Origin of the sequence: Christiangramia sediminicola, assembly GCF_031344135.1 — a bacterium.
Classification (GTDB): domain Bacteria; phylum Bacteroidota; class Bacteroidia; order Flavobacteriales; family Flavobacteriaceae; genus Christiangramia; species Christiangramia sediminicola.
The window spans coordinates 634,387-692,057 of sequence record NZ_JAVJIU010000002.1 but is presented as its reverse complement, the minus strand read 5'-3'; the positions used below and the strand labels follow the sequence as shown (position 1 = coordinate 692,057).

The 57,671-nt window shown below is 36.1% G+C and carries 56 protein-coding genes and 1 tRNA gene (2 of these 57 only partly in view); 34 read left to right on the top strand and 23 right to left on the bottom strand.

Annotation, left to right across the window (positions count from 1 at the left end; genetic code table 11):
• The 3 genes in view from RE431_RS07130 to RE431_RS07120 are tightly spaced (at most 11 nt apart) and all read left to right on the top strand, a layout consistent with a single transcriptional unit that may run on beyond the window.
• Nucleotides 1-826 carry the 3' portion of a YfhO family protein gene (locus RE431_RS07130; RefSeq protein WP_309561276.1) on the top strand. 1,598 nt of this gene lie to the left of the window's left edge, so only the last 826 of its 2,424 coding nucleotides appear in the window; the start codon falls outside the window, past its left edge; it ends in the stop codon at nucleotides 824-826.
• Nucleotides 827-837: 11 nt separating this feature from the next.
• Entirely contained in the window at nucleotides 838-2,121 is a 1,284-nt protein-coding gene (locus RE431_RS07125; RefSeq protein WP_309561275.1) for a glycosyltransferase family 4 protein, read from the top strand.
• Entirely contained in the window at nucleotides 2,121-3,578 is a 1,458-nt protein-coding gene (locus tag RE431_RS07120) for a lipopolysaccharide biosynthesis protein (RefSeq protein ID WP_309561274.1), read from the top strand. The genes RE431_RS07125 and RE431_RS07120 overlap by 1 nt, the downstream gene beginning before the upstream one ends.
• 80 nt (nucleotides 3,579-3,658) lie before the next feature.
• Here RE431_RS07120 and RE431_RS07115 read toward each other — a convergent pair whose 3' ends face one another.
• Together RE431_RS07115 and uvrA are read right to left on the bottom strand one after the other, a co-directional pair.
• Nucleotides 3,659-4,963, bottom strand: coding sequence for a hypothetical protein (locus RE431_RS07115; protein WP_309561273.1), 1,305 nt, complete (start codon nucleotides 4,961-4,963; stop codon nucleotides 3,659-3,661).
• Between the two features lie 137 nt (nucleotides 4,964-5,100).
• A complete protein-coding gene (gene uvrA, locus RE431_RS07110; protein ID WP_309561272.1) occupies nucleotides 5,101-7,890 on the bottom strand; it encodes an excinuclease ABC subunit UvrA in 2,790 nt (929 codons plus the stop codon).
• A 235-nt stretch (nucleotides 7,891-8,125) separates the two neighbouring features.
• Between uvrA and RE431_RS07105 the strand changes: the two genes are divergently transcribed.
• Together RE431_RS07105 and RE431_RS07100 are read left to right on the top strand one after the other, a co-directional pair.
• Nucleotides 8,126-8,710, top strand: a complete 585-nt coding sequence (locus RE431_RS07105) for an RNA polymerase sigma factor (protein WP_309561271.1) — start codon at nucleotides 8,126-8,128, stop codon at nucleotides 8,708-8,710.
• 61 nt (nucleotides 8,711-8,771) lie between these two features.
• Entirely contained in the window at nucleotides 8,772-8,924 is a 153-nt protein-coding gene (locus tag RE431_RS07100) for a hypothetical protein (RefSeq protein WP_309561270.1), read from the top strand.
• 39 nt (nucleotides 8,925-8,963) lie between these two features.
• Here the strand turns inward: RE431_RS07100 and RE431_RS07095 are convergent, their stop codons facing one another.
• Nucleotides 8,964-9,620 carry an endonuclease III domain-containing protein gene (locus tag RE431_RS07095; RefSeq protein WP_309561269.1) on the bottom strand — a complete coding sequence of 219 codons (657 nt, stop codon included), beginning with the start codon at nucleotides 9,618-9,620 and terminating at the stop codon, nucleotides 8,964-8,966.
• 31 nt (nucleotides 9,621-9,651) lie between these two features.
• Between RE431_RS07095 and bcp the strand changes: the two genes are divergently transcribed.
• Nucleotides 9,652-10,107 (top strand): thioredoxin-dependent thiol peroxidase, encoded by a 456-nt coding sequence (gene bcp / locus RE431_RS07090; protein ID WP_309561268.1) that lies wholly within the window; start codon nucleotides 9,652-9,654, stop codon nucleotides 10,105-10,107.
• A gap of 38 nt (nucleotides 10,108-10,145) precedes the next feature.
• On the opposite strand, the gene RE431_RS07085 is transcribed toward bcp, so the two are convergent.
• The 5 genes from RE431_RS07085 to porX form a co-directional block, all read right to left on the bottom strand.
• Nucleotides 10,146-10,526: a hypothetical protein gene (locus RE431_RS07085; protein WP_309561267.1), complete on the bottom strand. Its 381-nt coding sequence runs from the start codon at nucleotides 10,524-10,526 to the stop codon at nucleotides 10,146-10,148.
• A 3-nt stretch (nucleotides 10,527-10,529) separates the two neighbouring features.
• Nucleotides 10,530-11,732, bottom strand: coding sequence for an alanine dehydrogenase (locus tag RE431_RS07080; protein WP_309561266.1), 1,203 nt, complete (start codon nucleotides 11,730-11,732; stop codon nucleotides 10,530-10,532).
• 58 nt (nucleotides 11,733-11,790) lie between these two features.
• Complete coding sequence (locus RE431_RS07075; RefSeq protein ID WP_309561265.1) at nucleotides 11,791-12,417, bottom strand: hypothetical protein; 627 nt, start codon at nucleotides 12,415-12,417, stop codon at nucleotides 11,791-11,793.
• 351 nt (nucleotides 12,418-12,768) lie between these two features.
• Nucleotides 12,769-13,173 (bottom strand): tRNA (adenosine(37)-N6)-threonylcarbamoyltransferase complex ATPase subunit type 1 TsaE, encoded by a 405-nt coding sequence (gene tsaE / locus RE431_RS07070; RefSeq protein ID WP_309561264.1) that lies wholly within the window; start codon nucleotides 13,171-13,173, stop codon nucleotides 12,769-12,771.
• 128 nt (nucleotides 13,174-13,301) lie between these two features.
• On the bottom strand, nucleotides 13,302-14,852 hold the full coding sequence (gene porX, locus RE431_RS07065; RefSeq protein ID WP_309561263.1) for a T9SS response regulator signal transducer PorX: 1,551 nt from the start codon (nucleotides 14,850-14,852) through the stop codon (nucleotides 13,302-13,304).
• A 122-nt stretch (nucleotides 14,853-14,974) separates the two neighbouring features.
• Between porX and RE431_RS07060 the strand changes: the two genes are divergently transcribed.
• From RE431_RS07060 to RE431_RS06955, 22 genes are all read left to right on the top strand, one after another.
• Nucleotides 14,975-16,204 carry an HD domain-containing protein gene (locus RE431_RS07060; protein ID WP_309561262.1) on the top strand — a complete coding sequence of 410 codons (1,230 nt, stop codon included), beginning with the start codon at nucleotides 14,975-14,977 and terminating at the stop codon, nucleotides 16,202-16,204.
• Between the two features lie 24 nt (nucleotides 16,205-16,228).
• The gene (lpxD, locus tag RE431_RS07055; RefSeq protein ID WP_309561261.1) at nucleotides 16,229-17,257 is read left to right on the top strand and encodes a UDP-3-O-(3-hydroxymyristoyl)glucosamine N-acyltransferase; all 1,029 of its coding nucleotides are present in this window, start codon (nucleotides 16,229-16,231) and stop codon (nucleotides 17,255-17,257) included.
• A 4-nt stretch (nucleotides 17,258-17,261) separates the two neighbouring features.
• The gene (locus RE431_RS07050; protein ID WP_408914510.1) at nucleotides 17,262-18,647 is read left to right on the top strand and encodes a bifunctional UDP-3-O-[3-hydroxymyristoyl] N-acetylglucosamine deacetylase/3-hydroxyacyl-ACP dehydratase; all 1,386 of its coding nucleotides are present in this window, start codon (nucleotides 17,262-17,264) and stop codon (nucleotides 18,645-18,647) included.
• Between the two features lie 5 nt (nucleotides 18,648-18,652).
• Nucleotides 18,653-19,438: an acyl-ACP--UDP-N-acetylglucosamine O-acyltransferase gene (gene lpxA, locus RE431_RS07045; protein WP_300436152.1), complete on the top strand. Its 786-nt coding sequence runs from the start codon at nucleotides 18,653-18,655 to the stop codon at nucleotides 19,436-19,438.
• Between the two features lie 7 nt (nucleotides 19,439-19,445).
• Nucleotides 19,446-20,012, top strand: coding sequence for an elongation factor P (efp, locus tag RE431_RS07040; protein ID WP_309561259.1), 567 nt, complete (start codon nucleotides 19,446-19,448; stop codon nucleotides 20,010-20,012).
• 8 nt (nucleotides 20,013-20,020) lie between these two features.
• Nucleotides 20,021-20,950: a UDP-3-O-(3-hydroxymyristoyl)glucosamine N-acyltransferase gene (locus tag RE431_RS07035; protein WP_309561258.1), complete on the top strand. Its 930-nt coding sequence runs from the start codon at nucleotides 20,021-20,023 to the stop codon at nucleotides 20,948-20,950.
• 6 nt (nucleotides 20,951-20,956) lie between these two features.
• The gene (locus RE431_RS07030) at nucleotides 20,957-21,352 is read left to right on the top strand and encodes a nuclear transport factor 2 family protein (protein WP_309561257.1); all 396 of its coding nucleotides are present in this window, start codon (nucleotides 20,957-20,959) and stop codon (nucleotides 21,350-21,352) included.
• A gap of 117 nt (nucleotides 21,353-21,469) precedes the next feature.
• Entirely contained in the window at nucleotides 21,470-21,835 is a 366-nt protein-coding gene (locus tag RE431_RS07025; protein ID WP_309561256.1) for a BlaI/MecI/CopY family transcriptional regulator, read from the top strand.
• Nucleotide 21,836: 1 nt separating this feature from the next.
• The gene (locus RE431_RS07020; protein WP_309561255.1) at nucleotides 21,837-23,594 is read left to right on the top strand and encodes a M56 family metallopeptidase; all 1,758 of its coding nucleotides are present in this window, start codon (nucleotides 21,837-21,839) and stop codon (nucleotides 23,592-23,594) included.
• Between the two features lie 496 nt (nucleotides 23,595-24,090).
• Nucleotides 24,091-24,966: a succinate--CoA ligase subunit alpha gene (sucD, locus tag RE431_RS07015; RefSeq protein ID WP_309561254.1), complete on the top strand. Its 876-nt coding sequence runs from the start codon at nucleotides 24,091-24,093 to the stop codon at nucleotides 24,964-24,966.
• A gap of 128 nt (nucleotides 24,967-25,094) precedes the next feature.
• The gene (gene fabG / locus RE431_RS07010) at nucleotides 25,095-25,841 is read left to right on the top strand and encodes a 3-oxoacyl-[acyl-carrier-protein] reductase (protein ID WP_309561253.1); all 747 of its coding nucleotides are present in this window, start codon (nucleotides 25,095-25,097) and stop codon (nucleotides 25,839-25,841) included.
• A gap of 70 nt (nucleotides 25,842-25,911) precedes the next feature.
• Complete coding sequence (locus tag RE431_RS07005) at nucleotides 25,912-27,945, top strand: VWA domain-containing protein (RefSeq protein ID WP_309561252.1); 2,034 nt, start codon at nucleotides 25,912-25,914, stop codon at nucleotides 27,943-27,945.
• Nucleotides 27,946-27,960: 15 nt separating this feature from the next.
• On the top strand, nucleotides 27,961-28,776 hold the full coding sequence (locus tag RE431_RS07000) for a prohibitin family protein (RefSeq protein ID WP_309561251.1): 816 nt from the start codon (nucleotides 27,961-27,963) through the stop codon (nucleotides 28,774-28,776).
• 214 nt (nucleotides 28,777-28,990) lie between these two features.
• Nucleotides 28,991-29,854, top strand: coding sequence for an ATP phosphoribosyltransferase (gene hisG, locus RE431_RS06995; protein ID WP_309561250.1), 864 nt, complete (start codon nucleotides 28,991-28,993; stop codon nucleotides 29,852-29,854).
• Nucleotides 29,855-29,875: 21 nt separating this feature from the next.
• Nucleotides 29,876-31,159 (top strand): histidinol dehydrogenase, encoded by a 1,284-nt coding sequence (gene hisD, locus RE431_RS06990; protein WP_309561249.1) that lies wholly within the window; start codon nucleotides 29,876-29,878, stop codon nucleotides 31,157-31,159.
• Nucleotides 31,160-32,212: a histidinol-phosphate transaminase gene (gene hisC / locus RE431_RS06985; RefSeq protein WP_309561248.1), complete on the top strand. Its 1,053-nt coding sequence runs from the start codon at nucleotides 31,160-31,162 to the stop codon at nucleotides 32,210-32,212.
• Nucleotides 32,205-33,344 (top strand): bifunctional histidinol-phosphatase/imidazoleglycerol-phosphate dehydratase HisB, encoded by a 1,140-nt coding sequence (gene hisB, locus RE431_RS06980; protein WP_309561247.1) that lies wholly within the window; start codon nucleotides 32,205-32,207, stop codon nucleotides 33,342-33,344. The genes hisC and hisB overlap by 8 nt, the downstream gene beginning before the upstream one ends.
• Nucleotides 33,344-33,931, top strand: a complete 588-nt coding sequence (hisH, locus tag RE431_RS06975; protein WP_309561246.1) for an imidazole glycerol phosphate synthase subunit HisH — start codon at nucleotides 33,344-33,346, stop codon at nucleotides 33,929-33,931. The genes hisB and hisH overlap by 1 nt, the downstream gene beginning before the upstream one ends.
• Nucleotides 33,932-34,657 carry a 1-(5-phosphoribosyl)-5-[(5-phosphoribosylamino)methylideneamino]imidazole-4-carboxamide isomerase gene (gene hisA / locus RE431_RS06970; protein WP_309561245.1) on the top strand — a complete coding sequence of 242 codons (726 nt, stop codon included), beginning with the start codon at nucleotides 33,932-33,934 and terminating at the stop codon, nucleotides 34,655-34,657.
• A gap of 84 nt (nucleotides 34,658-34,741) precedes the next feature.
• Nucleotides 34,742-35,497: an imidazole glycerol phosphate synthase subunit HisF gene (gene hisF, locus RE431_RS06965; protein WP_309561244.1), complete on the top strand. Its 756-nt coding sequence runs from the start codon at nucleotides 34,742-34,744 to the stop codon at nucleotides 35,495-35,497.
• Nucleotides 35,498-35,591: 94 nt separating this feature from the next.
• Nucleotides 35,592-36,212, top strand: a complete 621-nt coding sequence (hisIE, locus tag RE431_RS06960) for a bifunctional phosphoribosyl-AMP cyclohydrolase/phosphoribosyl-ATP diphosphatase HisIE (RefSeq protein ID WP_309561243.1) — start codon at nucleotides 35,592-35,594, stop codon at nucleotides 36,210-36,212.
• 51 nt (nucleotides 36,213-36,263) lie between these two features.
• The gene (locus RE431_RS06955; RefSeq protein WP_309561242.1) at nucleotides 36,264-38,558 is read left to right on the top strand and encodes a choice-of-anchor L domain-containing protein; all 2,295 of its coding nucleotides are present in this window, start codon (nucleotides 36,264-36,266) and stop codon (nucleotides 38,556-38,558) included.
• Nucleotides 38,559-38,569: 11 nt separating this feature from the next.
• On the opposite strand, the gene RE431_RS06950 is transcribed toward RE431_RS06955, so the two are convergent.
• The 9 genes from RE431_RS06950 to RE431_RS06910 form a co-directional block, all read right to left on the bottom strand.
• A complete protein-coding gene (locus RE431_RS06950; RefSeq protein WP_309561241.1) occupies nucleotides 38,570-39,421 on the bottom strand; it encodes a pirin family protein in 852 nt (283 codons plus the stop codon).
• Nucleotides 39,422-39,429: 8 nt separating this feature from the next.
• Nucleotides 39,430-40,164, bottom strand: a complete 735-nt coding sequence (locus tag RE431_RS06945; RefSeq protein ID WP_309561240.1) for an NYN domain-containing protein — start codon at nucleotides 40,162-40,164, stop codon at nucleotides 39,430-39,432.
• Between the two features lie 80 nt (nucleotides 40,165-40,244).
• Entirely contained in the window at nucleotides 40,245-41,123 is an 879-nt protein-coding gene (locus tag RE431_RS06940; RefSeq protein ID WP_309561239.1) for a cation diffusion facilitator family transporter, read from the bottom strand.
• Nucleotides 41,124-41,161: 38 nt separating this feature from the next.
• A complete protein-coding gene (locus RE431_RS06935) occupies nucleotides 41,162-41,917 on the bottom strand; it encodes a sulfite exporter TauE/SafE family protein (RefSeq protein ID WP_309561238.1) in 756 nt (251 codons plus the stop codon).
• A 2-nt stretch (nucleotides 41,918-41,919) separates the two neighbouring features.
• The gene (locus RE431_RS06930) at nucleotides 41,920-42,408 is read right to left on the bottom strand and encodes a GNAT family N-acetyltransferase (RefSeq protein WP_309561237.1); all 489 of its coding nucleotides are present in this window, start codon (nucleotides 42,406-42,408) and stop codon (nucleotides 41,920-41,922) included.
• Entirely contained in the window at nucleotides 42,409-43,236 is an 828-nt protein-coding gene (locus RE431_RS06925; protein WP_309561236.1) for a DUF1853 family protein, read from the bottom strand.
• Nucleotides 43,237-43,242: 6 nt separating this feature from the next.
• Entirely contained in the window at nucleotides 43,243-43,734 is a 492-nt protein-coding gene (locus RE431_RS06920; RefSeq protein ID WP_309561235.1) for a GyrI-like domain-containing protein, read from the bottom strand.
• Complete coding sequence (locus RE431_RS06915; RefSeq protein ID WP_309561234.1) at nucleotides 43,734-44,237, bottom strand: hypothetical protein; 504 nt, start codon at nucleotides 44,235-44,237, stop codon at nucleotides 43,734-43,736. Before RE431_RS06915 ends, RE431_RS06920 begins: the two co-directional genes overlap by 1 nt.
• A 152-nt stretch (nucleotides 44,238-44,389) precedes the next feature.
• The gene (locus tag RE431_RS06910) at nucleotides 44,390-45,463 is read right to left on the bottom strand and encodes a DUF3616 domain-containing protein (protein ID WP_309561233.1); all 1,074 of its coding nucleotides are present in this window, start codon (nucleotides 45,461-45,463) and stop codon (nucleotides 44,390-44,392) included.
• Between the two features lie 147 nt (nucleotides 45,464-45,610).
• Here RE431_RS06910 and truA point away from each other — a divergent pair, with 147 nt between their 5' ends.
• Nucleotides 45,611-46,399, top strand: a complete 789-nt coding sequence (gene truA / locus RE431_RS06905; RefSeq protein WP_309561232.1) for a tRNA pseudouridine(38-40) synthase TruA — start codon at nucleotides 45,611-45,613, stop codon at nucleotides 46,397-46,399.
• On the opposite strand, the gene recQ is transcribed toward truA, so the two are convergent.
• Nucleotides 46,396-48,504, bottom strand: coding sequence for a DNA helicase RecQ (recQ, locus tag RE431_RS06900; protein WP_309561231.1), 2,109 nt, complete (start codon nucleotides 48,502-48,504; stop codon nucleotides 46,396-46,398). The two genes, truA and recQ, sit on opposite strands and share 4 nt — an antisense overlap.
• A gap of 142 nt (nucleotides 48,505-48,646) precedes the next feature.
• Between recQ and corA the strand changes: the two genes are divergently transcribed.
• Both corA and RE431_RS06890 read left to right on the top strand, forming a co-directional pair.
• Nucleotides 48,647-49,726 (top strand): magnesium/cobalt transporter CorA, encoded by a 1,080-nt coding sequence (gene corA / locus RE431_RS06895; RefSeq protein WP_309561230.1) that lies wholly within the window; start codon nucleotides 48,647-48,649, stop codon nucleotides 49,724-49,726.
• 16 nt (nucleotides 49,727-49,742) lie between these two features.
• Entirely contained in the window at nucleotides 49,743-50,876 is a 1,134-nt protein-coding gene (locus tag RE431_RS06890; protein ID WP_309561229.1) for a lactonase family protein, read from the top strand.
• Nucleotides 50,877-50,918: 42 nt separating this feature from the next.
• Here the strand turns inward: RE431_RS06890 and RE431_RS06885 are convergent, their stop codons facing one another.
• Genes RE431_RS06885 through RE431_RS06875 form a run of 3 tightly spaced genes read right to left on the bottom strand, consistent with a single transcriptional unit; the run spans nucleotide 50,919 to nucleotide 54,736 of the window.
• Entirely contained in the window at nucleotides 50,919-51,830 is a 912-nt protein-coding gene (locus RE431_RS06885) for a succinylglutamate desuccinylase/aspartoacylase domain-containing protein (protein ID WP_309561228.1), read from the bottom strand.
• Between the two features lie 9 nt (nucleotides 51,831-51,839).
• On the bottom strand, nucleotides 51,840-52,889 hold the full coding sequence (locus RE431_RS06880; RefSeq protein WP_309561227.1) for a glutathione synthetase: 1,050 nt from the start codon (nucleotides 52,887-52,889) through the stop codon (nucleotides 51,840-51,842).
• On the bottom strand, nucleotides 52,886-54,736 hold the full coding sequence (locus RE431_RS06875) for a peptidase MATCAP family protein (RefSeq protein ID WP_309561226.1): 1,851 nt from the start codon (nucleotides 54,734-54,736) through the stop codon (nucleotides 52,886-52,888). Before RE431_RS06875 ends, RE431_RS06880 begins: the two co-directional genes overlap by 4 nt.
• Nucleotides 54,737-54,961: 225 nt before the next feature.
• On the opposite strand from RE431_RS06875, the gene RE431_RS06870 reads away from it, so the two are divergent.
• A complete protein-coding gene (locus RE431_RS06870; protein ID WP_309561225.1) occupies nucleotides 54,962-55,675 on the top strand; it encodes a glycosyltransferase in 714 nt (237 codons plus the stop codon).
• Nucleotides 55,676-55,817: 142 nt separating this feature from the next.
• Here RE431_RS06870 and RE431_RS06865 read toward each other — a convergent pair.
• Nucleotides 55,818-55,891: transfer RNA gene (locus RE431_RS06865), tRNA-Arg, on the bottom strand.
• 136 nt (nucleotides 55,892-56,027) lie between these two features.
• Nucleotides 56,028-56,282, bottom strand: a complete 255-nt coding sequence (locus RE431_RS06860; RefSeq protein ID WP_309561224.1) for a hypothetical protein — start codon at nucleotides 56,280-56,282, stop codon at nucleotides 56,028-56,030.
• A 264-nt stretch (nucleotides 56,283-56,546) separates the two neighbouring features.
• Between RE431_RS06860 and RE431_RS06855 the strand changes: the two genes are divergently transcribed.
• Together RE431_RS06855 and RE431_RS06850 are read left to right on the top strand one after the other, a co-directional pair.
• Entirely contained in the window at nucleotides 56,547-57,173 is a 627-nt protein-coding gene (locus RE431_RS06855; RefSeq protein WP_309561223.1) for a lipid-A-disaccharide synthase N-terminal domain-containing protein, read from the top strand.
• Nucleotides 57,157-57,671 carry the 5' portion of an ArnT family glycosyltransferase gene (locus RE431_RS06850; RefSeq protein ID WP_309561222.1) on the top strand. Its footprint extends 1,102 nt past the window's final position, so 515 of the gene's 1,617 nt are visible here — the first part of the coding sequence; it begins with the start codon at nucleotides 57,157-57,159; its stop codon lies beyond the right edge, outside the window. The genes RE431_RS06855 and RE431_RS06850 overlap by 17 nt, the downstream gene beginning before the upstream one ends.

Genomic DNA, 57,671 nt, shown 5'->3' with positions numbered 1-57,671 from the left:
TGTAGATCTTATTGGTGTAGACAAAAGATATGTGAACAATGAAGACTTCGTTCAGGCAAGGGAAATGGAACAACCTTTTCAAAAACTGGCAGCTGACGATGCTATTCTTCAGGATAAAGGACATTATAAGGTATATGATCTTTCCGGAGATCCTTTCAATACTGGAAGAACATCCTACTATCACGATGCATTAGGTGGTTATCATGCTGCTAAACCTGGAAGGATACAGGATCTCGCCGATTTTTACATATCACAGAACAATATGAAGATATTAAGCATGTTGAATGTGAAATATTTTATTGTTCCAACTGAAGATGGAGCTCAGCCGCAACAAAACCCAGAAGCTTTTGGAAATGCATGGTTTGTAAATAATTTGCAATGGGTAGATACGCAGAATGATGAAATCCTTGCGCTGAAAGATGCAGATCTTAAATCAACTGCTATTGTAAATTCAAAATTTAAAGAAAAGATCAAGGAAGAATTTTCCAAAGATTCTAATGCCCAAATCGAACTAGTACATTATCAGCCCAATGAACTGAAATACGAATCTTCAGCTTCATCAGATCAATTTGCTGTATTCTCAGAGAATTATTATCAACCGGGCTGGCAGGCATATATTGATGGTGAGCCTGTTCCACACGTTCAGGTAAATTATGTGCTGCGAGGGATGAATGTGCCTGCAGGTGATCATGAGATCACTTTTAAATTTGAACCAGAAGTTGTGAAGACTGGAAGTACGATCGCTTTAATGAGTTCTATACTTATAGGGCTCGTTATAATTGGAGGGATTGGATACGAATTCAAGAAGCGCGATAATAAAGCTTAGTTGTATAGCGGATGAAAAAAGTTCTCATTGTGACATATTACTGGCCGCCTGCAGGTGGTCCTGGTGTACAGCGATGGCTTAAATTCGTAAAATATCTCAGGTTTTATAATATTGAACCAGTTGTTTACATCCCAGAAAATCCCAGTTATCCAATCATTGATCCTAGTCTAAAGGAAGAGGTACCTAAAGGCATTAAAATTTTGAGCCAAAAGATCTTTGAACCCTATACTATCGCTAATATTTTTTCTAAAAAGGATGCTGAAACGATCAGTTCGGGGATCATTCAGAAGGAAGAGAATCAATCTAAGATTCAAAAAGCGATGCTCTACATCCGAGGTAATTATTTCATACCAGACGCTAGAAAATTCTGGGTAAAGCCTTCGGTTAAATTTCTTTCTGATGAAATTCAGAATAAAGATTATCATGTGATAATTACAACTGGGCCACCTCACAGTTTACATTTAATTGGGCTTGAGCTAAAGAAGAAATTAGATGTAAAATGGATAGCAGATTTTAGAGATCCATGGACTCAAATAGGATATCATGAAAAGCTGAAACTGAAAGATTCTTCCAGAAAAAAACATGAACAGCTGGAATCGCAGGTATTAAATTCAGCAGATCATATTATTACTACAAGTTTTACGACTAAAAATGAATTTGTAGCAAAAACTTCTAAACCGGTAAGTGTAATTACTAATGGATTTGATGAAGAAGTGAATTCAGCTGATTTAAAGAGAGATAAGTTTCGAATTTCACATATTGGTTCCTTGTTATCGGGTAGAAACCCTGAAATTTTATGGCAGGCTATAAAAGACTTGGTTGAAGAAGATGAAAATTTCAGATCTGAACTTCAAATATGCTTAGCGGGTAAGTTAAGTGAGGAGGTTCTGCAAAGTATTAAGGCTGCTGGGCTTCAGCCATATTTAAAAAATGAAGGATATGTGAGTCATACAAAAGCAGTTGAAATGCAACGTGAATCTGCCATTCTTTTGCTTATTGAAATAGATTCAAAAGAAACGCAGGGAATTATACCCGGAAAAATTTTTGAATATCTATCTGCTAACAGACCTATTATTGCCATAGGACCTGAAAATTGGGATGCTGAAAAGATCATTTTGGATACCAATGCAGGAAAAGTATTTTTATATTCTGATGCTGAAAAGATCAAGAGCGAAATAAGATCTTTATTTCAGAAGTATACAGAAAGAAAAAAATTAAACGAATCCAGGAATATTGAGAAATACCATCGTAAAGAATTAACCGGTAAGCTCGCAAAATTGATAGAACAGGTTTAATGGGAATCATCATAAATCAATCCTTAAAGAATATGGTAACCACGTATATCGGGTTCGGGATTGGTGCCGTTAATACATTATTTCTGTTCACTTATTTTCTCGAAAAGGAATATTATGGATTGGTGAGTTTTCTATTATCTGCAGCTAATCTAATCTGGCCGTTTCTTGTTTTTGGGGTGCACAGCACCTTAATCAAATTTTTCACTTCATATAAAACTAGAGGTGATCAGGACAGGTTATTAAACTTTGTGCTAATTATTCCAGCGGTTGCTGGCTTAATTATCGGTGTCTTCGGATTTTTCTTTTATAATCAGCTTTTGGATTATTTTCAGGGTGAAAATGACCTGGTTCAACCTTACATCTGGTTGATATTTATAATAGCACTTGCCACTTCTTATTTTGAAGTTTTCTTTTCCTGGTCTAAGATCTATTACAAAAGTACTTTCGGAAATCTAATGAAAGAGGTTTTTCACCGTCTTTGCATTAGCCTCTTGCTTTTTGCGGTTTATTTTAAATGGATAAGCATCGAATTCTTTATCTACGGAATCGCGCTGGTTTTTGTTGGCCGAAGTATTTTGATGGCTATGTATGCGTTCTCTTTACACCGACCAAAATTTAGTTTCAAATTTCCGAAAAATCTCTCACCGGTATTAAAATATTCTTCTCTAATCCTTTTAGCAGCTTCTGTAGCCACCGTTTTGCTAGATCTGGATAAAGTGATGATAGAACACTATTTACCTATTGAGAATGTCGCTATTTATGGAATAGCGGTTTATATCGCAACGGTGATATCTGTGCCACAAAAAGCCATGCATCAAATCACAAATCCGCTTACTGCTGAAATGCTGAATAAAAAAGATAAAGCTGGGTTGAAAGAGCTATATGAAAAGAGCTCTTTGAACTTACTTATCGTTAGCGGACTCATATTTATCTGGATCATTACCAACGTAAACTCCCTTTACGAATTGATACCTGATGAATATAGCATAAGTATTCTGGTGGTATTATTAATTTCTCTGGTGAAGCTTTATGATAATTTCCTGGGAAATAATAATAGCATACTTTTTAATTCAGATTATTACAGAATCGTTCTTGGGGTTGGGGTGATTTTGGTTGTCGTGGCATTTATACTAAACTATTTATTCATTCCTGAATTTGGTATTGAAGGAGCAGCAATTGCCAGCTTTATAGCTTTTGCATTATACAACACGTCCAAGATCTATATCGTATTTAAGAAATTTAAGATCCATCCATTTACATCATCGAGTATTTTTGCTTTACTACTAACAGCGGGGTTTAGCCTTGGTTTTTATTTCTGGGATCTTAAAATTCATCCAATGCTGAATATTTCCATTAAAGCTATCCTGGCCGGGACGATGTATCTCTTAGTAGTTTATTTCTTTAAGTTTTCTGAAGATATAAACCAGATGATAGACAAGTTCATTAAAAGGTCATAAAACGAGAAAACCCTATCGGCTTAGGAGCTTCAAGGGTTTTCCAACTAACCAACCAAAAAATTAAATTATGAACTTGTCATCTATATCTTATTATCCACATTTCGTGCCGAACTTCTCGATCTTGACGAATTTTTTGACCTAATTGCCTGAGATCTTGAGGTTCCTGATTTAGTTCTCGTTCTTACAGAAGATGAACTTTGTCTAGTTGTTGGACGATCTACAGTAGACTTCCTTGCAGAACTTCTTGAACTTTTTTCAACAGATCTTGTTCGGCTGGCAGGAGATGATGATCTCTCTACTCTGGAATTGGATCTGGTTTGAACAGCACCTCTTCTGGTATTAGATCTTGGTTTTTCAACCTTTGTAGTACTACGACTTTCAACTCTAGTTGATCGCTGTTGCGGAGTTCTAACAGATCTTTCTCTGGTAGAAGCCTGTCTTTTTTGTGGAGAACTCTCAATTCTAGATGTTCTTCCTCTTGAATTAGTACTTCTCTCGTTTCTGTCGCTGTAAACACGTGACTGTTTACTACTGCTTACCGTACCTCTAGACACATTTCTGCTTGTATTTCTTCCATTAGCACTTACCGCCTTATCTCGACTTGAATATGACCTGGTTCTAACATTATTATTTCGGGAATCAGATACATTATAATCAGATCTGCTTCTCACCTGGGCAATGTTTCGCTTTGAAGAAGTTCTTCTTCCATAATTATATTCTCTTACAGACTGAGAAGGTCTGTAGAAATTTCTCTTTCTTTTACCATTAGAATAATAGTTATTGTAAACAGTTACGTACTTATTGTACGAGATCCTTTGCGGCTGATAGTATGCTCTGTAAGGACTACCAAATACTATACTCACATTTACATTTGGGCGACGGTAATAGTCGTGCCATGGTCTGTAAACATAGCTTCTGTTATAAGGATTAATATAACCAGTATAGTGAGTAATATGATGATGGTGATTATAATGAACACGTAAATTACCAACTCGAGCCAAGCGACCAAAATTGTTATAACGCATATAGATATTTCCAGCCTGGATAATTCTTCCGTAGTAATCATAATAAACCGGAATATCCTCGATTTGAATTACTGCACCGTAATCATCATACTGCACAAATGGTTCGTAATTATAACCGGAGTTATAACTAATATTCACATTTGGGGAAGATATATGAAATGAATTTCCTCTTCGGAAATCAGGATTAAAATAGAAGTCGAATTCACCATTAGGGTAAACCGCAAATTCTACGCCTCCTTCAACAAATATGAATGAATCGTTGTAATTATAAAAATTAGTGGTGGCTAGTTTAGAATTTTCGGATGCCGATACTGACCATCCAATAAATAAGAATGCGAAAATAAGGGTCAGATTTTTCATGGTAGTAGAGTATTTAATTAAGAACATTTTTCTTATTAAATACAAAGCACGTGCCAAAATCTGGATACAGCAGTTGTACTAATGCCTGGTAAATCGATTTTGTCTTTTCAATAACCTGATTTACAGTAATGTAAAAATTATGAAAGTTTTTCCTTGAGATATTTCGAGGTATATGATTTTTTGATCTTCGATACTTCTTCAGGGGTTCCCTGGCCAACCAGATAGCCTCCATTTTCACCACCTTCAGGTCCAAGATCAATAACATAATCTGCACATTTAACCAGATCCATATTATGCTCAATAACTATAACTGAATGGCCTTTTGAAATTAAAGCATTGAATGATTTCATTAACTTTTTTATATCGTGAAAATGTAAACCTGTAGTAGGCTCATCAAAAATGAATAATGCTTTTGTCTTGGTATTTCCTTTAACCAGGAAAGATGCTAATTTAATTCTTTGTGCTTCTCCACCAGATAGAGTAGACGAGCTTTGCCCTAATTGTACATAGCCTAAACCAACATCTTTTAAAGGTTTCAATTTCTTTACGATCTTATTCTGATCGTGATCTTCAAAGAATTTGGTAGCATCATCGATGGTCATATTCAGAATATCATCAATATTCTTTTCATGAAAAGTCACTTCCAGGACTTCTTTTTTAAATCTTTTTCCATTACAGGCCTCACATTCCAAATGAACATCAGCCATGAATTGCATCTCGATAGTAACTTCTCCTTCGCCTTTACAGGTTTCGCAACGTCCTCCATCTACATTGAAAGAGAAATGCTTTGCTTTAAATCCGCGTAATTTGGCAAGACGCTGGCTCGCGAAAAGGTTCCTTATATCATCGTAAGCTTTTATGTAGGTCACAGGATTAGATCTGGAAGATCTTCCTATAGGATTCTGATCTACAAATTCTACAGTACCAAGATTTTTAAAACTGCCTTCAACTCCACTAAATTGTCCGGCTTTTTCTCCGTAACCTCCAATCTCTTTTTGGACAGCTGGATAAAGGATTTTTTTTACTAATGTACTCTTTCCACTTCCTGAAACTCCTGTGATTGCTGTAAATACGCCGAGCTGAAATTCTACATCAATATTCTTCAGATTATTTTCTCTTGCACCAAGGACTTTAATTTTATTCTTCGAGGTTCTCCTTTTTTCAGGAACTTCAATTTCCATTTTTCCGTTCAGGTAACTGGCGGTCAGGGAATCAGATTTCAAAATTTCTTTTAATGTTCCTGTAGCCACGACATGACCTCCATTAGTTCCTGCCTCTGGACCTATATCAATAATTTCATCTGCAGCATTCATAATCTCCTCATCATGTTCTACTACAATCACAGTATTTCCAAGATCTCGAAGATGTTTCAAAACTCCGATTAACTTTTCAGTATCTTTTGGATGGAGACCAATTGAAGGTTCATCCAGAATATACATAGAACCAACTAAGCTACTCCCAAGAGAAGTTGCAAGATTGATCCTTTGAGATTCTCCACCGGATAAGGTGTTAGATTTTCTATTTAAGGTAAGGTAATCCAATCCTACATTCGAAAGAAATTCCAGCCTGTTCCTGATCTCAGTCAAAAGTCGTTTTGCGATCTTCGAATCATATTCATTAAGTTCAAGCTCATTGAAGAACTCTCTAACTCTGTTCAATGGTTTTTCAACGAGGTCTGTAATACTATGATTGTTGATCTTTACATATTGAGCTTCTGGTCTAAGCCTTTTCCCTTTACAAGCAGAGCATTTGGTTTTTCCACGATATCTGGAAAGCATCACCCTGTTCTGAATTTTATAGGCTTTACTTTCTAAAAATTCAAAGAATTGATTAAGTCCCTCAAAATATTTGTTTCCGTTCCAGATGAGATCTTTTTGCTCATCGCTTAATTCAAAATATGGCTTATGAATGGGGAAGTCGAATTTATGAGAATTATTGACCAGCTGATCGCGATACCAGCTCATACTATCCCCACGCCAGGGGAAAATCGCATTTTCATAAACCGATAAACCGGTATTAGGAATTACGAGTTCTTCATCTATCCCAATTACATCACCATATCCTTCACATTTTGGGCAGGCACCATAAGGGTTGTTAAAACTGAATAAATGCACATTAGGCTCTAAAAAACTTATTCCGTCAAGCTCGAATTTATTACTAAAATGTCTGGAGCTATTATCTGATAATTTTTCTATGTATAATTCTCCCTGACCTTCAAAAAATGCGGCTTCAACTGCATCTGCCAGCCTGTTATAAAAATCTTCTTCATCTTTCGTAATAATTCTGTCTACTACGAGCCAGGTATTTTCTTCTTTGATCTTCTTTAGATCGGTCTCATCTATTCTTGCAACTGTATCATCGACTTTTATCCTACTATATCCCTGTTGAGCAAGAACTTTAATCTTGTTTTCAAGAGATCTACCTTCTTCGAGTTGAATTGGAGCTAGAAGTAATAATTTTTCGCGCTCAGGAAAGCCTTTAATGTAATTTATTACATCTGTGACCGTATCCTTCTTTACTTCATTTCCGGAGACAGGAGAATAGGTTCGCCCAATCCTGGCAAACAACAATTTTAGATAATCATATATTTCAGTAGATGTTCCAACAGTAGATCTAGGATTGGTAGAATTTACTTTCTGTTCTATAGCAATAGCAGGAGCAATTCCTTTAATGTAATCAACTTTAGGCTTGTTCAATCTACCAAGAAACTGTCTTGCGTATGAACTTAGACTTTCCACATATCTTCTCTGTCCCTCTGCATATAAAGTATCAAAGGCTAAACTTGATTTTCCAGATCCTGATAGACCCGTAATTACCACAAGCTTATTCCGGGGAATAATAGCATTGATATTTTTAAGGTTGTGCAGTTTTGCACCCTTTATAATAATATTTTGTTTGGGATCTACTTTAGATATATCTGCTGTCATGCTTGATTTCTGCTAAAACCGCAAAGTTACTCAATATGAAGCGGGAAAGAAAGCCTATAAAAACCTATAGTATTGTTAAAATATTAAGGTTTTGTTTGCAATTCTCAATTTTATCTTGCTATATTTGACCCATAACCCGAAAATCAGAGTTGCCTATTCAGCACAGTTACTTTTTTTAAACTAAATAACCTAACCCGCAGGAATTCTTAGTTCCTGTACATTTAAAGTAACTGTTATGAATAACACTAAGGTAACTGACGCTTCGCTCGTTCGTGATTATCTTGATGGAAATGAAAACGCACTTGGCGCCCTCATCAATCGTCACCAACACCGTATTTACAGTTTTATTTTTTCTAAGGTATATGATAGAGATATCGCTGAAGATATTTTTCAGGATACATTCATCAAAGTAATCCGCACCTTAAAAAGAGGAAAGTATAATGAGGAAGGAAAATTTCTTCCTTGGGTAATGCGAATATCACACAATCTAGTTATCGATCATTTCAGGAAAAATAAGAGAATGCCAAAATTTGACAATAGTGGTGATTTTAATATTTTTTCTGTTCTAAGTGATGGAGATTTAAATGCTGAAAAACAGCTTATTAAAGACCAGATAGAATCTGATGTTCAGGAGCTGATCAAAGAATTACCTGAAGATCAACTGGAGGTACTTACCATGAGGATCTATAAAGACATGAGCTTTAAAGAAATTTCTGAACGTACTGGGGTAAGTATCAATACTGCCCTTGGAAGAATGCGATATGCATTGATCAATCTTCGGAAAATAATCGAAAAAAGAAATTTGATTTTAACGAATTAAATAAAACAATATCCCCCCGTTTGTTTCGTTATTCTATAAAACCATCATAAAATAATACCAAATGGGGAAACTTTACTTTAAAAAAACTTCGAAAGAAGAAAAATTTCATCATCCACAACCAAAAAAGGAGACTATCGAGTTTCTTTTGAATTATTCAAAAGCACTGAGTGTAATTGATTACAAGCAGATGAAGTTTGAGACGCTTCTGAATTAATTTTAAAAAAGACCTGTGTTATTAGCCTACAGGTCTTTTTTATTTCTTTTTTTTCAGATATTCTTTAATTACACTTTTTCTACCGATTGTTTTTGTGATTACATCCTTTTCAAGATTCCAGCCTCTGGCAGGTGAATACTGTCTGCCATACCATATGATCTGTAAGTGAAGTCTATTCCAGAGATCTTTTGGAAATAGTCGTTTAGCATCCTTTTCTGTTTGCGTTACATTCTTTCCATTGGTCAGATTCCATCTGTACATTAGTCGATGAATATGCGTATCTACAGGAAATGCAGGGATATTAAATGCTTGAGAAACTACAACACTTGCAGTTTTATGACCAACTGCCGGAAGTTCTTCCAAGGCTTCTATGTCTTCAGGAACTTTACCGTTATAATTTTCTATTAGAATTTCAGAAAGACCATGAATTCCTTTTGCTTTCATTGGGGATAACCCAACCGGCTTAATAATCTCCCTTATTTCATCAATGCTAAGTTTCACCATTGCGTAAGGATTATCGGCCACTTCAAACAATAGTGGCGTGATCTGGTTTACTTTTACATCTGTACTTTGTGCAGACATCAATACGGCTATTAAAAGAGTGTAAGGATCTTTATGATCTAATGGAATTGGGATTTCCGGATATATATCATTTAACGTATCAATAACGAACTGTACCTTTTCCTGTTTGGTCATAAAGTTTTAATTTAGAGCAAAAGTAATAATTATGACAACATTGAAAGAAGGGGATAAGGCTCCCGATTTTAAAGCTGAAGATCAGGATGGAAATGAGATTAAGCTTAGTGATTACAAAGGGAAGAAGTTGGTATTGTTCTTTTATCCAAAAGCAAGTACACCTGGTTGTACTGCAGAAGCTTGTAACCTAAGCGATAATCATGATGCAATGAAGAAGAAAGGTTATGAAATTCTTGGTGTGAGTGCAGACTCTAAGAAACGCCAGCAAAACTTCAAAAATAAGTATGACTTTAAATATCCGCTTCTAGCCGATGAGGATAAAAAAGTAATTAAGGCTTACGGTGTTTGGGGACCAAAAAAATTCATGGGTAAGGAGTATGAGGGAATCCACCGTACTACTTTTATAATTAATGAAGAAGGAAAAATTGAAGAGGTGATTAAAAAGGTCAAGACAAAAGCTCACGCAGAGCAGATCCTCGAAAGTTAATTTTCAGTAAAGGGAGAAAATTAAAAAAAGACGAATTTCTATTCGTCTTTTTTAGTATATGCTTTTTTAATTGTCGCTGTACTATCGCAATTTTCGATCTCGAGTTCCAATTCATTCTCAAGTACTTTCCCTGAAATTATATATAAATTACAAGGTTCCGCATCAGTATTACTTCTATTAAAATCCACATCACCGTTTTCCAGGATTTCAGAAACTGCGGATGTGTCTATGTCGCTATTTTGAAAATAAGCTAATGACTCTTCAGAAAATATCCTATCCTTTATCCTTATATTCTTTAAAACTCTTGCGTTAGGAGAATAATCACAGGAAGTTTTTTTACCTCCCAGAAAAAATAGCAAAATCACAATTCCAAAAAAAAGGCCTAGACCATAGTAAGCAAGGCGGTGAACAAGTTTCATTTATTAGAAGATCAATAGATTTATATCACGATATGAAAGATTGAACCAGTCAGCAATTGATTTGCTGGTTAAAATTCCGTGGTAAAAATACAAACCATTGCGTAAACCTCTGTCAAATCTCAGAGTATTTTCAAGGCCTCCTTCCTCTGCAATATGTAAAAGATAGGGTGTGAATATATTACTAATAGATAATGACGATGTTCTGGCATATCTTGAAGGTATGTTAGGAACACAATAGTGTATTACATCGTGTTTTGTGAAAATAGGCTCATCGTGAGAAGTTATTTCGCTTGTTTCTACGCAACCACCCATATCTATACTTACATCAATAACCACAGCGCCACGTTTCATCGAACTAATCATTTCTTCGGTTACGAGAATAGGGGAGCGGTCTTTTCCTCTTACAGCACCAATAACAACGTCTGCTCTTTTTAATGCTTTAGAAAGGTTTTTAGGTTGAATAGTACTTGTATAGAATGTATTACCTAGATTGGACTGAATATTACGTAATTTGGTAAGTGAGCTATCAAAGACTTTTACACTTGCTCCTAATCCTATAGCCGATCTTGCTGCAAATTCTCCAACGGTACCAGCGCCTATAATCACAACTTCCACAGGCGGAACTCCGCTTATGTTTCCGAACATTAATCCATTTCCATCAGCATGATTGCTCATGATCTCTGATGAAATTAATACTGAAGCTGTACCAGCAATTTCGCTTAAAGCTCTAACTATCGGGTAGCTTCCATCATCATCTTTGATGAATTCAAAACCAAGAGCAGTGATTCTTTTCTCAGCAAGTTTCTGAAAATATTCCTTACACTGCGTTTTAATTTGAAGTGCAGAAATTAAAATTGTTTGAGGATTTATATACTCCAGCTCCTCTATAGAAGGTGGTTCTATTTTTAAGATCGTAGGGCATGAAAATACTTTCTGGGTATCTTTTGTAATTTCAGCTCCGGCGTCGGAGTAATCTTTATCACTAAATCTCGCCCATTTTCCGGCGCCAGATTCTATCATTACACGATGACCATGAGCAGTTATGGCGGCTACGGCATCAGGGCTTAAACAAATGCGTTTCTCCTGATAAGCTGTTTCCTTCGGAATTCCTATAAAAAGTTGTCCTTTACTTTTGTAAATCTCCAGAGTTTCTTCCTGTGGAATGAGTTGTTCCTTTGTAAAGGGTGACACCTGCTGTTTGCCCATATAATTAAGTTAAAGCAGTTAAATTACAACTTAATTTATAAAAAGAAGAAATAAGAAATTAGAGTTTTCGGTAGTAGTCTTCAATTAGAACATTGGATTCTTCGTATTCTTCAGAATCTTCATCGTATTGAAATTCTTTTATTTCTTTAAGATCTTTATCAGATACTGGAGAAAAAACCGATATTTCAGTTTCATCAAGTTCTGAAAGATCCAGACCGTAAACCCTATCAAAGATTTTAATTCTAATTAAGTAAACAATAGAGAGGATAGCTATAAAAAATGGAGCTAAATATATAAGCCCGTTTATATCCATAAAAAATTCTCCATTCAAATAAACATCGTCATAAAAGACAGATATTAATTGATAAGCATACATGATCATAGGTATCAGGATGACATGATACCACCAATGTTTGCAAGTAAAAAACCAAATTAATAATAAAAGGAAAGGAACTAATTTACTGGTATATGTCCAGGCTGCTGTAAGTACATCCTTATAATACTTACTTTCGTAGGAAAAAAAAGAAGTTTCCCAAACGGGACCGCTTGGGAAAATTTCATATGAATAAAATAAATATGGTGAAAATGCGATACAAATCGCAATAATGCTACCCGTTAGTAGGAACTCTGATGAGCCTTTTGTCGACTGCCTGTTTTTTAATCTCATGCTTGGTGTCGTTGTCATTTGAAGTTGAAGTTACAAAAAAACTTGCTCCAAATATTGCGGCTGCGAAAAGTACTGCTTTAAGTTTCATAATTATAGGTTTTAAGATTGTTATTTCGTTTTGTTTTCTAGAACAAACATATAACAACTTAATATCCTGTCGGTTAAAACATTAGTCGTACCTTTGCGCCCTTTTTCAAGCCAGATATTGCCCGAAAAATCGCCTTAAAAACTTAAAATATGTTAGTTTAACTTTGTTTATAAATCGTTCAATGAATTAAATCATTTTAATTCGCTTTATAAAACAATTGTAAAAGTAAAAAAATTCTTACAAACTATTTTACGCAGCTTTTTTTACGTTTTTTGATTTCGTTAACAAAACTTTAACTTTCTGGTGTTCTCAGATTCAACCTGAATGAGCAATTTTTGGGTGTTATCACCCAGCAATTTCTCCACTTTTTCAGGCCACTCTATAAGATTCCATTCTCCGGAATCCAGGTAATCTTCAAATCCAATGTATAAAGCTTCGGTATCTTCTTCGATCCTGTAAAAATCGAAATGAAATACCGGTCCTTTCTCTGACTCGTAATGGTTAACTAATGAAAACGTCGGACTGGAGACAGTGTCTTGCACACCGAGTGCTTTAACCAGCTCTTTTATAAGAGTAGTTTTTCCTGCACCCATTTCACCGTAAAAAAGCAAGATCTTGCTCTTTGTGTTACTAAGTATGTAATCTACGGCTACATCCAGTTCTTGAAGCTTGTAGGTTAACTCCATAATTCAATATGTCAGATTTGGGATGATAAAGATATATAAAAAATCTATAAAACAACACAGTCAACTGATTATCAATTAACTAGAAATTAATTTTATGTATTACAGCGAAGAAAAATGCATTTCATCGATTATTTTGGATTTAGGACTACAAATGGGATTACAACTTCTTCTAGAGAAATACCTCCATGCTGATATGTATTTCTATAATAACTAACGTAATGGTTATAATTATTAGGGTATGCGAAGAATAAATCCTCCTTGCAAAATATGTAGGAACTACTCATATTGATCGTAGGAAGATGTACTGATTTTGGATCTTCAATAGCTAGAACCTCCTTATCCTCATAGGTTAAACTCTTTCCTGTTTTATACCTTAAATTTAAACTGGTGTTCTTATCGCCTATCACCTTTGAAGGATTCTTCACGTTAATCGTACCATGATCTGTAGTAATAATCAATTTAAATCCGGATTGTTGTGCCTTTTGAATTATTTCAAGAAGCGGAGAGTTTTTAAACCAACTCTGGGTCAAACTTCGGTAAGACTTATCATTAGAGGCTAATTCCTTTATTACTTCCATTTCTGTTTTAGAGTGTGAAAGCATATCCACAAAATTATAGACAACCACAGTAAGATCATTAGACTTCTGAGTTTTAAAATTATCTACTAATTTCTTTCCCCCCTTAAGACTGGTAATTTTATGATATTCAAACTTAAGATCACTTCCAAGTCTTTTCAATTGTTCAGCAAGAAATTCAGCTTCATACATATTCTTACCACCATCATCCACATCGTTTTTCCAATATTTAGGAAAAAGCTTTTCCATATCGCTAGGCATTAGACCTGAAAAGATCGCATTCCTAGCATATTGAGTAGCCGTGGGAAGTATACTATAATAAGCGCTTTCCTTTTCCTTCTTATAATAAGGATTGATAATAGGTTCCAAAGCTTTCCATTGATCGTATCTTAAATTATCCACTACGATCATTAATGTGGGCTTATCTTTTTCCAGTTCAGGTAACACTTTTTTCTTGAATAAGGTGTGAGACATTACCGGTGGCTCTGCGTTCTTCTCGAACCAGCTTTGATAATTTTTAGAGATGAATTTGAAAAACTGGTTATTCGCTTCTTGTTTTTGAGATTCCAGGATCTCAAACATTCCTGAATCTTCTATTTCTTCTAATTGAATTTCCCAGTAAACAAGCTTTTGATATAGCTCAGCCCATTCTTCATAAGAATTCACCTGTGCCATTTCCATGGCAATCTTTCTAAATTCCTGCTGATAATTAGAAGTGGTCTTTTCAGAAACAAGTCTTGAATGGTCCAGGTTTTTCTTTATGCTTAATAGTATCTGGTTTGGATTGACCGGTTTTATGAGGTAATCTGCTATTTTAGAGCCGATAGCCTCTTCCATAATATATTCCTCTTCACTTTTAGTGATCATTACTATAGGGACTGTTTCTCTCTTTTCCTTAATTTCAGCAAGAGTTTCCAAACCGGTAAGGCCTGGCATGTTCTCATCTAAGAATATAATATCAAAATTCTCATTTTCTATTTGCTCTAAGGCTTCAGTACCGCTCTTGCAGGTTTGTACATCATAATTTCTAGATTCCAGAAACATGATATGTGGTTTTAATAAATCAATTTCATCATCTACCCACAATATTTTGATATTACTCATATGCTTTCTTGTTTATCTTGGTTTGAATGAGACTTTCAGAAATTATCCTCATGGTTTTGAAGTAATTACTGTGGCTCATTTCATATATGTATCTTTGCTTTGAATTTTAGAAAAAATATAGCTTGGCGTCGCAAACTAAACTTAAAATATTAAACGATCCAATTTACGGTTTTATTACCATCCCGAATGAACGGATCTTCAGGATCATTGAGCATTCATACTTTCAAAGATTACGCCGAATTTCTCAAATGGGACTTTCTTACCTGGTTTATCCTGGAGCTCATCACACTAGATTTCATCACGCGCTTGGTTGTGTGCATTTAATGCAAAAAGCTGTCCGCGTCCTGCGATACAAAGGTGTTGAAATATCTGAAAAGGAAGAAGAAGCTTTGTTGATTGCCATTTTGATGCACGATATTGGTCATGGTCCCTTTAGTCATGCTATGGAGCATAGCCTGGTTGAAGGTGTTGATCATGAGACTATTTCTCTTCTATTTATGGAGGAAATGAATTCAAAGTTTAACCAAAGTTTAACTCTGGCTATTAAAATCTTCAAAGGTAGTTACGATAGAAAATTTATGAATCAACTTATCTCCAGTCAGATGGATATGGATAGGCTGGATTACCTGAAGCGGGACAGTTTCTATACGGGAGCCGTAGAAGGTAACATAAATAGTGAGCGCTTGATCACCATGCTTAACGTAGTTGATGATGAACTGGTAGTTGAAGAAAAAGGGATCTATTCTGTAGAAAAATTTCTCATAGGAAGAAGATTAATGTACTGGCAGGTTTATTTGCATAAAACGAGTCTGGTCGCTGAGCAATTATTGATAAGAGTTCTTAAAAGAGCAAAGGAATTAATTGAGCGGGGAGATAAACTGAATGCCAGCGGTTCATTAATGTATTTCTTAGAAAATAAGATCACCAGGGAAGATTTTGATCAAAAAACTCTTGAGATGTTTTCTCGCCTGGACGATAATGATGTGATCTCGGCGATGAAAGACTGGATGTATTCAGATGATTTTGTATTAAGCAATCTCTGCGAAATGATCATCAATCGTAATCTTCTTAAAGTTAAGATTAAGAAGAAACGTCCATCCAGGGAAAAACTGGAAAAAAGATCTGTGGCTCTTCAGAATAAATATGGTATTTCTGAAAAGGAGGCCTCTTATTTTGTATTTGAAGGAGAGATCGCCAATCTGGCTTATAAAAAAGAAAAGGACAATATTAATATTTTACATAAAAATGGTAAGATCAACGATGTAGTCAAGGTTTCAGATCAATTTAATCTAAAAGCCCTGACAAATACGGTAACCAAATACTATATGTGTTACCCAAAAGTTAAAGATTAACTCATTTTTTTTACTTTTGCCAGAATGAAGTTTACTGCAACGCAAATAGCCGAGATATTAGACGGCCAAGTTGAAGGCAATCCTGAAGCGGAAGTTTCAGAGCTTGCCAAAATTGAAGAAGGGTCTGAAGGCTCCCTTACATTCTTAAGCAATCCAAAATATACTTCCTTTTTATATACCACCAATGCTTCGATCACTATTGTAAATAATGATTTTGAAGTTGAACAACCGGTTAACACAACCCTTATTAAGGTAAAAGATGCCTATAAGGCATTTTCAACTCTGTTAGAATATTACAATCAGATCAAACTGAATAAGTCCGGAATTGAACAACCAAGCCACATTTCAGATTCTGCAAAATATGGGGAAGGTCTATACCTTGGATCATTTGCGTATATAGGTGATAATGTGAAGATTGGTGATAATGTGAAAATTTATCCCAATGTGTATATTGGAGACAATGTTAAGATTGGTGATAACGTTACCTTATTCCCTGGCGTGAAGGTATATTCTGAAAGCCTTATAGGTAGTGATGTGACGATACATAGCGGAGCTGTAATAGGTGCAGACGGATTCGGGTTTAGTCCGGGAGATACCGGTGAATATAGCAAAGTGCCACAGATTGGAAATGTGATCATTGAAGATCATGTAGATATCGGTGCTGGTACCACTATAGACCGTGCAACTTTAGGTTCTACAATTATTCGAAAAGGAGTAAAACTGGATAATCATATTCAGATAGCTCATAATGTTGAAATTGGAGAGAATACCGCTATCGCTGCTCAAACTGGAGTTGCAGGATCTACGAAAATTGGAAAGAACTGTCTTATTGGAGGGCAGGTTGGAATTGCCGGACATTTAACAATAGGAAACAGGGTTAAGATTCAGGCGCAATCTGGAATTGGGCGTGATATAAAAGATGATGAAATGTTGCAGGGATCACCTGCAATAGGATATAGCGATTATAATAAGTCTTATATCCATTTCAAGAATCTGCCTCGAACTATGAATATAATACACCAACTGGAAAAAAAGATGAATAATAATGGTTGATAGAATTTCGAAACAAAGAACCATTCAGGAGGAAGTTTCTCTTGAAGGTGTTGGCCTGCACACTGGAAAAGAGGTTAAATTAACTTTCAAACCTGCGCCGGAAAACACAGGATATGTTTTTGTTAGAACAGATCTTGAAGGAAATCCTCAGGTTGAGGCAGATGTAAGTTATGTAGTAAACACAAAAAGAGGTACCAACCTTGACAAAAATGGTGTTACTATTCAAACTTCTGAACACGTTCTTGCTGCCTGTGTAGGACTTGAAATTGATAACTTATACATAGAACTGAATGCTTCTGAGCCTCCAATAATGGATGGTTCTTCAAAGTATTTTGTCGAAGCTCTTGAAAAAGCAGGAACTGTAGATCAGGAAGCTGATAGAGATGAATATGTGGTTAGTGAGATCATTTGCTATCGTGATGAGAACGGTAGTGAGATCATTGCTATGCCGGCAGACGAATACCAGGTGACCACCATGGTTGATTTTGGAACCAAAGTACTTGGTACCCAAAATGCTTCTATTGAACATCTATCTGAATTCAAGAATGAAATTGCTGATTCCAGAACTTTCAGTTTTCTTCATGAAATTGAAACTTTGTTGGAACATGGACTTATTAAAGGTGGTGACCTTAATAATGCTATCGTCTATGTTGATAAAGAGATCAGTGAAGAGACACTTAAGAAGCTTAGGGTAGCTTTCAACAAGGAAGAGATATCTGTAAAGCCAAATGGAATTCTTGATAACCTTACCTTACATTATCCTAATGAAGCAGCGAGACATAAGTTGCTTGATGTTTTAGGAGATGTAGCTTTAGTTGGTACTCGTATTCGCGGGAAGATCATTGCAACAAAGCCTGGTCATTACGTGAATACAGAATTCGCTAAAAAACTGGCGAAAGTTATTAAAGCTGAAAAAAGAAATAATGTTCCAAAAGTAGATCTTTCGCAACCGCCATTGATGGATGTGAATGATATTATGGATACACTTCCACATAGATCTCCGTTTTTATTAGTAGACAAGATCTATGAATTAACAGATTCTCATGTTATTGGAATGAAGAATGTTACCATGAATGAGCCTTTCTTCGTAGGACATTTTCCTGGGAAGCCTGTGATGCCTGGAGTACTTCAGGTGGAAGCAATGGCTCAAACCGGAGGTATTCTGGCGCTTAAATCTGTTCCAGATCCAGAGAACTATCTTACCTATTTCATGAAGATCGATAATGTTCGATTTAAGAGGCAGGTGGTTCCCGGAGATACTCTTATCTTCAAACTGGAATTATTAGCACCTATTAGACGTGGTATTTGCCAGATGCAGGGCTATGCCTATGTAAATGGTCAATTAGCTACAGAAGCCATCTTGATGGCACAAATCGTAAAATCAAAATAAAGATTATGAACCAACCTTTAGCATATGTGCATCCGGGAGCTAAGATCGCCAAGAATGTGGTGATAGAACCTTTCGCGACTATACATAATAATGTAGTGATTGGAGAAGGTACCTGGATTGGTTCCAATGTTAGTATAATGGAAGGTGCTCGCATCGGGAAGAATTGTAGTATTTTTCCAGGTGCAGTTATTTCAGCTGTTCCTCAAGACAAGAAATTCAATGATGAAGACACGCTTACTGTAATTGGTGATAACACTACCATCAGGGAGTGTGTTACCATTAACAGGGGTACAACAGATAGAATGAAAACCGTGATCGGTAATAATTGCTGGATCATGGCGTATTGCCATATTGCCCACGATTGTATTGTTGGAGATAACTGTATCTTTTCAAATAACAGTACTCTGGCTGGACATATCAATGTTGGTGAACATGTTATTCTTGCGGGAATGGCGGCTATTCAGCAGTTTTGTAGCATTGGGAAACATGCATTTGTAACCGGTGGATCTCTTGTAAGAAAAGATGTTCCTCCCTTTGTAAAAGCAGGTCGTGAACCTTTAAGTTATGTCGGAATTAATTCCATCGGACTTAGAAGAAGAGGGTTTACTACAGAAAAGATCAGGGAGATACAGGATATTTACAGGATCTTATATCAGAAAAATTACAATAACTCTCAGGCTGTAGCTATTATCGAAGCAGAGATGCAGGCAACAGCTGAAAGAGATGAAATATTAGAATTTATTAAAAACTCACAAAGAGGTATCATGAAAGGATACTTCAGTTCAAACTAAACTAAGAATGGCGTCAACTAGTGATATTAGAAACGGACTTTGTATTCGTTACAACCACGATATTTATAAAATTATCGAGTTTCTTCATGTAAAGCCTGGAAAAGGACCAGCTTTCGTTAGAACTAAATTAAAAAGTGTTACTACTGGAAAAGTATTGGAAAATACATTTTCAGCAGGGCATAAGATCGAAGATATTAGAGTAGAGACTCATAAATATCAGTTTCTTTATGAAGATGGAGAATTTTTCCACTTTATGAATGTGGAAGATTATACTCAAATCAGACTAACTGAAAACGCATTAGATCAGCCAAAACTTTTGAAAGAAGGTGAAGTTGTAACAATTCTTATCAATACTGAAGATAACATGCCATTATCAGTAGATATGCCGGCAAGTGTTGTTCTTGAAATCACTCATACAGAGCCTGGAGTTAAAGGGAATACAGCAACAAACGCAACAAAACCTGCAACTGTTGAAACTGGTTTTGAAGTTAACGTTCCTTTATTTATTAATGAAGGAGATAAAGTGAGAATTGAGACAGATAAAGGTACTTACAAAGAAAGAATCAAAGAGTAAGTATTTTTATGAAATTCCCTCGCGAACATTCTTTAAAAGAAATAGCTGCATTAATCGACTGTGATTATATTGGTGATGATGATTTCCCTGTGCAGGGAATGAATGAGATCCATGTTGTAACTCCAGGAGATATTGTATTTGTAGATCATCCTAAATATTATGATAAGGCTTTACAATCTGCTGCAACTATCGTACTTATAAATAAGGAAGTAAATTGCCCTGAAGGAAAAGCTTTGTTAGTTTCAGATGATCCCTTCAGAGATTTCAATAAACTTACCAGGCATTTCAAGCCATTTCAGCCATTGAACAATAGGATTTCAGAATCTGCTGAAATTGGAGATGGCAGTATTATTCAGCCTAATGCTATCATTGGTAACAATGTAAAGATTGGGAAGAATTGCCTTATTCAGTCAAATGTAACAATTGGGGATAATTGTATAATTGGCAATAATGTGATTATTCACAGCGGAACTGTTCTTGGTGGAGATGCTTTCTATTATAAGAAAAGACCTGACGGTTACGATAAGTTACTTTCTGGTGGAAGAGTAGTGGTAGAGGATAACGTGGAGATAGGAACGAATAATTCTATAGACCGCGGAGTTACGGGAGATACTATAATTGGTGAAGGTTCAAAACTTGATAATCTAATTCAGATAGGACACGATACAGTTATCGGAAAAAATTGTTTACTTGCATCTCAAATCGGAATTGCCGGATGCGTTGTAGTAGAAGATGATGTGACGATCTGGGGACAGGTAGGAATTAGAAGTGATGTAACTATTGCCAAAGGCACAGTATTAATGGCTCAATGTGGAGTTTCAAAAGATACTGAACCTAATACAACCTATTGGGGCACGCCTTTTGGTGAAGTTCGTACTAAATTAAAAGAATACGCTGCGATAAAGCGTTTACCTGAGATTGTTAAAAACATAAAATAATATACTATGGGTTTAAAGACTAAAGAAGTTGTAGAGAAATTTTATCAATCCAATTTCTATCAAGACGAAGATGTTCTTAGAAGCTATCTTCATCCTGAAGTTGAATTATCTTGGTATGGAACTACAGGACTTAGAAAATTAAACCTTTCCGGGATCGCGGAAATTAGCGAACAACTTGCAGAATCTTTTGAATCTTTAAGAGCTGAAGTAGAAAAGATCGTTGTTGAAGGAGATAATGCCGCAATTCATTTTACGTACCACGTAAGAACTATAGAAAATCCTGATGAAGAAATGCCTCTGGCACATTTTGTAGCCATGTGGGAAACCAAAGATGGCAAGCTCTTTAAAGGAGTTCAAATTAGTCAACTTGGGGAGGAAGTAGAAGAAAATCCCTGGAACTAAGAATAATATTAGATAAATATAACCCTCTAAATTTTAGAGGGTTTTTTATTTTATTTTAATTCTATGTTTGTAGAATAAAATATTTATTCTACATTTGTAGAGTAACGAAATTAAATTATGGAACTTTCAAATTCAGAAGAACAATTAATGCAGATCCTTTGGAAAAAGGAAAAAGCTTATATGAAGGAGCTGCTAGATGAATATCCAGAGCCAAAACCCGCGTTAACTACTGTAGCAACTTTATTGAAGCGTATGCAAGACAAGAATTTTGTGGGTTACGATCAGATTGGAAGGTCCAGGCAATATTTTCCGAAGGTTTCTAAGAAGAACTATTTCTCTAAACAAATGAATGGACTTATTAAGAATTTCTTTAATGATTCTACTTCACAGTTCGCTTCCTTTTTTACCAAGGAGACAGATCTTTCAGAAAAAGAATTGATTGAGTTGAGAAAGCTCATAGACGAAAGAATTAAAAATAAATAAGATGCTGATCTATTTTATCAAATCGGTTTTATGTCTTGCTGTTCTTTGGAGCTTTTACAAAGTTTTCCTGGAAAGCGAAAAAGCGCATGTATTTAAGAGATTCTATCTTTTGGGAAGTTTAGTTTTATCTATCATATTGCCACTAATAACTTTTTCCTATACTTCAGATTCGGTAACCACAGCAGAAACATTTGTAGAACTAGAGAGATCTCAGGTTGTAGAAAATCATAGTTCAGTCAGTTTATATCAAAACTTTTTAGATGTTCTGCCTTACATTCTAGGTGGTACTTATGGAATTGGTGTAATTTTTTTCAGTTTTAGATTTTTTAAAAACATTATAGATATTCAAAAGCGAATTAATGGCAATGAAAAGCGTTCATTTTCCAATTACGTTCTGGTTTTAATTCGCTCAAGCCTCGATCCGCATTCTTTCCTCTCCTACATTTTTCTGAACAAGGATGAATATGAAACAGAAAGGATTTCTGAAGAAATTATACTTCATGAAAAGGCTCATGCAGACCAAAAACATTCCCTGGATATAATCCTGCTGGAATTAATTCAAATAATCTTCTGGTTTAATCCACTTTTGATTTGGTTCAAGAGATCAGCTAAACTTAATCATGAATTCCTTGCTGACGAGCAGGTGGTTTCTAAAATTAAGGATGCTTCACATTATTCAGAAGTTTTATTTCAATACGCAGGCGGCACTCATCATGTTAGCCTGTCAAGTTCTATCAATTATTCATTAACTAAAAAACGAATTATTATGATTTCAAAAAGTTTTTCAATCAGAAAGCTGCTTTCAAAATTAGGGCTTTTGATACCCGTACTAGGCTGTTGTATCTTTTTATTCAATAATGAGATTGTAGCTAAACCAGCGCTTTCGAATTCTCTAAACATTAAATCTAATCCTATAGCAAAAGGAGTAATATCCAATGAAATTCAGGATCCCGTAATTAAGATCAAAGTTGCCGAAGACAAAATTTGGGTAAATGGAAAGGAAACCAAATTAAAAAATTTTGCAGCAGTTGTAGACAAGATTACTAAGAACTGGACAAATAATGAATTAAATGGAGCAAGTATTCATATGAGTACAGAGGATTCTAATCAGAGATTCATGGAAAAGCTGAATGCTGAATTCTCAAAAACAAAGCTCGCCCGAGTTTCAGATCGTGATATTTTACCTCCTCCACCACCAATGCCACCGGCTGCAGAAAGTGTTCCACCGCCAGCTCCACCAGCACCAGTTAAGCACACCTCAGATATGGATGAGGATGCCAGTAGAATGCATAGAGAAAGAGCTGAAGAAATAAGAGCTCTTGCCGAAGAGCAAAGAATCATTATGAAGGAGGAAAGAGAAAAAATTCGTGAACTACAGGAAGAGTTACGAGAAGACGAAAATATTACTGCTACGGAGCGCAGGAAAATGATTGCCGATGTAAAAAGAAAAGAATCTGAGATGCGTCGAAAAATATTGGAAGTCGAAAGAGAACACATGCGTGCAGAAAGAGCTCAGGCGAGAATGAGGCGTGATCATCCAGAGCCTCCTATGGCTCCGGCGCCACCGCCTCCACCAAAACCAGAAAAAGTGATAGATGACATTGATAAAGCGGGAGGAAGCTTCTTTTATAACGGTAATAAGATCGATGCGGCCAGGGCTAAAAAGATCGCATTGGAAAAGAAGAATATCAACGTTCATGTAAAAAGAGGGGAAGATGACCCCGGCAAGGTTGAGATATTCGATAATGAAGAAAATTAATAAATCAAAAGCCCGGTATAAACACCGGGCTTTTGATTTATATACGCTTCAAAAAATTAGTAATCCAGATCAGATCCTTAGTTATTCAATGATTTTTGAATAGATTTTGTAGTCTTTGCATTAAGTTCAGGTATCTAAAATCAAATTCATCCCAAATCTATCGATCATGAAATCATCAAATCAAAATGAATCGCAAAACTTTGAAGAAGATCTGAATAAGATCTGAATAAGATCAACAAGCCAATACATACCCTTTACGCTCTTGTTTTAACTCTTTCCGCAGTAATTACCATCTATGTAATAAGCCTATAGATTTCATCATTTAATTTAATTCTCATTTAATCTCACTAATGAGTTGGAATTTCGGTACATCAGTTTTTCAATATTCGCGAATTTTATAGGAATTTTAAGGATTTTTCCATCAATAATCTATAAAATGACTTTAGGGTTTATATTTAAAAACATACTTTTGTAATCCAAAATTCAAAAGACACTTATGAGCGTTTTAGTCAATAAAAATTCTAAAATAATCGTGCAGGGCTTTACAGGAAGTGAAGGAACTTTCCATGCCGAGCAGATGATAGAATATGGTACAAATGTAGTTGGTGGGGTAACTCCAGGTAAAGGAGGGCAAAAACACCTTAACAAACCGGTATTTAATACTGTATCTGATGCAGTTGAACAAACCGGAGCAGATGTATCTATTATCTTTGTACCGCCGGCTTTTGCTGCCGATGCGATTATGGAAGCTGCAGATGCAGGTATTAAAGTGATCATTACAATTACTGAAGGTATTCCTGTTGCCGATATGGTAAAGGCTTCAGATTATATCAAGGATCGTGATTGTAGATTGATAGGTCCTAACTGTCCGGGAGTTATTACTCCGGGAGAAGCTAAAGTTGGTATTATGCCAGGTTTCGTTTTCAAAAAAGGAAAAGTAGGGATCGTATCTAAATCTGGAACACTTACTTATGAAGCTGCAGATCAGGTTGTAAAACAAGGATTGGGAATCACTACTGCTATTGGTATTGGTGGAGATCCTATCATTGGAACTACAACTAAAGAGGCTGTTGAATTATTGATGAATGATGACGAGACTGAATGTATTGTTATGATCGGTGAGATTGGTGGTCAGCTTGAGGCTGATGCTGCTCAATGGGTTAAGCAAAACGGAAACAGAAAGCCGGTAGTTGGATTTATTGCTGGTGAGACTGCTCCTGCTGGTCGTACTATGGGTCATGCTGGTGCAATTGTTGGAGGTAGCGAAGATACTGCTCAGGCTAAGAAGAAAATTCTTAAAGAGAACGGAATTCACGTTGTAGATTCTCCTGCTGAAATAGGAATGAAAGTAGCTGAAGTTTTAAAAGGCTAATCATATAATATCTTTTATCAAAAATCCTTCTGTTAGATTCCATTCGGGATATTTCAGGAGGATTTTTTATTACAGGCCTACTTAGGTTTTGTTATATTTGGCTAGACAATTAACCAAGATTATTACATATGAAATTATTAGAAGGAAAAAATGCTATAATTACGGGAGGTAGCCGTGGTATCGGAAAAGGTATTGCGCAGGTTTTTGCTCAACATGGAGCAAATGTTGCTTTTACTTATAATTCTTCTGCACAATCTGCTGAAGAATTAGCTAAGGAACTTGAATCTCTTGGGGTTAAAGCAAAGGCCTATCAATCTAATGCTGCAAGTTTTCAGGAAGCTCAGGAACTTATAGATAATGTAGCTAATGATTTCGGTTCTATAGATATACTTATTAATAACGCCGGGATCACAAAAGACAATCTTTTGATGAGGATGAGTGAGGAAGATTTCGACAAGGTGATAGAAGTAAATCTGAAATCTATTTTCAATATGACCAAAGCTGTACAAAGAACGATGCTGAAGCAGCGTTATGGAAGCATCATTAATATGAGTTCAGTAGTTGGAGTTACTGGAAATGCTGGTCAGGCGAATTACGCAGCTTCCAAGGCAGGTATCATAGGTTTCTCAAAATCGATGGCTCAGGAACTTGGTTCGAGAAACATCAGAACCAACGTTATAGCTCCTGGTTTTATTGAAACAGAAATGACAGAGAAGCTTGATGAGAAAACTGTTCAGGGATGGAGAGATGCTATTCCATTAAAAAGAGGTGGAAAGCCTGAGGATATCGCTAACGCATGTGTGTATCTGGGTAGTGACCTGAGTTCTTATGTTACGGGGCAGGTTATCCACGTAGATGGCGGTATGCATACCTAAGATTTAAGCTTAGATTTAGGTGTGAAATTATCTTTTATAATTCTTAACTTCACAGCTCTAAGCCATGTAAATGACGATTACAACAATCATATATATAACCCTGGCACTTTTAATAGCGCTGGGGTTTGCTTTTTTTCAGTACCTGTTGGGAAAGAAAATCAGGTCTGGAAAAGATTATATATTTTTTGCCTTGAGAGCTGTTGCAACCTTCATCATACTTTTACTTTTTATAAATCCAAGGATTACATCTACGGAATATGAGATCGTTAAACCTGAATTGATCATACTGTCTGATAATTCTGAGTCTGTAACACATCTAAATGCTAATCAGGAAATTTTTAATATTTCTGAAGAATTAATATCGAACAAAGAAATAGAAAGCGGTTTTCAGATAAATCAACTGAAGTTTGGAGAGCAGTTAAGCGTATCAGATAGTCTAAATTTTAAAGATTCTCAAACTGATATATATTCAGGCTTATCCAGTGCTGAAGACCTGTTTTCTGGAAAGCAAACAGCCTTAATTTTACTTTCTGATGGTAATCAAAGTTTAGGAAGAGATTACAGATATTTTAGCCAGAATTCAAATACTACTATCTTTCCTTTAATAATTGGTGATACAACTAATTATAAGGACCTAAGTATTTCAAGGATAAACTCTAACAGATATGCGTTTTTAAATAACCGGTTTCCTGTAGAAGCCTTTATTAATTATTCAGGAGATAAAAATGTAGAGGCTACCGTAAGGATAAGATCAGGGAAGTTGGTTTTATATTCAGAACAAATAAATTTTTCAAAATCTCAGAATTCACTGATCCTACGCACTGATCTTCCTGCGAATACTTTAGGCATTAAATCTTACACTATTGAAATAGACTCGCTGGAGAGGGAAAAAAACACTATTAATAATAAGCAAAATTTCGCAGTAGAAGTTATAGATGAGAGAACGAATGTTCTAATACTTACCGATATTTCACATCCAGATCTTGGAGCTTTTCAGAAGTCTATTCAAAGTAATCAGCAGAGAAAAGTTGATATAAAATTTCTGAATAATGAAAACATACAATTAAATGATTATCAATTAATTATATTATTCCAGGTGAATCGAAAATTTAAGAAATACGTTGATGAGATTCTGAAAGAAAAATATAATTTCTTATTGGTAAGTGGCAATAAAACGGATTGGAATTATTTAAATGAATTAGGTTTAGGGTTGAATAGAAACGCTGTAAATCAGCCGCAGGAATATTTCTCTAATTATAATAAGAATTTTAGTGCTTTTCAATTTGAAGATCTGGGATTTGATGATTTACCGCCCTTAGTAGATAAATTTGGACCACTGGAATTTGATGCCAATAAATTCAACCCACTACTTTTTCAGGAAATTGAAGGAGTTAATACCGAAGATCCTCTTATTGCTGTTTCAAAGGATGAGCGAAAATTTGGTTTTATCCTTGGTGAGAATATCTGGAGATGGCGAGCAAAGTCCTTTCTGGATAATCAGTCCTTCGAGCATTTCGATGATTTCTTTGGAAAACTGATTCAGAATCTGGCTAAGAACACCTCGAAGCAGAGATTAACGGTAGATTCAGATAATTTCTATTATGCGAACCAGAATGTGATCATTTCAGCACAGTATTTTGATGAAAATTATCAATTTGATGGTTCAGCGAATTTAAAGATCAGTGTAGAAAATGAGGAATCTGAAGAATCATTTACATCAGATCTAGTTCTTCGTAATAATTTTTATCAGTTTGACGGTGGCGATCTTGCGCCTGGTGATTATTCCTATTATGTTTCTGTTCAAGGCTCAAAGCTTAATAGAACCGGAAAGTTTAAGGTAATAGATTATAATACGGAACAGCAGTTTGTATCAGCAAATCTAAATGGAATGCAAGCCCTGGCAGATAATAATCAAACAGAACTTTATTATCAGGATCAGGTAGATAAGTTGATTCAAAACCTTTTAGCGAATGATAAATTCAAGCCGGTACAGAAAAGCCATCAAAAAAACGTACCTTTGATAGACTGGTATTACCTACTGTTTATCCTGATAATTGTCCTTGCCGTTGAGTGGTTTTACCGGAAATATTTAGGACTAATTTAAATTTCAATATTATATATGGAAAGATTACCCAAGATCGCAGTGCCTTTATTCATAGGTATTGTAGTTTTAATCATTTTTATTGCAAAATCAACAGTTACTATAGATTCTGGTGAAGCCGGAGTTTTATACCGAACCTTCGGTGGCGGTGTTGTTACAGACCAATCTCCTTTATCTGAAGGATTTCATTTCGTAGCGCCGTGGAATAAGGTTTTTGTTTACGAAGTTCGTCAGCAATCTATAGATGAGGAAATGACTGTATTATCCTCTAATGGACTGGAAATATCTTTAGATGCTTCTGTTTGGTTTCAGCCCGAATATGAAGCCTTAGGTAAACTTCACCAGGAAAAAGGTGAGGCTTACATTCAGAGACTATTGCAGCCGGCTATTCGATCGGCGACCAGGGCAGTAGTGGGGCGTTACAATCCAGAGCAGCTTTATGCCAGCAAAAGGGAAGCGATTCAACAGGAAATTTTTGACGAAACAAATTTACTTCTGGAAGATCAATATGTGCAGGTTAATGAAGTTCTCGTCAGAGATGTATCCTTGCCGTCTACTATTAAAGATGCGATAGAGAGAAAGCTTAGACAGGAGCAGGAATCTCTGGAGTATGAATTTAGATTAACCAAAGCAGAGCAGGAGGCAGAGCGCCAGCGTATTGATGCAGAAGGTAAAGCTACAGCCAACCGTATTTTAAGTGAATCTTTAACCGATAAAGTATTAAAGGAAAAAGGAATTCAGGCGACTATAGAGTTGGCTAAATCACCAAATGCGAAGGTAGTGGTTATAGGATCTGGAGATGAAGGGATGCCGATAATTCTAGGTAATAACTAATAAACAATTCTTAAAAATGAAATTTCCGGTTTTATTTCTGGAATTTTTATTTAGATTTGAAATCAGAATGAGAAATTACACAGTACATCATCATCATTTTTCTACCCACGCTCAGGCGAGGTGAATATGATATGTTGTAACTTTAACTAAAATATCATAACCCGTTTGAGCAATCAAACGGGTTTTTTTATTTCTAATAGTAGCTAATTAAATTATGAGTAAAGAAAAATTAAGGATCGCAGTTCAGAAATCAGGTCGGCTTTTTGAAGATTCTATAAGCATTCTGAAAGATGCCGGTATTTCTATCGATAACGGTAAAGAACAGCTTAAAGCATCTTCGAGAAACTTTCCTCTGGAAGTGATGTATCTAAGAAACGGGGATATTCCTCAATATTTGAGAGATGGAGTGGTAGATGTGGCAATTATCGGAGAAAACGTCCTTATAGAAAAAGGTCAGGATATTATTCGTGGAGAGAAGTTAGGTTTCTCTAAATGCCGTGTTTCACTGGCGGTTCCAAAATCTTTTAATTACAATGGGATCAAAGATCTTGACGGATTAAAGATTGCCACTTCTTATCCAAATACGGTAAATGAATTTTTAAAGGAAAAAGGTATTTCTGCAGATCTGCATATCATTAACGGTTCTGTAGAGATCGCGCCAAATATTGGGCTTGCAGATGCTATCTGTGATATAGTTTCCAGTGGGAGCACATTATTTAAAAATGGATTGAAGGAAGTGGAAGTAATGCTGAAGAGTGAGGCGGTTCTTGCTATTTCACCTCAAATTTCTGAAGAACGAAAGGCTATTCTTGAAAAACTTCAATTCAGAATGAAATCTGTGCTGAATGCTAGAACCTCTAAATACATATTAATGAATGTGCCGAATGATAAGCTGGAAGCCGTTACAAAGCTTTTACCGGGTATGCGAAGCCCAACGGTACTACCATTGGCCGAAGAAGGCTGGAGCTCGGTTCATACAGTGATCAATGAGGAGAGATTCTGGGAAGTACTGGATGAATTAAGGAATTACGGAGCTGAAGGAATTCTTGTAGCGCCAATTGAAAAAATGGTAATTTAATAACGGCTGAAAATTTGAATTATGAATAAAATACTCAATCCAACCAAAGCAGACTGGCCTGAAATTCTAAAAAGACCTACGCAAACCGTTGCCGATATCGAGCAAACGGTTAACCAGATCTTTGATGAAATAAGGGTTAAAGGAAATTCGGCAGTTACAAAATATACTGAGCTATTCGACGGAATTAAACTGGATGAACTTAGAGTTTCAGAGAATGAAGTTGCTGAAGCTTCCAGGCAAGTTACAGGGGAATTAAAATCAGCGATAAAATTAGCAAAAGCCAACATCGAAAAATTTCATGCTGCTCAGAAGACAGAAAAGGTGAGCGTAGAAACTTCTAACGGAGTTTCCTGCTGGCAGGAAAAAAAGCCCATTCAAAAAGTAGGTTTATATATTCCGGGAGGAACAGCTCCTCTATTCTCATCAATTTTAATGCTTGCGATTCCTGCACAATTAGCCGGTTGCGAAGAAATTATTCTTTGTACACCTCCAGATAAAGAAGGGAAAGTGAATCCTGCGATATTATACGCAGCAGAACTATGTGGTGTCACTCAAATTTTCAAAATAGGAGGGATCCAGGCGATTGGAGCCATGACTTTTGGAACTGAAGATGTTCCACAGGTTTATAAGATCTTCGGGCCTGGAAACCAATTTGTAACAGTCGCAAAACAACTGGCTACAAAATACCAGGTTGCCATAGATATGCCTGCAGGCCCATCAGAATTGCTGGTTTATGCAGATGATTCAGCCAACGCGGCGTATGTGGCATCAGATCTTTTGAGTCAGGCAGAACATGGTATAGATAGCCAGGTGATCATGGTTTCTACTTCCGAAGCATTGATCAGTAAAGTTTCAGATGAGATAGAATCACAGCTTGATGCATTACCAAGAAAAGCTATTGCAGATAGAGCTATTCAAAATTCAAGGTTGATACTTGTTAATTCAGAGGAAGAAGCTCTCGAGCTCATTAATGAATATGGTCCTGAGCATTTTATTATCTGTTCTACAAATGAGGATTATTTTGTGAATGGGGTGAGAAACGCAGGTTCAGTATTTATAGGGAATTATACACCTGAGAGTGCTGGCGATTATGCTTCCGGAACAAATCATACCTTACCTACAAATGGTTATGCAAAACAGTATAGTGGAGTGAACCTGGACAGTTTTATGAAAACGATCACTTTTCAGAAGATATCAGAGGAAGGAATTAAAGAAATTGGTCCTGCTATAGAACTTCTCGCAGAGGCTGAAGGTTTGCAAGCTCACAAGAACGCGGTTAGTCTGCGCCTAAAAGATCTTAATTAGATGAAGCAATTCGATATTAGTAAGATCGTTAGGTCTAACGTAGCTGCACTGGAACCTTATTCTTCAGCACGCGATGAATTTAAAACACAAGGTAAGGAAATGGTGTTTCTGGATGCGAATGAAAATCCCAATGAAAATGGGTTAAACCGTTATCCAGATCCTCAGCACTTTGAAGTAAAAAAGAGTTTGTCAAAGCTCAGAAATGTACCGGCAGAAAATATTCTTCTTGGAAATGGTAGTGATGAAGTTTTGGATCTTATCTATCGCGCGTTTTGCGAACCGGGAAAAGACAACATCATCACCTTGCCGCCTACCTATGGAATGTATAAAGTGCTTGCGGGTATTAATAATGTAGAAAACAGAGAGGTTTATTTAAACCATGATTTTGAACCGGACGCTACGGCAATTATGAATCAGGTAGATGATGATACAAAAATGATCTTTCTTTGCTCTCCAAATAACCCTTCCGGAAATTCATTTAATGATGATACGGTGAGCAGTCTGTTGGATAATTTTAATGGTCTGGTTGTTATTGACGAAGCCTACATAGATTTTTCAGAAAAGGATAGCTGGTTGAGCAAACTTGAATATTTTCCGAATTTGATCGTAACCCAGACTTTTTCAAAAGCATTTGGTCTGGCCGGAATTAGGTTAGGGGCATTGTTTGCTTCTAAAGAGATTATTTCGGTTCTGAATAAAATAAAACCTCCATATAATGTAAATCAGCAAACTCAGGAAAAAGCACTAAAAGCCCTGAATGATTTAGATAGTATTAATTCGCAAGTTTCTGAAATACTGACAGAAAGGAATAGGTTATCTAAACAGTTACTTGAATATGATTTTATTTCTAAAATTTATAAATCTGATGCTAACTTTCTTCTTCTAGAAGTAGATGATGCAAATAAGAGATATCAGGATTTACTTAAAAAGGGCATTGTAATTAGAAATCGTAGCAATCAGCCACTTTGTGAAAATTGTCTGAGAATTACCATAGGAACTCCGGAAGAAAATAAGACATTAATTAAAGCATTTAAAGAATTAGATAATGAATAAAGTATTATTTGTAGACCGTGACGGGACTTTGATCCACGAGCCTGATGATTATCAGATTGACAGTCTTGAGAAATTAGACTTTTACCCGGAAGTGTTTACTTATTTGAGTAAAATTGCCAGGGAACTGGATTACGAGATCGTGATGGTAACCAACCAGGATGGATTAGGGACTGATAGCTTTCCTGAAACTGATTTCTGGCCAATTCAGAATTTCATTGTTAAAACCTTTAAAAATGAAGGTGTCGAATTTGAAGAAGTTTTTATCGATAGAACTTTTGCCAAGGAAAATGCTCCAACCAGAAAGCCAAATATTGGTCTTCTAAAAGAGAAATATATAGGTAGCGAAAATTACGATCTTCAAAATTCTTTTATGGTTGGTGATCGTTTGACCGATGTTGAATTTGCTATGAATTTCGGAGGAAAGGGAATTTTTATTGACAATCATGAAGACCTGGCGGCAAATGAAGTTTCAAATGACAAATCTGAAGTTGAGAAACATATTGCTTTAAAAACTAATTCTTGGAAGGAGATTTATGAATTCCTGAAGTTACAGGATAGAACTGCATCTATTACCAGAAAAACAAATGAAACAGATATCAAGATCGAATTAAACCTTGACGGAACCGGTAAAAGCGAAATAAGCACCGGTATTTCATTTTTTGATCATATGCTGGACCAATTAGCCCGACACGGACAAATGGATCTCAAAATCGCTGTAAAAGGTGATCTGGAAGTAGATGAACACCATACTATTGAAGATACTGCAATCGCTTTGGGTGAAGTTTTCAATAAAGCCCTGGGAAATAAGCTTGGAATTGAACGTTATGGTTTCTGTTTGCCTATGGATGACTGCCTTGCTCAAACGGCTATTGATTTTGGTGGAAGAAACTGGCTTGTTTGGGAAGCCGATTTCAAAAGAGAAATGATAGGGAAGATGCCCACGGAAATGTTCTATCACTTTTTTAAATCCTTTACAGACGGAGCAAAAGCTAATTTAAATATCAAAGCTGAAGGCCAGAATGAGCATCATAAGATCGAAGCTATTTTTAAAAGTTTCGCCAAGGCTATTAAAATGGCTGTAAAAAGAGACACCGAAAAAATGATTTTACCATCTACAAAAGGGATGCTTTAATGAAAATTGTAATTATAGATTATGGTGCCGGGAATATACAGAGCATCAAATTTGCTGTACAGCGACTTGGTTATGAAGCTGTGCTAAGCAGTAATGCTGAAGAAATCAAGAAAGCAGATAAAGTTATCTTTCCAGGAGTTGGTGAGGCAGGTAGCGCGATGAGAATGCTTAGATCTACGGGTTTAGACAAAGTTATTCCAACACTAAAACAACCGGTAATAGGTATTTGTCTTGGGATGCAATTAATGTGCAATCATTCTGAAGAAGGAAACACTACCGGCCTGGGGATTTTTAATACTGATGTGAAACGATTTGATAAAACAGTTAAAGTTCCTCAGATCGGTTGGAACCAGATCACCAATCTCGAATCACATCTTTTTGATAATGTTGCAGAGAGTGAATATGTTTATCTGGTGCATAGTTATTATGTTCCGGAATGCTCAGATGAGATCGCCAGAACCGAATACGGAGTGAATTACTCAACTGCTTTACATCGTGATAATTTCTACGGAGTGCAATTTCATCCTGAAAAAAGTAGTAAAACCGGAGAACAGATACTTAGGAACTTTTTGAAAATAGAATCATAAATGCGAATTATTCCCGCCATTGATATTATTGAAGGCAAGTGCGTTAGGCTTTCTAAGGGTGATTATAACACCAAAAAAATTTATAATGAGAATCCTTTAGAGGTTGCCAAATCATTTGAGGATCACGGAATTGAATATTTACACCTGGTAGACCTTGATGGAGCTAAGTCTAAACATATAGTCAATCACAAGATTCTTGAACAGATCACTTCTAAAACTGAACTTAAGGTTGATTTTGGAGGAGGATTAAAGACAGATGAAGATTTGAAAATCGCTTTTGAAAGTGGTGCAAACCAGATCACTGGAGGGAGTATTGCTGTTAAAGATCCTAAAATTTTTCAGAACTGGCTTCAGAAATTTGGAAGCGAAAGGATCATCCTTGGGGCAGATGCCAAAAACAGAAGGATTGCAGTTTCCGGGTGGATGGAAGACACAGATGAGGAGATCATCCCTTTCATTCAAAATTATGAAGAGAAAGGAGTGAGCTATGTTATTTGTACGGATATTTCCAAAGATGGAATGCTGGAAGGACCTTCTTTTGACCTTTATAATGAAATTCTATCTGAAACTGAAAATATTAAACTGATTGCTTCAGGGGGAATTTCAGAATTTGATGAGTTACCAAAACTGGCAGACCTTGGTTGCGAAGGGGTGATCATAGGAAAGGCTATCTATGAGAATCGAATTAGTTTAAAACAATTAGAGAATTATATTTTAAATAAATAGAGAGCGTCATCGTGAAATGGGTTCAGGATTTCTAAGTTGAGATTCTGAAACAAGTTCAGAATGACGTAATATAAAAGATTAATTGTGCTAACAAAAAGAATAATACCCTGTCTGGATATCAAAAATGGGCGAACCGTAAAAGGAGTCAATTTTGTTGATTTGAGGGATGCTGGTGACCCGGTAGAACTTGCTGCAGCCTATGCAGAAAAGGGTGCCGATGAGCTGGTGTTTCTTGATATTTCGGCAACAGAAGAAAAAAGAAAAACTTTAGCAAAATTGGTGCTTGATGTCGCAGAACAATTAAATATTCCATTCACTGTTGGAGGAGGAATCTCTTCCGTTGAAGATGTGGATATTCTACTAAAGAATGGTGCCGATAAAGTTTCCATCAATTCTTCCGCAGTAAAAAATCCAGATTTGATCAATCAGCTTTCAGATAAATTTGGAAGTCAATGCGTGGTTGTAGCCATTGATGCCAAAAATATCAATGGAAACTGGAAAGTTCATCTGGTCGGAGGTAAGGTGCCTACAGAACTTGATCTTTTCGAATGGGCCAGTGAAGTAGAACAGCGTGGAGCAGGGGAGATCTTATTTACCTCAATGGATCATGACGGAACCAAAAACGGATTTGCCAATAAGGCTCTAGCTAAACTTTCAGAGGATTTAAATATTCCAATCATAGCATCTGGTGGAGCAGGTAAAATTGAACACTTTACAGATACTTTTAAGGAAGGAAAAGCTGATGCCGCTTTAGCTGCCAGTGTTTTTCATTTTAAGCAAATCGAAATTTTAGAACTTAAGAAACAACTAAGAACAGCCGGAATTCCGGTTAGAATATAATTCAACAACATGCTGAATTCATTTGAGCATATCGTTGTAAAATAATTAGATCCTGAAACTTGTTCAGGATGACGAATTAAAGAATATATCAAAGATGAACATAGATTTTAATAAAAATAACGAGGGATTGGTGCCGGCGATCATTCAGGACTCAACGACGCGAAAGGTTCTTATGCTCGGTTATATGAATGAGGAGGCTTTCCTAAAAACCAACGAAACCAAAAAGGTTACTTTTTACAGTCGTACCAAAAAGCGTCTTTGGACGAAAGGTGAGGAAAGCGGTAACTTCCTGAACCTTGTAAGTGTAAAGCTGGACTGTGATAATGATACTATATTAATCCAGGTTGATCCTGTAGGCCCGGTTTGCCATAAAGGTACTGACACCTGCTGGGCTGAAGAGAATAAGATGGATTTTGGTTTTCTTTCTAAACTTGAAGGAATTATTGAAGCTCGTAAAAAATTGAGCGAAACCGAACCTGAGTTAAGAAAAGAAAAGGATTCCAGCTACGTGGTTTCACTATTTGATTCAGGAATCAATAAGATAGCACAAAAAGTAGGAGAGGAAGCTGTAGAAACGGTGATTGAAGCAAAAGATGATAATGATGACCTTTTTTTGAATGAAAGTGCAGACCTTCTATTTCATTATTTGATCTTACTTAAAGCCAAGGGTTTCGAACTTAATGATATCGTTAAGGTTTTAAAAGACAGGCATTAATATTTTTAAAACTGTTTTCTAAGCTTACTTTTGCATTTCTGCTAATGCATTATGAAAAAACTTGTCCTGCTATTCTTATTTCCATTCATGGCTGTTGGCCAGAGTATGGCCATAGATGAAGATAGGTATTCTCCTCAGGAATTAATCGAACAACTTCTTGTTGATAGTCCGTGCATCACGAATGTTAAAGTAACTGAGGCTGCAGGTGGTAATTTTACAGATAATTCCAAAAGCTTTGGTTATTTTAATGCTAATGGATCTGATTTTCCGATAAGGGAAGGCATTGTTTTAAGTACAGGAAAACTGAAAAGTATTACCCAGTCAACTTCTATTTTAAGCGATGATGATGCCCCCGGATGGGATGGTGATGAAGATCTAGATTCAGAATTTAATGTAGAAACTTTTAATGCAACAATTCTGGAATTTGATTTTGTTCCTGAAGTATCCAGGATCAGTTTTAAATATTTATTCGCCTCAGAAGAGTTTCAGTTTGATAATTCAATGACCTGCAGGTTTTCTGATGTGTTCGCATTTTTTATCAAGCCGGTATCAGCTGCCAATTACGAGAATATTGCGCTTGTTCCAAATACCCAGACGCCGGTAAGTTCAACCACAATTCATCCTTATATTTCTGATAATTGCAGAGCCATCAATGAAAATTACTTTGATAGGTTTAACACCGATGCTGAAACGGTTTTCGACGGACAAACTAAAGTGCTTACAGCTTCGGCCAACGTTAATACTGGTGAAGTTTATCATGTTAAATTGGTGATTGCAGATGATTTCAATGCGAAATTTGATTCTGCTGTTTTTATAGAGGCTGGTAGTTTTCAACCAACTATAGATCTTGGTCCAGATAAATTGATGAGTACAGAAAACGCCCTTTGTGGTGGTGAAAGTTTTGAAATTAAACCTTCTATTTCTGGAAATGCTAGTTTACAATGGTTCAGGAATGGAGAATTACTGGAAGATGAAAATGGTGAAAGCCTATCTGTAGACACTTCTGGCGTTTATAGTTTGAGATGTGAATCTGGTAATAGTTGCATATCTTATGGAGAAGTACAAATCGAATTCTATCCCGAAATACAGCTGAATAGTGCAGAATTATTTTCCTGTGGATTTCCAGATGATGAAACAGGTAATTTTAATTTGAAGGATAGCGCAACACAAATTATCAATCCCAGTTCACGTAATGAAATTTCTGGTTTCTATAGGAACCCAGCTAATGCTTTAAGTGATACGGATGCAATCGAAAATCCAGAAGATTTTCAGAGTGATGAAACTACCGTTTTTGCTAGAGTCCAGAATAGTTTTGGATGCGTTGAAATAGCTGAAATTCAATTAATTCTGGAATCTAATAATGTATTAAAGGCAGAAGATTATTCGGTTTGCGATGATTTTCCAATAGATGGGATTAGTAATATAGACCTGGCTTTAGTAACGCAAAGTTTTATTGATGACCTGCCCGAAAATACCGAAGTGTCTTTTTATTTATCAAAAGATGATGCCAGAAATGATACAAACCAGGTTACTGGTAATTTTACCAATATTATAGCGTTTGAGCAAAAGCTTTTCTATAAAATTACGATCTCAGATTCTTGTTTCGGATTTTCCAGTATCAATTTGAAAATTGTTAGAGGACCAGAACTTATTGAAGATGAAACAATAGCTGTTTGCCTTAATGTGGATATTGCTGAAACCATTTTAAATGCAGGATTACAAGGCAGTTTAGATAATGCGAATTTTAGTTGGTATTATAATGGAACACAATTAAATGAAAATCAAAATACGATTAATGCTATAGGTATTGGTACTTATAAAGTTGAAGTAAGTGAAGATGGAACCTGTATTTCCAGCAGGGAAATTGAGTTAGAATATTCTGAAACCGGAAGTATTGATGAAATAAAGATTGAATCAAATGGAAGTTCAAATTCAGTTGAAATATTAATTGATGGAAATGCTGAATATGAATACGCAATAGATTCTTCAGTTTATCAGGATTCAGAGATATTTAATAACGTTAATGCTGGTATTCATACTATCTACGCGAGAAATAAAAATGGTTGTGAGACGCTAGCAAAAGAAATTTCAGTCTTCGGCTATGATAAGTTCTTTTCACCAAATGGAGACGGTATTAATGATTTATGGAAGGTTAGGGGGGCAAACTCCAATTACACAGTTATGATCTATGATCGTTATGGCAAGTTTCTGAAAAAATTAGACACAACGAGTTCCGGTTGGAATGGGGACATTAACAACCGGCCAGCCGCATCTGGTGATTACTGGTTTAGCCTTATCTTGGATTCAGGCGAAATTATAAAAGGGCATTTCAGTTTGATCAGGTAAAAAAAAAGGAATTAATTCCACGAACCCATTTTTCCTGTTTTATAATCTTCATAAGCTTGCTGGATCTCTTCTTCAGAATTCATTACAAAGGGACCGCCAAAAACCACTTTTTCGTTAAAAGGTTCGGCATGACCTAAAAGCAGAATGCTATCATCTTTCGCAACAATGTTTAATATTTCACTGTTTTTAGAGAATTCAGCAAGATGTAATTCCTGAACTTCAATTTCATTTACCTCCAGCTTACCTCTAATAACGTAGAAGAAGATATTATCAGCCTTTGGAATTTCAAGCTGGATTTCAGAACCTTTATCGAAATGAACAAGGGATAAATTCACAGAAGTCGGAGTATCAAATGCGCCACGAATTCCTTTGAAACTACCAGAAACCACCTGTGCATTTACTGTCTTAGACTCATTTTCCCAAACAGAGATTTGGTCTTTTTGCAGGCCGCGATATTCCGGAGCCATCATTTTTAGACGCTTTGGAAGATTCACCCATAATTGAAGAATCTCTAATGGACCTCCTTTCTCCTTGAATTCATCAGAAGAAATCTCGGCATGTAATAATCCACTTCCTGCACTCATCCATTGCACGCCGCCACTCTCGATGACGCTATAATGTCCGCCGCTATCTTTATGGGCGATATCACCATCAATAATAAAAGTTACCGTTTCCATTCCGCGATGCGGATGTGGTCCAAAAGGTAGTCCATCGTTATTAGGAGCATAAACCTGAGGCCCATGATGATTAAGGAATATAAACGGATCTATCATTTGTAAATTCCTTGTAGGCATTGGAGACCAGGTTTCAAGATCTCCCATCGGGCGATATTCTGCTTTGTGTACTTTCTTAAGATTTCTCATTACTGAGATTATTTATTTTTTACGTAGATAAGTTTAAACTTTGAATTTGAATTTTCCCTGGATTCCACTTCAAATTTATCAATAGAATTGATCATTGGAGTCAGCTTTTGAAATCCGTAATTCCGTGAATCGAAATTTGGTTGCTTTTTTTGAAGCAAACTTCCCACATCTCCAAGAAAAGCCCAGCCATCTTCATCGGCAACATCAGAAATAGTCTGAGAGATCAGTCTGACAACTTTAGGGGTGATCTTATCTACATTTGGTTTCCTGCTATCTCTTTCCTTATTCTTATCGTTATTGGAATCTTTGGAATTATTTTTCAGAATCTCTATATAAATGAATTTATCGCAGGCCACGATAAATGGATCTGGCGTTTTCTTTTCACCAATTCCGATCACCTTCATGCTCGCTTCACGTAATCTGGTTGCCAGCCTGGTGAAATCTGAATCGCTGGAAACCAGGCAAAAGCCATCAACTTTATTTGAATATAGAATATCCATCGCATCGATGATCATTGCTGAATCTGTTGCGTTTTTTCCTTGCGTATAACCGTATTGCTGAATTGGATGGATAGCGTTTTCGAGAAGAACAGTTTTCCATTTATTAAGATGAGGCTTCGTCCAGTCACCGTAAATTCTTTTGATCGTAGGATTACCATATTTGGCAATTTCTTCCATCATTTCCTTCACATGAGCTGAAGGTATATTATCGCCGTCTATAAGAACGGCCAGATTAGTTTCCATTAATTAATTCTTTTGGGTGACTAAAGTTAAGGTTTAATAAGCCCAAATAGTCCTAAAAAGCTTATAAATGTTGAAATTGATTACAGTTCGTCGTCAGGCTCTACGTGGATTAGAACATCGGCGATTTCTGGAATTTTCAGAAGAATCTCATCTTTTACCCGGTGAGCGATATCATGACCTTCTTTTACCGTGATTTGTGCATCTACAGCTATATGCAGGTCTACATGATAGGTCATTCCAGTTTTTCTAACAAAACATTTTTCGGTTTCTACCACACATTCATTATCGTGCGCGATATCCCTGATCTGAACCTCAATATCATCGTATCGATGTTCATCCATAACTTCGCCGAGAGCAGGTCTTAAGATTAGATAAGCATTGAAAAGGATAAAACCTGATGCAAACAATGCGGCCCAGTCATCTGCATTTTCATAGCCCTTACCCATATATAAGGCAACAGAAATTCCTATAAATGCCATCAAGGAAGTGATAGCGTCACTACGATGGTGCCAGGCATCAGCTTTTAAAGCAGAGCTATTAGTTTCTGTTCCTTTTTTCGAAACGAAACGATATGAGATCTCTTTAATAAGAATAATTACCAGTAATACGATTAGGGTATAAGGTTCTGGAACCTCATGCGGTGTCTGGATATTTTCAATGCTTTCGTAAGCTATTATCGTTGCGGAAACAATAAGAAAACCAACCACCATGAATGTTATCAGCGGTTCAGCTTTACCATGACCATAAGGATGGTTTTCATCAGCAGGCTTGTTTGCGTAACGAAGGCCGAGTAGAACTAGAAGTGATGAGAAAACATCTGTAGTAGATTCAATCGCATCTGCAATCAAGGCGTATGAATTTCCAAAAATACCGGTAACAGCTTTTGCGACGGCTAAAAGCGCATTTCCTGCAATACTAAAATAGGATGCTTTAATAGCTTCCCGGTATCCCGGCTGCATAGTTTTGATTTTGGAGTTTACAAATTTAAAAGAATAAACTAGTTGATCTGTTTATAGATCAACAATATTCCACTGATTACCATTAATAAGATCAGCAATTTTCTGAAAGTGCTGCTTTTCATTTTCGATAGAAATCGTTTGCCAATAATATTTCCAATAACCGCTCCGAGGCCTAAAGCAATGCCATAGATCCAGAGTTCTCTATATAGAAGTCCGAAAAAGGCATAACTGCCAATTTGAGCAATTCCAAGAAAAGAGGAATTGACAGTTTTGGTAGCAATAAGTTCTTCCTTATCAAGTCCCAGATTTAAATAAAACGGATTAAGGATAGGACCAAGCGCGCCGATGATCGTTCCAAGTACAGAGACTATAAAACCTAATGGGATGAAATACCATAGCTTAACAGGGAATGACCTTTCCTTTTTTCCGAAGCGATATTGAAAAACTGTACTAATTAGGAATATTCCAACTAGTATCTGAAGCCAGGAAGCCTCAACCTTTGTAAAAAAATAACCAGCTACCCAGGCTCCGAGCATGGCAGCAGGAACATAATACCAGAACACTTTCCAGTTAATATCTTTCCAGAATAAAATGAGTCTTGCCGGGCGGCCTATAAAAGTTCCCAGGTTGATCACTGGTGCAGTTTTGGTAGTTCCAATAAGAAAATTCAAGAGCGGCACAAGTATTAAAGCGCCACCGCCACCAGAAACGGTAGAGATTATAAATGCGACTATTCCCGCTATAAAAAGAATGACCAGAAAGAAAATGTTGATATCCTGAAATATTTCTGCCATATCTAATCTATTCCTGTTATTTTACTTCTTCTTTCAAAGATTAAAGTATCTCTCCAATTACCATCAAGTTTTGCGATTTTCTCTCTTCTGCCTAATAACTTAAAATTATTCCTTGTATGGAGTTTTATCGTAGCTTCATTCTCAGGAAACACACTGGAAAATAAGGTCCATATCCCATTTTCCTCAGAAGATTTGATAAGTTTTTTCATTAATTGAGAACCAATTCCTTTTCCGATATAATCCGGATGAACATAAATACTTACCTCGGCAACACCTTTGTAGACTTCCCTGTTTGAAAAAGGTGTAATACCAGCCCAGCCTTGTATTTCTCCATTATCTGCAAAAACGATTCTTGAATGTTTATGAAACTTTTGATCCCAGGTTTCCCAACTAGGCACTTTTGTTTCGAAGGTAGCATTGCGCGTTTCCAATCCTAAAGCATAGATTTTCAGAATATCTTTAGCATCTGCAGATGTGATTCGCCGTATCATTTACCACCAAACTATAAAAAAACTTTGAAATGCGGAACCTGATCTTTTCCAGACCAATGGTGCTTTCTCTTTTTCGATGAGTTGCTCAATATTATTCAGTAATTCCTGCTTATTCATCCATTCTGAATTATTTGTAGGATCACAACTCCAATACTTTTTCTTAGGACTGTGAAATTGCGAATCGGAGTTATTCTCTTCAATAAAGTCCGAAAGTCTTACATAATGTCCTTTGTAGCAATCTGGATTCACTGTTTTTTGATCGGAAAAGTTTAGATTATCAGCTGTAAATAGTTGGGCTTTAAAACATAATTGCTGCTGAATATCTTCTTTATTAAGGCCTAGTTTTTTTAGGTAATGTGATGTTTCAGGCTTGTATAGTAATGGAAATTGCTTTGATCTAAGCTTTTCAAGTTTTTCAGAAAAGCTATCCCTTCTATTAGGACCAATCCATTTGTCCCTTTCATTCGACAAAGATTCATCATAAACATAGAGTTTGTAGACGAGTTCAACATGCACAGTTTTAGAAATTTCCTTGTCGAAAACAAGAAAATCCAATTCGCCTAATGTTTGCTTATTTTCAATGATCTGAATATTGGAAGCAATTAGATCATAACGCTCGCTATGCTTTATAGCAATTTCGAAAAAGCTCTCCATACGCTTACCAAGTACAGAGTTTCTTGGATGATCTAGTTCCTCCAGATCTAAAAGAAGTGCTTCAGACAAATTTACATCGGGAAATTGAAAAGTTTTCAAGTCCCTTTCATCAGGAAATATATCAGGCGTATTCAGAAATCCCTGAAACTGATCAATAATACTTATGCCTTCCAAAAGAAATTATTTATTCTTGATGGGTATCCAGATTTGCTCTTCGGAATCTGGATTTTCAGGACCTTTATATTCTTCGCCCAATATTTCGAAATGTAATCGATCGTCCAGAACATAACCTGAATTTGGCAGCCATTCATTGAAAATAAAAGTAGAAGTTTTGGAAAACTCCTTAGCCGTTCCTTTATGAGTGAAAACCGCATATTTACCACCTGGAATTTCAAGTTTTTCGAGTCCTTTCGGGATCTCTTCAAAATTTGAAACTTCAGTTGCAGCCCATTTTTTAAACTGGGATTGTGTGTCAAAATCACCTTTGATGAAGTTCTCACCATATTCCTGAACAGAATATAAGTTTTTTCCTTTATTATTAGCGATCGTCCCTTTTAGATTCATGAACCTGTTCCATAATAGACTCGTTTTATCATCTGCCAGGCTGGTAGCAATGCAAATTCCTACCAGTTTCTTCGTCTCTAAATCTTTTATTTCAGGTTCTGATATCATTATAAATTATATTTCTTCTTAAATTTTTCTGCCTGATAGCATTTGTAAGCTCCGTAACCAAGACTACCGAGAATAAACATTTTAAATATCATTCCTCTGGCGATACTCGAAGGATCGTAAGTTGCATCAATCAGATAAAGCATCACTATAAAAAGCAATGGTATTACTGTAAAGATAACCGGACTTTTCTTGATAAAGAAGGCAAACATGGCAAAGATCACTGCGATTACTAAATTAACTATAGCATCTACCAGCAAATATTCAGAAGAAAAAATAGCGATAAAGAACATCACGAAGTTAAGCGCTGCAATAATTAAAAGTATGTTCCTGCTTTTCTTTATCGATGTTTCACTATCGCTTAAAATATTCTTTTCTGAAATAAATCTGCCAATATGAGCTGATCTTTCATTTTCTGTGCCTTTATACGGAAAGTTGCAATTTGAACAATAATCTAGAACTGTTGTAGATTCCTGGCGACAAGCCGGACAATTAGATGATTCCATTATTTAAAATTTGTGGTTAGTGACGAATTCAAATTTCTACTATGAAATATTGATGCACCTATCCACGACATACTGCAACCTTCTAATAGTTCATAGAAAGTACCAATATAAAAAATAAATGCTAGTATGGTTTATGGATTTTCGCAGTCTGCTTAATCAATATCATAACAATCCATCCAGACTGCTGTTTCTCCTTCCAGTCTTTCAGGCACCGGGGAGTCGTAGGTTATCAAAACTTTTCCATCGGGTAAAAATGCCATTCCTTCCGCTTTATCTGCGCCATGCTCCAATTCTGCACCGCGAGCAACATCAAACAATCTTTCCGGTTGATGAATCACACTTCCATGCTGGTCTGGTAAACCTCCTTTAATTTTATAAATACTAATGGTTCCATCAAGATCCATGGTTGGTCCGGCGAGTAGAAATAAATCCCCATTCTTAGTAATATTCAACTCTCTTATTCCCATACCGCTTAGATCTATGAAATGTTTCCGATATAATTTATCCTCATCGGGTTTTTTAGATAATATAAGCTCATTATCAAATTGCTTACAACTAATTTCCAGGATCACTGCGTAGCCATTCAAAACAGGACCTCTTAAACCAATAAAAATACGTTCTTCGAAAATTGCCAGGCCTTCAATATCGAAGCCGTTATCCTTGCAGGGAATGGTCATGAATTTTTTGAGATGTTCATCTGTCATTAATGCATTGTGAAGCTCGGTACTTTTTGTGCCGCCTCTAAGCATTAATGGTTTGATCTTTTCACCATTATACTCAGCTTCTTTTAGAAGTTCATAGCTGCCATCTTTTTTAATACATGGTATACAACCTAAACTAAATCTATTGGCATCTGTTGCTATTTCACTTAAATTGCCTAATTGCTTATCTATTGGATCTCTTTCATTTGGTGAATTTCGTTTGAGGCTCATGCTTCCACAAAACCATAAAAAAGGTTCCTGGTACGCAAGAGCCTCCATATCTGCCTCACCTTCTCCAGATGGCAGATCAAAGAAATCGAATAATTCATAATGTTTATGGTAACCATAGCCGTTTTTAGTGCTCTTTAACCGCTCGATCCCTGCATCTTCATCATAGCTTAACCAAAGATTATCTTCGGTAGCAAGGCTGCTTGATATTTCGGTTCTAAGGTCTTCAATATTTGAAAATCCTTTATCAAATTGAATAAGACATTTGTGGGCAACTTTTTTCTGGCTGGGTTTCATAAAATTGTTGGTTTACTTCCAATTTAAAGAGAATTCCAGCATTTGGGAATTTTCTCAATCATATTTAAGATTACTTTGTAATTCCTGAAAGCTATATGTTAAGGCAGTCCGAATGAAATTTAAATATCTTTGCTCAAAATTGAAGATTTGTTCAGAAAGAGATTCTATTATTTTATCAAAGTTCAGTACTTAGGATACAGGTTGCATGGGTGGCAGAAACAGCCCGATGTAAAAACGGTAGAAGGACTTATTACAAAAACCTTGCGCTGGGTAATGCCAGATGCTAAATATAAGATCCTTGGCACCAGCAGAACCGATGCTATGGTTTCTGCGGAAGAATCTGCATTCGAACTATTTCTTGATCATGAACCTCTGGAAGATCTGGAAGAATTTCTAAAGATATTCAATAAAAATCTACCTCAGGATATTCGAGCATTAGCTATCGAGGAAGTAGATGATAAATTCAATATTATCCAGCATTCCAAAACGAAGGAATACGCCTATCTATTTAGTATTGGTGATAAATTTCATCCATTTTGTGCGCCATTCATGGCAAATTTCCAGGAAGATCTGGATATTGAAAAGATGAAAGAAGCTGCAAAATTATTTCAGGGGACGCATAATTTCAGGAATTACTGTGTTCGTGTTTCTGAAAAAAGCACCTTTGAACGAGAAATGGTAAAATCAGAGTTAGTTGTAAACACAGTTTACAAAGCCAATTTTTTTCCTGAAAGGTCTTATATTTTTCATATTCACGCAGCGGGATTTTTGCGACATCAGGTAAGACTCATGATGGGAAGTCTCGTGCAGGTTGGAAGAGGGGAATTGAGTTTGCAGGATATTAAAGATAGTCTTAAACCTGATTGTCCTGAGCACCAGATGGATTTTATTGCACCAGCTTCCGGACTCATACTCAGGAAAATGGAATTTAATTAGTTCTCTTTATCTTCAAGAATTTTCAATGAAATTTTGATGGTTTCATAAGGTATTGCTTCCTCAAAATGTTCAAAATAGGCACGTAATGAATTAGGATTTTCAAGTTCCTCCTTCGCCTTTTCAATAGCTTTTAGATCTGAAATAGGGATGAACTGATGCAGGTTAATTTCTTCACCTTCATCGTACAATTTCATTAAGTGAGTGTAAATGGTGTTTTTCGCTACACCTCTTTCTGTTGCAATTTCCTCCACATTTAATCCATCATTATAAAGTGAAAGAGTCTCCTTTAACGTATTTCCCTTTTTAGACTTTTTTTTCGGCTTTTTCTCTCTTTTATCCTTACTGAAAGCGATGATCTCCTTGATAAAGCGATACCCATAATCTTCCATCTTTTTTCTACCAACTCCATCTATCAATAAAAATTCAGAGTCAGACATTGGCCTTTGTTTTTCCATGTCTTTTAAAGCAGCATCATTGAAAATAAGATAGGCAGGAATATCTTCTTCCTTGGCGATTTTCAGGCGCAGTTGTCTAAGTTTTTCGAATAGAGAATTATTTAAACTTTCTGCTTTTTCCACAGGAGTTTTTAGTTGTTCTTCCTTGACATCTGCCAGGTGTACGACCTCTTTTTCAAAAAGTACTTTTTTGGCCTGCTCGGTTAGCCTAAGATGGTTGTTTTTGTCAAAAGCGATCTCAACATATCCAAGGTTGATTAGTTGAATTAGGTATTGCTGCCAGTGTCGCCATGAAATATCATTCCCTATCCCATAGGTGGAAAGTTGCTCATAATTATTTCGTCGAACTACTTCATTTTGTGAACCACGAAGTACATCTATAACTGTACCTATAGGTTCAGCTCCTTTTAATCTGAAGATGCAAGAAAGTGCCTTCTGGGCTATGACAGTTCCATCAAAAAATTCTGGCGGATTTCTACAAATATCACAATTCCCACAGTCTTTTTCCATATACTCGCCAAAGTAGCTGAGCAGGATCTTCCTTCTACAACTTAGTGCTTCTGAATATTGTTTCATCCTGTCTAGCTTCGCCAATTGAACCTCTTCATTCTTGGCATTTGAAGCAAATTTCTGCAGCTGGATCACATCAGAATAGCTATGAAAAAGCAAGGTGTCTGAGGCAAGACCATCCCTGCCAGCACGACCAATTTCCTGGTAATAGCCTTCCAGGTTTTTCGGCATATTGTAGTGGATCACCCAGCGAATATTTGATTTATCGATTCCCATTCCAAAGGCTATAGTGGCACAAATGATCTGTTTTTCATCGTTGATAAAATCGTCCTGTATCCTGGAACGGCTATCATGATCTATACCGGCATGATATGCTTCAGCCTTAAAACCTTTTGCTTTTAATTTTGCAGCAAGTTCTTCTGTTGTCTTTCTGCTTAAACAGTATACGATACCGCTTTGGTTGATTCGATTTTTCAGGAATTTAGTGATCTGTTCAAATCGTTTTATTCCTGGTTTTACTTCCAGGCTTAGATTCTTTCTGTCAAAAGAGGCAATATGTTTTTCTGCTTTCGGGATATTTAACTGGCGGCAAATATCATTTCTTGTTGCTTTATCTGCTGTGGCGGTCAAAGCCAGAATTGGAGTAGAAGGGAAGCGATTCTTTAAATAGCCAAGCTGAGTATATGCCGGCCTGAAGTCATGTCCCCAACTGGAAATACAGTGAGCTTCATCAATCGCGATAAGGCTTACTTTTCCATTGGTTAAAAAACGATCTACGAATTGTAAACTTTCGGGAGCTACATAAAGTAATTTGATTTCCTTTTTCTCAATTTTCTGAAAGATAACCTCTTTATCAGCCTCTTCCTGACTACTATTAAGGTAAGCTGCAGGAACACCATTAGCATTCAAACCATCTACCTGATCTTTCATTAAGGCGATAAGAGGGGAAATTACGAGTGTGAGTTCTGGCAGTAAGATAGCAGGCAATTGGTAACAAATAGACTTTCCACCACCGGTAGGCATGATTACCAGGTTATCCTGGCCTTCAAAAACTGAAGAAATGATCCTTTTCTGTAAAGGCCTAAATTTCTCATAACCAAAGTATTCCTTCAGAGTATCTAACAACACTGCTTCTTTCATATTTGCAAAGGTAAAATTAAGAGTATATTTCCGGTAATTCCAGGCGGTGATTTCAGAAATATTATTCCATTTTAATTCTTGAAGTAGCTTTAAATTGCCGTTAGGAGATAATTAGTATTTTTATTCAAAATTAATTCTACTTATGGCTAAAAGAAGAAAGCTGATGCTTAGACGCCCTAAAACGACTAAATCGGCCAACCAGATTCCTGGAACCATGACTTATGTGGGGAACAAGGAAGCTACCGAAACAAAGCTGGACGTTATAGATTATAACAGCGAACGTCATGAGCGTTTTAGTTCTACAACGCCTGAAGATGCCTTTAAATTTGTAGATGAAAATAGTATCACCTGGTTTAATATTGACGGTTTAAGCAATGTAGAAGAGATTGAAAAGCTTGGTGATTATTACGAGTTGCATCCATTGGTGATGGAAGATATTGTAAATACTGGCCAACGACCAAAAATCGAAGAATATCAGGATTATCTTTTTATCGTTGCGAAGATGCTCTATTATAAGAATGGAGAAATAGAGAATGAACATATTAGTATGATCGTGGGGAAGAACTATGTTCTTACTTTTCAGGAGGCTGATGGAGATGTTTTTGATCCTATTAGAGAGCGAATAGAAACTGCCAAAGGTAGAATTAGAACCCGTGGCGCCGATTATCTTATGTTTGCCTTACTGGATTCTATTATTGATAATTACTTCCTCGTAATAGATGATATGAGCGATAGGATAGAAGCTTTGGAAGAAAGTCTTTTTACTTCTAAACCAAGTGATGATATCACCTATGAGATCCAGGATCTTAAAAGAAATATTTTAAGAATCAGAAGAGCCGTTTTTCCGTTAAGAGAAGTGATAAGCAGGATGGAAAAACTCGATAACGAATTAATAGATCCCCATACCAGTAATTTTATTCGTGACCTTTATGATCATATTATCCAGATATCTGAAAACATTGATATTTACCGTGAGATGATCTGGGGATTGATGGATATGTATATGACAACTATCAGTAACAAAATGAACGAAGTAATGAAGGTGCTAACCATCATGGCCAGTATTTTTATTCCACTTACGTTTATCGCTGGTATTTACGGAATGAACTTTGAATACATTCCCGAATTGCAATGGAAATACAGTTATTTCGTACTTTGGGGAGTAATGCTCATTATTTTCTTTTTGATGCTTTATTACTTCAAAAGGAAAAAATGGTTATAGATAAAATTTGAAAATTATGAGAATTCCAATAATACTATTAACTCTAAGCCTCTTCGTTTCAAATGCTGGTTTTGCCCAGAGTGAAAGCGGCACCATCAATGATTCTATCAATAAAATGTATGTTGGTACTTATACCAAGAAAGAAGGTCACGTAGACGGTAAGGCTAAAGGCATTTATCTGCTAAATCAAAATTCTGATACCGGGGCGTTGACTTCGATGGGAACTGTGGCAGAGTTGGTAAATCCATCATTCGTTAAGGTAGGAAAAATGGGTAAATATCTATTTGCAGTAAGTGAGCTTGGACCGCATGAAGGAGAAAGTGGATTCATTTATTCATATGGAATACAGGAAGATGGGAGCCTTAGAGAAATTAGTAAGAAATCAACAGGTGGCTATGCCCCATGTCATATTGCACTGGACAGATCTGGAAAATTTGTATTTGTAAGTAATTATATGGGCGGAGTTGTAATGTCTTATAAGATTAATGAAGATGGCAGCCTTAGCGAAAATCAGGAGGTTAATCTTGAAAACCCTGAAAATTCCCATGCTCATTCTGTAAAGATCAGTGGAGATAACAGGCATGCCTATATTGCAGATCTTGGGAATGATAAGATCTGGATCTTCAATCTAAAAGATGGAAAGCTTGAATCACATGATCAGCTGTTCGTTCAATTGAAAGAAGGAGCTGGTCCAAGACACATGAGTTTTGCCAAAAACGGGACTTTTGCATATTCTATGAATGAGCTTAACAGTAGCATAAGCGTATTTGAAGTTTTAAAAGATGGTGGACTTAAATTGATCCAGGACATTTCTTCCCTTCCGGAATCTTTCAAAATGAAAAATTCAGCTGCAGACATTCATATTCATCCATCCGGAAAATTTATTTATGCTTCCAATAGAGGACATGATAGTATTGCAATTTTTAAAATTGAAGATTCAGGAAAATTAACTAATGTAGATTTTGTTCCTATTGCCGGTAAAACTCCTAGGAACTTCGCTATTTCACCTTACGGAAAGTTTCTTTACGCGGCTAGTCAGGATACTGGTAATATAACCACCTATAGAATTAATCCTGAAAATGGTAAATTAAAACCACAGGAACCGGTATTTGAGATAAAGACACCGGTTTGTCTGGAATTCGTAAAATAAAAAAAGCGGCTACTAAGCCGCTTTTTTTATTAATTTATTGGATTATACTTCCTGAACTACAAAGAATCCGTCGTTACCTTGTGATTGGTATAAAGGCATAAAGATATATGCATCCCATTCACTTTTCACTTCATTCCCGTTTTGCTTGGCGAGTAATTCACCTTTTTCGATCTTCTGAAAATTCTCATAACCCGGTTCCATTTCAAAAATATCGGAATCTTCCAGTCCATGACGATATAATATTTCAAAAGTTTTTTGTTCTGGAGCGTTCTTTTTTGCAAACCTGTCAACGCACTCAGGAAACGTAGAGATCATGGTGAGATCTAAATTACAAGCTTCTTTTAGCGCAAGCCAGATAACTCCCTCATGATTTTCCTGAGAAGTTTTATCTGTATGTTGACCCGCTTCAAAAACAAATCCTGTCATCCCTGTTCTACTTAGATAATGATCTATATCACCCGTGATAATATCACTAAACCCACGAATAATATACGTTGGGAATTTATGCGCCCATTCGTCGTTATCATTCACTTCCTGAACAGATACATAAGGTAAGCTGGATGATGAAGTTGTATGACAATCCAGGAAATATCTTTTTGTGAAATCTCCATTAGACTGCTCTTTAAGAACTTTAATGATCTCGAACATCTCACGCTCTTCATGAGTTTCCGCATCATTCTTTTTTACGTTTTCTTCGGTCCAGGTCCTGTTAAGATCTTCATCTATATAACGCTTATTTTCATTCAGCGCCTTTTTATTTCCTGAAACTCCAACTATGGTACCTTCAATTTCTGGCTTAGTTTTATGGAGTTCTTCAAAAACGTTCATCAGAGCTTTTACTCCGCTAGGTTCATTTCCATGGATACCGCCGGTTACAAATAAAAGTGGTCCTTTTTTACCTGAACTATATTTGCCGATGATCCTTGGGATATCTTTTTTCAATTCGTTGCTCATAATGCTTTATTAGTCCATAGTTGCTAAGGTTCTATTGCTTAGCTGATTTTTATATAATTCTTTGAATTCAACTTTTCTTTCAATTGCTTCGATAATATAATCTGTAAAAGCCGGAAGTCCGATATCCTTAAACCTTTCCATTCCACCTGGACTAAGCACATTGATCTCTATTAGTTTATCGTCTACAATATCAAGTCCAACGAAGAACAATCCGTCACGAATTAATTTTGGAGCCGTAAGATCGATGATACGTTGCATTGCAGGAGTAAGGTCACTACTATCGGCGGTTGCTCCAACAGAGAAATTACTTCTGAATTCACCTTCACCACTTACTCTTCTAATAATCGCTTTTTTCCCGTCTTTCTCCATCACCTTTCCGTTTACCAGAAGCACTCGAACATCACCATCTTTACCTGCAGGTAGGTATTCCTGAGCGATCACATAACCCTGAGAACTTAAATGTGTGATGATCTGATTCACATTCTTTTCATGCTGATCTATAAGATAAACATCCTGACCACCAGAACCTTCTAATGGTTTTAAAACCATCTTTTTGTTCTTCTGATTTTCCCAGAAGTCAAGGATCTGATCTTTGTCCCGGGTTATAATTGAAGCAGGTTTAATCTCCTGTGGTAATTCTTCAAAATATAACTTATCAATAAAAGCATGTGATAGGGCATAGGCATCATTCAACACAAGAACTTCCTCCTGCTGAACCATTCTACCGAATGCAACACCAGCCTGTTCGGCCCATTGACGACCATCTTCCTCAGTTGGATTGTTCCTAATGAAAAGGACGTCCAGCTTTGAAGAATTGATCTTTTTAGGTTTATTCTTTTTATCCTGAAGTGCTTCCAGGAATTTCTGAGGTGACTTGCTCTTAAAGCTTTTAGGCACCGTTAGCGCATTAATACTTATTGGTTGGTCGTGATGGAATGTAAAATCTCCAACTCCCATAGCATATACTTCATGACCTCTTTGATGAGCCATGGACATTAGTGCTGTAGAAGTTCCATTTTTCTCCGTTTCAACATCGTTTAATACAAAACATATTTTCATTTACATACCATTTGTGGCAGGCTTAAGCCTTGCCTGATTAATTCTAATTTTTCGTACATTTTTTCACTGTGCAGGTAACTAGGTTTAACCTGAACAGGATTAAGAACTTTTCTATCTGTAAGTTCCTTTATAATGCCGGTGTGTTTAATTCCATATTTACCGGCTAAAAGAGGTTCGTAATCACCTCCGTCTTTTATATAATCTTTTAATAATACCAGACCTTTTAAATAGATGATATCTTTCATGAATCCGCCTCCCTGCATTATCCTGGAAGTAATATTGAAAGCTCTTTCCGGAGAAAATCCATAATCAGTTTTTAATAATCTGAAGATCTCCTGAAAGTTGCCGCCATCCATCAAAGCTTCACCTGCGATCACTCTACCGGCAAGAATCCTTAACCTGTTAGCCGTAAGTCCGTCAACCATAAATTCAGACATTACCGCTAATCCTTCCTGAAGCGGATCATAATCGGCTAAACCAATACTTAACTGACTTAGTGGTTGATTGCTACCGTTGTAATAAGTAAGCACATGTGTTCCAACTTCATGCTGGATCAAGGCTTCAGCTTCTATACGATTCATCTTATAATCTGCAGGGATATATAATTCGCCATGAGAAACCATCATCACATTCACATCTTTACGAATGTGAACTTTACATTTAAAGTTTTCGTCCTGCTCTCGATAATAGTCAAATTCCTTTCTGGCGAGACTACTGAAGGCTTTAGAATCTAAAAGGTTTGAATTATTTAATTCGGTTTCTTCCGGAACAGTATTCAGAATATTTCTGGCTTCCTCACATAAATTCTTTTCTACTCCTTTATAAAGCCTAATACTGTCGTACATGAAATTCCTACTTCCACGTTCATTCAGCATCGTGATCTGCATATCAAGTTCTTCTCTTTTTTCTCTAAAAAGAAAGGACATCGCAGGATCATCAATATCTTCAATCTTTAAATTATAAAGTTTTCTTTTAAGCACATCTGGATCTACAGGTAGCAACCTGTAATGATAATCGATCACATTTTGAAAGTTGCTATCAAAAAACTCCTTTTTTATATCGTGTATATTTGCTGGAGATACTAACCATAAGAACTGATACGATTTTTCTATATCTGATAGCTGCTTATCTATATCGAAAACGATCTGTTTAAGATACTTTCTTCCAAGCGCATTAAAACTTGCGACTCCGCCAGATGTCTGAACCCTTATAAATTCAAAAAATGACCGATGGATCGCTCTAATAAGGAAATCTTTAAAATTTCTGAAGAAAACAGGATATAGTTGATTGTTTTCATTTCTATAGATGGGAGGAACTTCAAGGCCAACAACCACAGCACCACAACTTTTCGCATCTTCCAGCTTCATAAAGGGCACATCGCCTTCGGCCTGTCGGTTCGGTGTATCTAAGATTTCAGTGTCCAGATACAAACCTGTAAACTCATTATTGATCTTTAAAAAATCATCTTTTAGAGTCTTTAATGCTGATGGCAACTTTTCAGCAGGACCTTTGATCTTGATCTTGGTAGAATCCCTCTTTCCTGAATATATTTCGAAAAGGAGATAAGATTTCATTTGAACTGAGATCTGATCTGAAATTCTATAAAGTAATTTGCGGTAGCCTTGAAAATCTTCGTTCCCAATGACGAGATAAGAAGATTCATTGATTACAAAACGTCTTGTTCCTTTATCTTCCGGTTTTCTTCGATAGATCACCAGATATGGCAATTCCTTTTCAATATGTAAAACTCCCTTGCCTGGAAGTGAGCAATTGATCTCTTTTTCTTTTTCAAGAATTGTTAAAATTTGCTCAATGGATTTCTCAGATAAATCAGGTATTTCCTGCATTACTTTGAAAACTTATTCAAGCAATAGCTTTAAATCGCTATTACTACGGGTTTATTGATTGGTTCATTGTTGTCTGGTTACCTAATTTAGGAAGATTAAAAGCTAATGCGTATTCATTTCGCGCTTTTGACAATTCTTTATGAAAGCCTTATAAATTAATGTGAATAGACAATCGTTGCCTTTTCCCAGATTAAACTCTATTTTTGCCGAAATTTATTTAGCAGTATGGATTACAGTCTTACTATCATCGTTCCTTTATATAATGAAGAAGAAAACCTTCACAGAGTGGAAGAAAAAATGAAGGAATATATTTCCCAGGCAAGCATTAAATGCCAGGTTTTGTTCGTGAACGATGGATCTAAAGACAATTCAGAAAAACTAATGATAGATATTTGTGAGCGAAATCCAGAATTCAATTATATCAGTTTTGAAAAGAATTGCGGATTAAGTGCAGCGATCAAAGCTGGATTTGATTATTCTACTACGAATCTTACGGGATATATAGATTCTGACTTGCAAACAGATCCTTTTGATTTCGAATTGTTACTTAGTGAGATTAAAAATCATGACCTAGTTAATGGTTTTCGCCATGAGAGAAAAGATTCAGGGATTAAAAACATGTCTTCTATAGTGGCAAATACAGTGCGAAACTGGTTCACTCATGATGGAATGGATGACACAGGTTGCCCGTTGAAGATTTTAAGAACAGATTACGCAAAAAGAATCCCAATGTTTAGCGGACTTCACCGTTTTCTGCCCGCGATGATCATGTTACAGGGAGGTAGAATAAAACAAGTGCCAATAAAGCATTTTCCAAGAATTGCAGGCACACCAAAGTTTGGCTTAAGAAACAGGCTTTTTAAACCTTTAATGGATTGTTTCGCATATCTCTGGATGAAGAAGAATTACATCAACTATAACGTAGAAAAGAGGTCTTAAATCATCTTTGAGATAGCTCTCCAAAATCATTACTCTAATTTCTCAAAACTTCTCTGAGATGGCAGGTTAATACCTTTGTGCCATTTAATGTGGAAAAGAAAATCTAAAAAACAAAAAAGCCTTCCAAATGGAAGGCTTTTCGTGATGGCACCAGGATTCGAACCTGGGACCGCCTGCTTAGAAGGCAGGTGCTCTATCCAGCTGAGCTATGCCACCGTTTTGCGGTTGCAAATATAAGCCACTTTATAAATTATACAATGTTTTTTTATCTAAAAAATCAGTCTTTTTTTAAAAAAGAAAAACTTCCCGAAGGAAGTTTTTGATTATCAGTATATAGTACTTTCTAGTTTTTTTAATTTTCTCGAACCAATTCAGTTTCCAGGCCTTTTGAAGTAATAACAAGTTGATTTAGATTGCTTGGATTAGCTTCTTCATTTTCGAATACCTGAATATAAAGATTATTGAATCTTCTTATCAATTCAAGTGTTTTTAAAGAAAGGTTGAAAAAAGAACCAGATTCATGAATATTATGAATCCATTCTTTCACAGAGTCTATCTGTTGGTATTCTTCCTCGGTATTGAGGATATAATCCTGTTTTATCAGCATAACTTATTGTATTACAGTTAGCCAAGTAGGAATATAAAATAGATTGGGCATGTCAAATATAGAAGGAATTATTTACCGTAGGAGCATTATAAATGTAAAATCTGTAAACTGCTAAAATTAATCGGTCAACTACTATATCAAGGGTTTCGGAAATAATATTAATTTAGCTGAAAACTTCCTAACTGCATTTATGAGCATTAAATTTCAAAGTATTTCTTATAGTTTGAAAAACCAGTATTCCAATTTTAAGAACGAAGTGATCTAATGGATAACTGGATTATATATTCCTTAGGATTTATAGCACAATTACTGTTTTCAGGTAGAATGATTCTGCAGTGGTTCCTTTCAGAAAAGAGCAAAAGGATCATTACTCCTCAAATATTCTGGCATCTTAGTCTTTTAGCTTCATTTTTACTATTTGTATATGGTTATTTAAGAGACGATTTCGCCATTATGATGGGACAAACCTTAACCTATTTCATATATATCAGAAACCTTCAATTGCAAGGGGAGTGGCATAGGATTCCAAAATATTTCAGAGTATTTTTATGGATATTCCCACTCCTGATTGTTCTTTACGGATTTAATAATGATCAATACGATGCCGCCAAATTATTCAGGAATGATGCAATTCCATCCTGGCTCATCATTCTTGGTTCAGTAGGGCAGGTTATTTTTACTTTGAGATTTATCTATCAATGGGTATATTCAGAAAGAAGAAAAATTTCCAGTCTTCCATTAGGCTTTTGGCTTTTAAGTCTATTGGGATCGGGAATTATCATTATTTATGCGATCATAAGGAAAGATCCTGTTTTATTGGCAGGTCACGGAATAGGAGTGGTAATGTATATTAGAAATATTTATATTCAGAAAAATGAAGTTAAAGGATAACTACTTTCTGTTATTGTTCATCGTTTGTATTGCGATATTTTGCATAAACCTGGACGCAATCATCGTGAATATCATGGAAGCTCGAAATTTCGCTACAGCCAGGGAAATGATCACGATGGATCACTGGATCTTCACGACATTGAATAATGAACCAAGATATGAGAAACCGCCTTTGCCTACCTGGCTAACTGCAATTTCGATGCTCATTTTTGGTATGAAAAGTCTGTTCGCTTTACGATTGCCAGCCGCGGTAATGGGAACTATTACAGTACTTTTTACTTATAAACTCGGATTAAAATTCACTCAGAATCGAAAATTTGCATTTATATCAGGCCTTATAGCTGTCACTTCATTTTATATTCTGCATTCCGGAAGAGACGGGCAATGGGATATTCATACTCATGCCTGGATGCTTATGGCTATTTATGGGCTTTATAGATTATTTACGAATGAAGGCAACAAGTATGCTAATGGCTTAATAACTGGATTGTTGCTTGG

Excerpts from the sequence above, each read along its gene's own strand:
- RE431_RS07125 (WP_309561275.1), top strand. The coding sequence starts at position 838 with ATGAAAAAAGTTCTCATTGTGACATATTACTGGCCGCCTGCAGGTGGT.
- RE431_RS07120 (WP_309561274.1), top strand. The coding sequence starts at position 2,121 with ATGGGAATCATCATAAATCAATCCTTAAAGAATATGGTAACCACGTAT.
- RE431_RS07115 (WP_309561273.1), bottom strand. The coding sequence starts at position 4,963 with ATGAAAAATCTGACCCTTATTTTCGCATTCTTATTTATTGGATGGTCA.
- uvrA (WP_309561272.1), bottom strand. The coding sequence starts at position 7,890 with ATGACAGCAGATATATCTAAAGTAGATCCCAAACAAAATATTATTATA.
- RE431_RS07105 (WP_309561271.1), top strand. The coding sequence starts at position 8,126 with ATGAATAACACTAAGGTAACTGACGCTTCGCTCGTTCGTGATTATCTT.
- RE431_RS07100 (WP_309561270.1), top strand. The coding sequence starts at position 8,772 with ATGGGGAAACTTTACTTTAAAAAAACTTCGAAAGAAGAAAAATTTCAT.
- RE431_RS07095 (WP_309561269.1), bottom strand. The coding sequence starts at position 9,620 with ATGACCAAACAGGAAAAGGTACAGTTCGTTATTGATACGTTAAATGAT.
- bcp (WP_309561268.1), top strand. The coding sequence starts at position 9,652 with ATGACAACATTGAAAGAAGGGGATAAGGCTCCCGATTTTAAAGCTGAA.
- RE431_RS07085 (WP_309561267.1), bottom strand. The coding sequence starts at position 10,526 with ATGAAACTTGTTCACCGCCTTGCTTACTATGGTCTAGGCCTTTTTTTT.
- RE431_RS07080 (WP_309561266.1), bottom strand. The coding sequence starts at position 11,732 with ATGGGCAAACAGCAGGTGTCACCCTTTACAAAGGAACAACTCATTCCA.
- RE431_RS07075 (WP_309561265.1), bottom strand. The coding sequence starts at position 12,417 with ATGACAACGACACCAAGCATGAGATTAAAAAACAGGCAGTCGACAAAA.
- tsaE (WP_309561264.1), bottom strand. The coding sequence starts at position 13,173 with ATGGAGTTAACCTACAAGCTTCAAGAACTGGATGTAGCCGTAGATTAC.
- porX (WP_309561263.1), bottom strand. The coding sequence starts at position 14,852 with ATGAGTAATATCAAAATATTGTGGGTAGATGATGAAATTGATTTATTA.
- lpxD (WP_309561261.1), top strand. The coding sequence starts at position 16,229 with ATGAAGTTTACTGCAACGCAAATAGCCGAGATATTAGACGGCCAAGTT.
- lpxA (WP_300436152.1), top strand. The coding sequence starts at position 18,653 with ATGAACCAACCTTTAGCATATGTGCATCCGGGAGCTAAGATCGCCAAG.
- efp (WP_309561259.1), top strand. The coding sequence starts at position 19,446 with ATGGCGTCAACTAGTGATATTAGAAACGGACTTTGTATTCGTTACAAC.
- RE431_RS07035 (WP_309561258.1), top strand. The coding sequence starts at position 20,021 with ATGAAATTCCCTCGCGAACATTCTTTAAAAGAAATAGCTGCATTAATC.
- RE431_RS07030 (WP_309561257.1), top strand. The coding sequence starts at position 20,957 with ATGGGTTTAAAGACTAAAGAAGTTGTAGAGAAATTTTATCAATCCAAT.
- RE431_RS07025 (WP_309561256.1), top strand. The coding sequence starts at position 21,470 with ATGGAACTTTCAAATTCAGAAGAACAATTAATGCAGATCCTTTGGAAA.
- RE431_RS07020 (WP_309561255.1), top strand. The coding sequence starts at position 21,837 with ATGCTGATCTATTTTATCAAATCGGTTTTATGTCTTGCTGTTCTTTGG.
- sucD (WP_309561254.1), top strand. The coding sequence starts at position 24,091 with ATGAGCGTTTTAGTCAATAAAAATTCTAAAATAATCGTGCAGGGCTTT.
- fabG (WP_309561253.1), top strand. The coding sequence starts at position 25,095 with ATGAAATTATTAGAAGGAAAAAATGCTATAATTACGGGAGGTAGCCGT.
- RE431_RS07005 (WP_309561252.1), top strand. The coding sequence starts at position 25,912 with ATGACGATTACAACAATCATATATATAACCCTGGCACTTTTAATAGCG.
- RE431_RS07000 (WP_309561251.1), top strand. The coding sequence starts at position 27,961 with ATGGAAAGATTACCCAAGATCGCAGTGCCTTTATTCATAGGTATTGTA.
- hisG (WP_309561250.1), top strand. The coding sequence starts at position 28,991 with ATGAGTAAAGAAAAATTAAGGATCGCAGTTCAGAAATCAGGTCGGCTT.
- hisD (WP_309561249.1), top strand. The coding sequence starts at position 29,876 with ATGAATAAAATACTCAATCCAACCAAAGCAGACTGGCCTGAAATTCTA.
- hisC (WP_309561248.1), top strand. The coding sequence starts at position 31,160 with ATGAAGCAATTCGATATTAGTAAGATCGTTAGGTCTAACGTAGCTGCA.
- hisB (WP_309561247.1), top strand. The coding sequence starts at position 32,205 with ATGAATAAAGTATTATTTGTAGACCGTGACGGGACTTTGATCCACGAG.
- hisH (WP_309561246.1), top strand. The coding sequence starts at position 33,344 with ATGAAAATTGTAATTATAGATTATGGTGCCGGGAATATACAGAGCATC.
- hisA (WP_309561245.1), top strand. The coding sequence starts at position 33,932 with ATGCGAATTATTCCCGCCATTGATATTATTGAAGGCAAGTGCGTTAGG.
- hisIE (WP_309561243.1), top strand. The coding sequence starts at position 35,592 with ATGAACATAGATTTTAATAAAAATAACGAGGGATTGGTGCCGGCGATC.
- RE431_RS06955 (WP_309561242.1), top strand. The coding sequence starts at position 36,264 with ATGAAAAAACTTGTCCTGCTATTCTTATTTCCATTCATGGCTGTTGGC.
- RE431_RS06950 (WP_309561241.1), bottom strand. The coding sequence starts at position 39,421 with ATGAGAAATCTTAAGAAAGTACACAAAGCAGAATATCGCCCGATGGGA.
- RE431_RS06945 (WP_309561240.1), bottom strand. The coding sequence starts at position 40,164 with ATGGAAACTAATCTGGCCGTTCTTATAGACGGCGATAATATACCTTCA.
- RE431_RS06940 (WP_309561239.1), bottom strand. The coding sequence starts at position 41,123 with ATGCAGCCGGGATACCGGGAAGCTATTAAAGCATCCTATTTTAGTATT.
- RE431_RS06935 (WP_309561238.1), bottom strand. The coding sequence starts at position 41,917 with ATGGCAGAAATATTTCAGGATATCAACATTTTCTTTCTGGTCATTCTT.
- RE431_RS06930 (WP_309561237.1), bottom strand. The coding sequence starts at position 42,408 with ATGATACGGCGAATCACATCTGCAGATGCTAAAGATATTCTGAAAATC.
- RE431_RS06920 (WP_309561235.1), bottom strand. The coding sequence starts at position 43,734 with ATGATATCAGAACCTGAAATAAAAGATTTAGAGACGAAGAAACTGGTA.
- RE431_RS06915 (WP_309561234.1), bottom strand. The coding sequence starts at position 44,237 with ATGGAATCATCTAATTGTCCGGCTTGTCGCCAGGAATCTACAACAGTT.
- RE431_RS06910 (WP_309561233.1), bottom strand. The coding sequence starts at position 45,463 with ATGAAACCCAGCCAGAAAAAAGTTGCCCACAAATGTCTTATTCAATTT.
- recQ (WP_309561231.1), bottom strand. The coding sequence starts at position 48,504 with ATGAAAGAAGCAGTGTTGTTAGATACTCTGAAGGAATACTTTGGTTAT.
- corA (WP_309561230.1), top strand. The coding sequence starts at position 48,647 with ATGGCTAAAAGAAGAAAGCTGATGCTTAGACGCCCTAAAACGACTAAA.
- RE431_RS06890 (WP_309561229.1), top strand. The coding sequence starts at position 49,743 with ATGAGAATTCCAATAATACTATTAACTCTAAGCCTCTTCGTTTCAAAT.
- RE431_RS06885 (WP_309561228.1), bottom strand. The coding sequence starts at position 51,830 with ATGAGCAACGAATTGAAAAAAGATATCCCAAGGATCATCGGCAAATAT.
- RE431_RS06880 (WP_309561227.1), bottom strand. The coding sequence starts at position 52,889 with ATGAAAATATGTTTTGTATTAAACGATGTTGAAACGGAGAAAAATGGA.
- RE431_RS06875 (WP_309561226.1), bottom strand. The coding sequence starts at position 54,736 with ATGCAGGAAATACCTGATTTATCTGAGAAATCCATTGAGCAAATTTTA.
- RE431_RS06870 (WP_309561225.1), top strand. The coding sequence starts at position 54,962 with ATGGATTACAGTCTTACTATCATCGTTCCTTTATATAATGAAGAAGAA.
- RE431_RS06860 (WP_309561224.1), bottom strand. The coding sequence starts at position 56,282 with ATGCTGATAAAACAGGATTATATCCTCAATACCGAGGAAGAATACCAA.
- RE431_RS06855 (WP_309561223.1), top strand. The coding sequence starts at position 56,547 with ATGGATAACTGGATTATATATTCCTTAGGATTTATAGCACAATTACTG.